Raw genomic sequence first — 57,671 nt, forward strand, 5'->3', positions numbered from 1 at the left:
CCGGCTGGCGACCAGCCAACGGCAATTGAGGGATTGCTGGAAGGGCTGGATGATGGTTTATCTAGCCAGACTCTGCTTGGTGTAACCGGATCAGGTAAAACCTTTACCATGGCCAACGTTATCGCCCGTAGTGGCCGTCCGGCCATCATCATGGCGCACAACAAAACACTGGCCGCCCAGTTGTACGCAGAGATGCGCGAATTTTTTCCTGAAAACGCCGTTGAATATTTCGTCTCCTACTATGATTACTATCAGCCGGAAGCCTATGTTCCCAGCCGCGACCTCTTTATCGAAAAAGATTCGGCCATCAATGAACACATCGAACAGATGCGCCTGAGCGCCACCAAAAGCCTGATGCAGCGGCAGGATGTTGTGATAGTTGCCACTGTGTCTGCTATTTACGGTATTGGCGACCCGAATGAATACCATCAGATGATTCTGCACCTTAAAGAAGGACAGAAAATCGACCAGCGCGACATCATTGCGCGACTGGTAGCGATGCAATATGAACGCGGAGACATTGACTTTGCGCGTGGCTCTTTCCGCGTACGTGGTGACGTGATTGATATTTATCCGGCTGAAAGCTCCGAGCTGGCACTGCGCGTAAGTCTGTTTGATGATGAAGTTGACCGCATGCAATTATTCGACCCTGTATCCGGCAGCTTGCAACAGCGTGTCGGCCGCTATACGGTATTCCCCTCCAGCCACTATGTCACCCCCCGTGATACGGTACTTCGTGCCTGTGAACACATCAAAGAGGAGCTGGGCGACCGCATTAAATGGTTTACTCACGAGGGGCGGCTGGTTGAAGCCCAGCGCATAGAGCAGCGTACGCGCTTTGATTTGGAAATGCTGTACGAAATGGGTTTCTGCAAGGGTATTGAAAACTATTCTCGCCATTTTTCCGGCAAACCTGAAGGCGAACCGCCACCCACTTTGATGGACTATCTTCCCAAAAACGCACTGATGTTTATCGACGAGAGCCATGTCACCGTCAGCCAGATTGGTGGCATGTATAAGGGTGATGCTTCGCGCAAGCAAAATCTGGTCGATTATGGTTTCCGCTTGCCTTCGGCACGAGACAATCGGCCATTGAAGTTTCACGAATTCGAGCGCGTGATGCCACAGACTATTTTTGTTTCCGCCACACCGGCGAAATACGAAGAAGAGCACGCAGGGCAGGTGGTCGAACAGGTGGTGCGCCCCACAGGTCTTGTTGACCCAGAAATCATCATTCGCCCTGTGGCCACGCAGGTAGATGATTTACTTTCAGAAATCAACATTCGCCGTGAAAAAGGTGAGCGCGTACTCGTCACCACTCTGACTAAACGCATGGCCGAACAGCTTACCGATTACTACGCTGAGTTGGGTGTTAAAGTTCGCTACTTGCACAGCGACATTGATACTGTTGAGCGCGTCGAAATCATCCGCGACCTGCGACTTGGTTTATTCGACGTACTCGTCGGCATCAACCTGCTACGTGAAGGTCTGGATATTCCAGAAGTTTCACTGGTGGCCATACTCGATGCCGACAAGGAAGGCTTCCTGCGTAGCCACCGCAGTCTGATACAGACCATTGGCCGTGCTGCGCGTAACGTCAACGGCAAAGCCATTCTCTATGCCGACAAAATTACCGACTCTATGAAAGCGGCGATAGACGAAACTGAGCGGCGACGTGCCCGCCAGATACAATTCAATACTGAACACGGTATCGTACCGCAGCAGATAAAAAAACAAGTACGTGACCTTATCGATGGTGTGTATCACGACGAAAACGGCGGCAAAGGCCGTGGCCGCAGTAAACTCAAAGTTGGTGAAATCCATACCGAAGACGATGCGGTTAAAGAGATTGCTAAACTCGAAAAAGCCATGCAAGCAGCCGCCCGTGACTTACAGTTTGAAGAAGCAGCCCAGATACGTGACAAAATTCGCGCCATCAAAGAAAACCTGCTCTTCGGCGCCAGTGACACCTGAATGACGAATGTTTCCATTATCGGCCGGTGTATTGCCATCCAATAGTGGTTGGCGCTGCCCGAAAAATACTAAGCTGGCTGTACTCGGAGCATAAAATTTCCGTCCTTAGCGCCACAGGTATATACTAAACTAGCTATCTCTATACGTGCCGGCCGCTGCCGCCCAGCACCGGCACACCATACTGGAGCCATACCATGCAGCTCTCGCACCGCCAGTGCTTGCTGGCTCTGGCCAGACTTCCCGCGCTGCTTCTGCAAACCGCCGCCAGCGTAGTGTGTACCGCAATATTTTGCTCCATCCTCTTCATATGGCGAGTAAGTAGCGAGCTGCCACTGCATCCCGTCAACCTGCTCAACCACAATGATATTCGCCTTATCCTAATATTACTCTGTGGCTGTATGTTGTTTGCTTTTTTACCCTCACTTCTGTCTGCCATCCTCAGTAGCTACCTCAGCCACCACCTGCCACGTCTCATCATCATTGCCGTAGCCGCCGGCACCGCTTTGTTTACTGCCCTGATACAGAACTGGCTGTTTGTCTGGCCGCTAGACTGGCTGCCCCTGCTCCTCAATGCACTGGCGGCCGGACTTAGTGCACTATGCTTTGCCAATGTAAAAATACTAGCAAAAAAACATTAGTTATCAGGCTGTAATCATCTGTACTCTCGCCATTACAGCCGGCTGCTATCGCAAATCTTCAATATCATCATACACATCTGCGGCTACCATTCCTAAGCTGGTGTAGCCATCACCTGCTGTTATCAAAAAATTTCATCGTCATCATAACAATTGTCAAACAACAAAATAATCAACCAGCTAATCGTTGCAAAACCAGCATAGCCGCGCCAGAACTAAATTTACTATTGCTGAGGACAAGTAAAAGTGCTTAAATTAAGCACTTATTATTGTCAATGATTTAAGTCAAAAACACATAAATCACACCAATAGTGAATACTTCTTTGTGCTAACTTCCAGATAAACACCTATCAGAACAACCTGAAGAGAAGAGAGAAGAGTTTGCGTTATGAAAAACACCAAATGCGATAGCTCAGCAGATGTCGTACTCATTGGCGCCGGCATCATGAGCGCAACACTGGGAACATTTCTCAAGGGGTTACAGCCAGACTGGCAAATCAATATCTACGAACGCCTTGCCGATGTAGCCGCCGAAAGTTCCGATGCATGGAATAATGCCGGTACCGGCCACTCAGCCCTGTGCGAACTCAACTATACACCTGAGCTAAAAGACGGCACAGTTGAAGTATCCAAAGCCATCAAAATCATTGAGCAGTTTGAGCTGTCAAAACAGTTTTGGGCCTCACTTGTTGATGCCGGCATGATTTCTGACCCTAGCGAATTCATCCGCAGCGTTCCTCACATGAGCCTCGTGCGCGGTGAAAAGGACGTTGCTTTCCTACGCAAACGCTACGATGCCCTGCAACAATACCGTCTGTTTCAGGACATGCTCTACACCGAAGACAAGCAACAAATCAGTCAGTGGGTACCCCTCATGATGCAAGGACGGGACAACAGTGAGCCCGTTGCCGTCACTTGGTCAGACCTTGGTACCGACGTAAACTATGGCTCTTTAAGCCGCCTCTTAATCAACAACCTTACCGAACACGGTTGTCACCTGCATCTTCAGCACGAAATTATTGACCTCCGGCAGGAAAATGGCCGCTGGGTGCTTGACATCAGAGACCTCTCTACCAATACCCGTCAGCAGGTATCTGCTCGTTTTGTATTTATCGGTGCTGGCGGCGGTTCTTTGCGTTTGCTGCAGAAAAGCCAAATCAATGTCAGCAAGGGCTACGGCGGCTTTCCCGTATCCGGACAATGGCTAGTGTGTAAAAACCCTGAAATTGTCCGCCGCCATAATGCCAAAGTCTATGGCAAAGCCTCCGTCGGTGCTCCACCTATGAGTGTGCCACATCTGGATAAACGCGTGATTAATGGCGAAGAAGCCTTACTTTTCGGCCCTTTTGCCGGCTTTACCACCAAATTCCTCAAACGTGGTTCCTTCAAAGACCTATTCAAAACCCTCAACTTTGCCAATATTCGTCCCATGCTCACCGTTGGCATGCACAACCTCGGCCTCGAACACTATCTCATCCAGCAAGTTAGATTAAGCTTTGCCGACCGCATGAAAGAATTACGCACATTCTATCCTGAAGCTCGAGATGAAGACTGGCAGCTTGCCATCGCTGGCAATCGAGTGCAGGTCATTAAAAACGATCCACTCAAGGGTGGTGTGCTTCAGTTTGGCACCGAGCTGGTAAAATCCGCCGATGGCACTCTTGCCGCTCTTTTAGGAGCCTCTCCCGGAGCCTCCACTTCCGTATCCATTATGCTTGAGTTACTTGAACACTGCTTTCCCGCTCAAGTGGCTGGCGATTGGTCTGCGACCCTACATAAATGGATACCTAGCTATGGACAGAAACTTGAACACAATCCTGAGCTTGTACAGCGCATCCGCGACTGGACCCTCAGGTCGCTAGGTCTGCATATCCCTGAGAGAAACACACCTACTCAGCCTGTCCATTCATAATAAAAACGTTGCCATAAACTACCTGACCAAATTCTAAGAATTTGGTTTTTTTTCATCTGTAGCCTTCATACGTCCCATCACAGCAGCTACTTTAAGTTTTAGTGCTTCGACGTCTGTAATCCCGAAAAGTTTTCCACCGTATTAAGGGGAGGAAATGATTAATAAAAGTTGGTTTTACCATTATATTTAGCGTGTCGGCATCGCCCTGCATTGAGGAAATTGGCCATGACAATACTTGTGTTAGCTAGGCACGTAGAAACTAGGAGCTGACTTGTATTTTGTGATTAGAAAATAAAAAAACCAAATGTGATATAAATTCTAGAAGCCATACAGAAATTGTAAAAGGTAAAGGTATGAAAAAGGGTACACCATACTTATTAGTCAGGGGCACAAAAAGGCAAGCGAAGCAGGCAAAGATAATATCAGCACCAAGCGAGTGGTGTATAAGAATGAAATGTATAAGCAACTCAGTCTTGATGGCATTTAGCCGCCCAGGCTTAGCAAATTTCTCCTCAGCATCGTCAGAAAAATTTATATTGGCAACAAGGGTTGAGATTTAATAGAAGAAAGCCATAAATTGATGGTTAGATACCTGCATGGATTTCATATCGAAAACATGCATTCCGGCATTTTTAATTGACACTGATGTGCCTAAGCAGAGACAGACACTTTCACCACAAAAGATTGAAATAATAAAAAAAGTATTGCTAAGTTTGCTGAATTAGCAGTAATCTCAAAACAGCGTTTCATTAACGCTGACTTCGCCCCCAACGCCATTGCATTGATTTCGGTGCAGTGGCGTTTTATTGTGTATATTGCCAATATCACTCTTTTTTAAACAGATTATAGTGTATTAATGATATTAGTATAATTAGCCTCTTGGCTTATCGCTTTAAATCCTGATTTATCTAAATATATCTTAATGGATAAAATACAAAAAATATCGAATTTAATTTAGCATAATAATATGCCATAGGGTTTTGGGGTGAATATAAGTACTAAAGTAATCAATCTCTATATTAAAGATAACTTTTTTTTCAAAATTTCTAGAATATATTTGAAAATAGATATTTTAAATAAAATATACAAATATAATATTATTTTTCAAATTATCCAGCATATTATTTGCTATCCCAGCTATCATCTCTTGCAATTCGGCTTCAAACCTATTGTCTGAATTACCTTCGGCAAAAACTAATCCTAAATATGCTCATTAAAAGCACTCGTATACGATTGTGAAAATATGTACAGTGATCCAATCAACGACAACTGAATACAGGGTAACAGAGATGGGGATGCTTACGAAGTCTGTAAAAAAATAAATGTGCATTTATCCTTGGTTCTTCTTATCTCTCAGAAAAATGGAAGCAGAAGCATGGTCGCGTATATATCATGAGACGCGCTACAGTATTAAGAGTGGCGGATTAAATGTATGTATTTTTTAATATTTAATGATAAAAAAATGGTTATATTATGCCATATGCTAAAAAATATTGAGCTGATTTTTACCTTATCACTCTCATCACTATCTGCCAGCGATGATTTTGACAGGGTAAAAAATATCACCGTGCATTTTCTGGCTTGTAATCAGATTTTCATTACCTACGGTACTATTAAGAAGTTAGAAATACGCCGATGCATTCTAAGCTATTTGCCAAAAGTTAAAAGCTATGCGCGCCACGACCGAGTCTTAAATCCATGGTTGATTATCGGCGCAATAAAGCCAAGCTCGAAGCCATCAAGAAAGAGGGCGAAAACATCGCGCAGATGATTATACCGGCATATAGAGGAATTATGCCCGCAAGGCAAGCTGCCGACAGTCTCGAATTAGTCTGCAATTTATGCTGACTATGTGACGGTATTGCCACCAGAACCCCCATGGGCTGGCCGTGTGGTACCGGCGTAAAGCTACCTCGCAAAGTCCGACTGATATGCCGTGGCGTAGGCGTATGGTTTAGTTTTCTGTGCGGTGCTGTTTTAGTGCTTTTTGCTGTTGGTGCGAAGCCGGCTGGCTGCTGATAATGTTTTTCTCACTGTTGAGGGCGTTAAATAAGGCACGGAAGTTTTGCACGGTAAAGGGGAAGGGTTTGCGCACACCGGCAGGCGGAATGGTGAATATGGTGTGACCAGGGTTGGTATTTTTAAGGCGGATGATATTTCGAACTGAAGCAAAGATGATGAGGGCAATGCTGAGTAATAACGCGGTTTTAGCAGCGATTCGAATTGTTTTGATACGGTTTTTTCTGCGGATGGTTGCTGCTGGATGGAAGTAATAGTGGCAGACTCGGCTCAGCAGTGAATGAAAAGGTGATGATGTGGTAGCGCTATGCTTAGCGTCAGCAGTGTGGTGATTATTGGGTGCCTGTTGGTTGTAGGTTTTGTGTTGCTGTTGTTTGAGCTGTGGCTTTAGCTTACTGATGTTGTCTGTTGTTCCCATGTTTTGTCCTTTGATGCTGTGCCTGATGTTTTGTCTTACTCGCAATGGATGCAAACAGCGTGGCACAGTGCTGCTTTAATTGAATTAATTGTCGTCCTTATGCTGTAACCTCCAATTTATAGGCTTCGTTTTGAAGCGATAAATTGCAGCGAGCCCAGTATTTTTAGCAGTTTGTTGTTGTGCTGAAGCAGCGTGGATGTAAGTAAGATTTAGTTACTAAAACATAGCGTTAGTATTTTACATTAAACTTTTGTTCTATGCTCGGTATGGTATATGAATTTTGTGTTGGCATTGTGTGCAGTTGGACGGGTAGGTCTATACTTTATTTATTGGTAGGGTCAGCTGCAGGCTGATTGAGGTGTTTCTGGTGTAGGTACTGGCCGGCATTTGGAAAAAGGAAGATACAGCGGTCAGGAATGTTGATTTACTTAAGTGCAACTGCAAAGCTTGTGCTTAAGGCTATCGGCTTGAAGCCGGAAACTGCTGGTGTGGCGGCTGTAAAGCTTTGTGATAATTATTAGTATGTATGCAGGGGTTAATTTTAGATGCTACGTGCTGGAAAATAGGGATGACATCTGCTACGGCATGTTTTCCGGTAGCTGGTTGCTCTGCTATCCGTTTGATTAGCCTAATGCTGACTGAGGTAAAAATGCTATTTGAAAAGCTTAAGTAAGCCGATTACGGGTGTTAAAGTAAAATTTTGTTTGTATTTTGGTTAATTTGGTTTAGTATTTGCCAGACTATTACTAAAATACTTAATCCTTTTTTTATTTAGTATAATTGTATATTGCTTATATAAATTGGGTATATAATTATTACCTTTTGGTTGGTATTTTCAGCCGGTCTGCTGTAAATGCCTTTGCACATATTCAGAATAGCTATGCTTAATAAAGATCAGTTTGCCGATAATCATTTTATCCGTTCTATCATTGAGGAAGACCTGCAAAGCGGCAAGTGCCAGCAGGTGATTACGCGTTTTCCTCCGGAGCCGAATGGTTATTTGCATGTTGGCCACGCCAAATCCATTTGTTTGAATTTTGGTCTGGCTTATATTTATGATGGTTTGTGCAATCTGCGCTTTGATGATACGAATCCTGAGAAAGAATCGGATGAGTATGTGCGCTCGATTAAAGAAGATGTGCAGTGGCTGGGCTTTCAGTGGCATGAGGAACATTATGCTTCTGATTATTTCGAGCGTCTGTATGATTACGCAGTGGCGCTGATTCAGGATGGTAAAGCGTATGTGGATGATCTGGATGCGGAGGAAATGCGCCAGTACCGCGGTACGTTAACTGAGCCAGGCAGAAACAGCCCATATCGCGAACGTTCTGTTGAGGAAAATCTGGATTTGTTTGCGCGCATGCGTGGCGGTGAGTTTCCAGATGGCAGTAAAACGTTGCGATTGAAAATCGATATGGCGGCAGGCAATATCAATCTGCGCGACCCAGTGATTTACCGTATCCGCCGCGTGCATCATCACCGTACTGGTGATAAGTGGGTGATTTACCCGATGTATGATTACACGCATGCGATTTCAGATGCGATTGAAAATATTACCCATTCGTTGTGTACTCTGGAATTCGAATCCCATCGGCCGCTGTACGACTGGGTGGTGGAAAACATTGCTATTGCTCATCAACCTCATCAGTATGAGTTTTCTCGATTAGAGTTGCTGTATTCGATTACGTCCAAGCGCAAGCTCAATCAGCTGGTGGTGCAGGACCATGTTTCTGGCTGGGACGACCCGCGTATGCCTACTATTTCTGGTATGCGTCGTCGCGGCTATACGCCGGAAGGGCTGCGCCTGTTTGCTAAGCGAGTGGGAATTTCTAAAAGTGAAAATGTTGTAGATATGAGTGTGCTCGAAGGAGCCATTCGTGAAGATCTGGAAAGTGTGGCGCCAAGGATGATTGCGGTGTTAAACCCAATTAAAGTGGAGCTCATTAATTTTGATGAAGCAGTGACACAAAGCCGTGAAGCGCCATACCATCCACATCATCCAGAGATGGGTGAGCGTCTGATGCCGCTGAGCAAAACCATTTATATCGAAGCCGATGATTTTGCGTTAGACCCGCCTAAAGGCTGGCAGAGGCTCACACCGGGTGGCGAGGTGCGTCTGCGGTACAGCTATGTGATTAAATGTGAAGAAGTGGTGCAGGATGCATCCGGCCGTGTGGTATCGCTGAAGTGTTCCATCGATCACGAAACGCTGGCTGCCAAGCCGCAAGGGCGCAAAGTAAAAGGGGTGATCCATTGGCTGTCTACGGAGCATGCTGTGTCTGCCAAAGTACGTCTTTACGACCGGCTGTTTACGGTGGAGCGTCCAGATGCAGTACGTGGAGATGATGGTCAGTACCGCGATTTTACTGAATTTCTAAATCCGGCCTCGGTAACGGAAATCGATGCGCTGGTGGAACCAGTGGCGAATACGTTGGCACCGGAAACGCGCTATCAGTTTGAGCGGCTGGGCTATTTTGTTACCGACCGCTATGACCATACGCCGGAAAATCCGGTGTTTAACCGTACGGTTACGTTACGTGATACGTGGCAGGCACAGGCAGAAAAAAAATAATTGTGCCTGTATTCCTGTGTATATAGCCGGCCGATATGGCCGGCTTTTTGGTAAACAGAATCCGCCGGACGGGCAGCCGGTGGCTTGTTAAAATAAGCACAATGCTAAGTTCTGTTGATTAAGGACAGTCTGATGAGAACAATTCCGGTGCGTGCCGGTTATCTGGCTAATCTGCCGATGCTGCTGAGCATGGTGCTGGCCGCTTTGTGGGTTTGGTATACCGGTAATACGGCAGAAAGCACGGCTCTGTTTCTGGGGATTATCGCTGGCGGACTGGTAGATTTAGATGATGGTTTTACCGGCCGGCTACGTAATCTGTTTTATACGCTGATTCATTTTTCTTTAGCGGCTACGGCAGTGCAGTGGACATTTGGGCACCCTCTGGCGTTTTCGCTACTGATGATTTGGGCGGCGTTTACTATGACAATGATGGGCGCCATTGATGCGCGCTACCGTACCATTGCGTTTGGTACGCTGCTGGTGATGCTGTATACGGTGCTGACTTATTCGCCACAATTACCTTGGTATACCAATCCGCTAATGCTGATTTGCGGCACCAGCCTGTTTAGTATATGTACGCTTGTGCTGCATTTGCTGTTTCCCAATCGGCCGGTACAGGATAATTTATCAGGTGCTTTTGCGCGTCTGGCCGATTATATGTTGGTGAAAGCACAGTTTTTCGACCCAGATGAGGCTGACTTGCTGGCAGAAAAAGAATTGGCGCTGGCGATGAAGAATACGGCTGTGATTGAGGGATTTAACCGCTGTCGCGCAGCGCTGTTTTACCGTCTGCGCCGGCAGCATCGCCAGCGCGGTTTGGGCACTTTACTGCAATATTATCTAACCGCACAGAATATTCATGAACGCATCAGCTCGCGCCATGTGGATTATGCGGCATTGGCTCACAGGTTGGCGCATTCGGATCTGATTTACCGAATTCAGCGTTTGATTGTGCTGCAGGCACAGGCTTGCCAGCATATGAGTGAGTGTCTGCACGAGGACAAACACTATGTGTTCAATCCGATGCTGCGCCGTGCTGGTGAGGGCATTGAGCAGGCAGCTGAGCGCTATTGTGCTGAAAATGGTTGTGATGAAGATACACCAGGGTTGCAGCAGTTGATAGCCAATGTTTTGGGAATCAATGAGCAGCTATTGTGGCTGGAGCAGGTAAAGACTGGTGCTACAGCAGAAGCAGTCAGCGAAACACAAATCGCCGGACTGGATGTAGATCGCATTCGCGATATTCTGCCGGCTGTGCGCGCTCATTTTACTTTGCAATCAAATGTATTGCGTCATGCGGTACGGCTAGCCATCCTGACGGCAGTGAGCTGTGTGGTGGTGGAAGGCTGCCAGCTTAAAATGGGCTACTGGATTCTGCTCACTGGTGTTATTGTTTGCCAGCCCAACTATTCAGCCACTACTGTCCGTCTGAAGCAGCGTATCGTGGGCACGCTGCTCGGTGTGGTAGTGGGGTCGGTGTTGCCGTATTTTGTGCCGACACTGGCTGGCCGGCTGGTGATTGTGGTAGTGAGTACGGTATTGTTTTTTGCTTTCCGTGTACGCCGTTATAGTTTTTCTACCTTTTTTATTACCGTACAGGTGTTGGTTGGCTTTGCTATTATTGGCATGGATACCCAGTCGGCAATGCTGTCGCGCTTTGTGGATACGATTCTGGGTTCGGTATTGGCGTGGTGCGCGGTGTCGTATCTGTGGCCAGACTGGCGTTATCTGACATTGGGACGGATTGCCCGCCGTGCTCTGTGTAGCGACGCTGCCTATCTGCGGCAGGTTGCACAGCAATTGCAGCAAGGGCTGCGTGACGATGTGGACTACCGTTTAGCCCGCCGCACGGCGCATGAGCTGGCGGCAACGTTAAGTAATACGGTGGCAGATATGTCGATGGAGCCGGAGCGCTATGGACGACGTCTGCCCGAGGGCAAAACTATTTTGCAACTTAATTGTGTGTTGCTAAGCTGTATTTCGGCACTCGGGGCGCTGCGTGCGCAGGTGGATCGGATGCGACCACAGCTGACACCACAGCGAATACAGCACTGGTCTGTTATTGCATCTGAATTGGCAGAGCTGATGGCGCAGGATGCTGCTGATGCTGTGCTACAAGCTGAATGGTCAAAACTGGCCACAGATCTGGCGCAAAGTAGGCCACAGGCGGATGAAGATGTGGTGGAGAAAGTGTTGTGGCGGCAGCTACACCGGCTGCATGAACAGCTGCCGGCCTACTGGCAAGCTTTGCAGGCGGATGCAAGGGCTGGTACTGCTGTGCAGGAATATCAATGAAAGTAGCGGATAAAAGCTTGCGTTAAGCTGGTTAAAATTCGTGACTGAATAAGTTAATCTTGACGTACAGTGGTGTTTTCTCAATTATGCTATTGGTGGTTTTCTTTTAAAATCAGATATAAAGCTAAAATTTTGGCGTATGTTATACTGATATTCACCATTTTAATATTAATAATGAGAGGATTACCATGGCTGAACCTAATGAACAGATTGAGACTTCGTCTCAAGTACCGCCATTGATTCCTACCCAGAATGGTACACTGGAATTACACGACATTACGATTGTTGACCAGAGTAAGCTGAAAAAGGCGATTTCAGCAGCGGCGCTAGGCAACGCCATGGAATGGTTTGATTTTGGTGTCTATGGTTTTGTGGCCTATGCGCTAGGACAAGTGTTTTTTCCATCAGCTTCGCCCAGTGTCCAGATTATCGCTGCGCTGGGTACCTTTTCTGTTCCCTTTCTGGTGCGCCCATTGGGTGGCGTATTTTTCGGTATTCTTGGCGACCGTTTCGGCCGGCAAAAAGTGCTGTCGACCACCATTATTATAATGGCGCTCAGTACGTTCTGTATCGGGCTGATTCCCTCCTATCACAGTATCGGCATTTGGGCTCCGGTGCTGTTGCTGCTATGCAAACTGGCACAAGGTTTTTCAGTAGGCGGTGAATATACCGGTGCAGCAATTTTTGTGGCGGAATATGCGCCCGACCGCCAGCGTGGTTTTCTGGGCAGTTTTCTTGATTTTGGGTCGATATGCGGCTTTGTGCTCGGCGCGGGGTTAGTGGTACTGCTGGAAAATATCATGGGTTCCTCGCATTTTCTCTCATGGGGTTGGCGTATTCCATTTTTTCTAGCCGCTCCTTTAGGCTTGCTCGGCCTATATCTGCGTCATGCCGCTGAAGAAACCCCGGCTTTCCAGAAACATCTGGATATGATGGAAAAAGAAGAACAGGAAGCAGTGAGCAACCGGCCGCAGGTATCGTTCAAAGAGGTATTGCGCCGATTTTGGCGAACTTTGCTGGTCAGCGTAGGGTTAGTGCTCACTACCAATATTACCTATTACATGCTGCTGACTTATATGCCCAGCTACTTGTCGCATAATCTGCATTACGGTGAAGACCGTGGGGTGCTGATTATTATCGCGATTATGATAGGCATGATGTTTATGCAGCCAATTATCGGATTCACTAGCGACAAAATAGGCCGTAAGCCCTTTGTGATTGGTGGGTCGATTGCGCTGCTGGTACTGGCCATACCGTGTTTTCAGCTGATTACCAGCGGCAAAGTAGGGCTGATATTCCTCGGCCTGTTTATTCTTGCAGTAATATTGAATTCCTTTACTGGCGTCATGGCCTCTACCTTACCCGCCTTGTTTCCAACACGTATTCGCTACAGTGCTTTAGCCAGTGCGTTTAATATTGCGATTATTATCGCCGGATTAACGCCAACCATCGCAGCAGCACTGGTGGATGCCAGCAATAATCTGTTTATTCCAGCCTATTATCTGATGCTGGTGGGCGTAATCGGAATTGTGACCGGTATTTGCCTGAAAGAAACAGCTAACCGCCCATTACGCGGTGTTTCACCTTCTGCTTCGAGTAAACAGGAAGCGCGTGAGCTGCTAGCACAGACTTATGAGCATATTGAGCAGAGTGTGGAAGATATCGACGCAGAAATTGCACGCTTGCAGGAACAGATACAGACGCTGGAAATGCGCAAACAGCAGTACATTGATTTACATCCGAAGCTTGAATGAGCTTTTAGTAACTTATTTGTTAAAATTCAACCACTAATGTTAATCTATATAGGTTAACATTGGTGGTTTTTTCATTAAGTCTAAGAGTTTTAGGGGAAAAAGCTTGTTTAGTAATCTGGATTCTAGAATAAAAACTATTCGAAATGCTGCTGCGTTATTTGGTTTAGTTGGAAATGTTATTGGTGCAATTATTATATTTTTGTACTGTATACGATATCAATTCTATCCGTTTGGTATATCTGTAGGAGATGTATTGTTTTGTATATATATTTTTGTAATATTTGGATTTTTATGTTTTGTATTTATTTCCCAGCTATACATAGCCAGTTTAATATATTTAGTTAAATTTAGAAAACCAATTAATAGATTTCTTATAAGAAATAAATTCTTACCAATTATTTTGCCTAAAGGAAAAATTTATATTTTTTTAAGCATAATAGCTAATTTATTTTACTTAGCATTTACAATTTATATTTGGAATCCTAAAGAAAATTGGTTTGAAACAATTCTTTCTATTTTTTTTAATTGTATTGCTGTTTGTGCTCTTGTTGTTTGTTTGCATTTTATTCAACAATGGTATGTTTCTTTCAAAAGGAACCAACGTAAACCTTGTGTAGAAAACGAAAATAAGCTTTATTTTAAAATTGGCAAAAGTAAAATTCCTACGATATTAATAATCATAATGGATTTATTAATTATATTGCTATTAGGTTTCAATAAAATTTTGATCAGTTTTACTGATATAACACTTACAGCGGCAAATGTTAGACAAGCTGCAGTAACGATATACATAGATAAAAATTATCAAAAATTATTACAATCCAGAATTGCTAAAATAACTAAGAATTCAGCATTGAATTCAGAATTTAAATGTTTTGAGCTATGCTATATAGAAAATGTAAATATTTTATTTTCTGGAATTGGTACAGAGACTTTACTTGAAATAAAAACGCCAAAGGATAAACAAGGCCAACAACAAGCATTACTGATTTCTTTGCCATCAAGTGCGATAAAAGGCAAAGAACAGATTCATTAATAAATAAATTAATAAAACCTTCGCTTTATTAATTATCCCTGCTTAAAGGTTGCAGGAAAAAAACTGTAAGCAGGGTTACCGTGGTTTAGTTGCCATTCATGGCTTTGTCTAGTTCCTGTTGTCTGGCTTGTACGGCATCTTCTAATCCTTTGATGCGTTCCTGATATCGTACGTAGTTGCGTTCGTTGCCCAGACGTACTTTTTTGCCTTCTTCCAGAGCTTTTTTGGCATCTGCAAGATTTTTTCGTGCTGAAGCTATTGCCGACTGGTTAGGCTGCTTTTCTGCTTCGTAGTTATCTGTGGGAGCAGAATGGTTATCCACAGCTGGTTTGTAAGCTGGTGTAGTGGAAAAATTTCCCCCTAGATTATTGGCCTGGCGACAGTTTTTGCCATTTGGTACTTCTGAATAGCTATGGTTGCCACGGCTGTCGGTACATTCGTATATCTGTGCTAGTGCAGTAGTGCTCAGTAGGGAGCATAGTGCAGCCAGAATGAGGTTTTTTTTCATGATTTGTCCTTTGTCTGGGGGTTACATGCGGCCAAGTTCGCGCTGAATGGCCTGAATGTTCTGTTGCCGGTCGAGTACGGCGCTTTGTAGCTCGGTAGTATTGCCACCTTTACCGGTACGGCTGCGGTTAAGTGCTTCCTGTGCCTGAGCCAGTGCGTTGCGCTCGTTGGTCAGTTCCTGCTGTAGGATTGCACGGCGGGTATTGTCGCTGCCTTTGGGTACGATATTTACCGAGGGCTGGGGCCCGCTGTATGCTGTGGCTACGCGTGTGGCTGGGCGTGGTCGACTACGCACGCTTGTTGAAGAGCTACTACTACGGTAGCTGGGGCGGCTGTCGCTATAGCTGCCGATAGCAGGCAAGCTAGCGACGGCACAGTTGCCTTTAGGTTTTGATGTATAGACAACTTCGCCGTTTTCAAGGCAGGTATATACTTTTGCCGGTACTTGCGCACTGATTAGCAGGCTGCCAGAAATGATCAGTATGGGAAGCGCTTTTTTATATGTCATTATTAAACCTTGTACATCAATCATTCAGTTTTGTTGGCTGATGTCTTCAAGCTGTTGCTGCCATTCAAGCCATTTTTCTTCAGTTTGGGTTAATTTTACTTTGAGCTCGGCTAGTTGGGTAATGGTTTGTTGTAATTTTGTGCGGTTTTCGTCAAGGTAGGCTTCTTCGCTGGCGAGAAAAGCTTCGCCTTCCTGCTGCTGCTGTTGCCAATTTTCCATGTCGCGTTCGGCTTTTTCGATATTTTTCATCAAGGGTTTGGTCAGTTTGGCTCGTTCCTGCCGCTGTTGTGCTTCGATGCGTTTTTGCTCTTTGCGCTTAATGCTGTCGCTGGAGTTTTGCGGCTGGTCGATACTGGTTTGCTCTTGTGTCAGACGCCACTGGCGGTAGTTACTCAGGTCGCCGTCGAAGTGTCTGAGCTCGCCCTGATTGAGGTATATCAGGGCGTCGGTGGTGGATTCGAGCAGGCTACGGTCATGCGACACTACGATTAATGCGCCCTGAAAGCTTTGTAACGCTAGTGTCAGGGCGTGGCGCATGTCTAAATCCAGATGGTTAGTGGGTTCGTCCAGCAGTAAAAGGTTGGGTTTCTGCCACACAATCATGGCCAGTGCCAGTCTTGCTTTTTCGCCACCTGAAAAGGGGGCTATAGGTTGCATTGCCATATCACCGATAAAGGCAAAGCTGCCAAGGAAATTGCGAATTTCCTGTTCGCGCACGTCTGGAGACAGTTGCTGAATGTGCCATATTGGGCTTTGGTCGGCACGTAAGGTTTCAAGCTGGTGCTGTGCAAAGTAGCCGATTTTGAGTTTTTCAGCTCGCACAATCTGTCCGCTTAATGGTTGCAGGCTGCCGGAGATGGCTTTTATTAGGGTGGATTTACCGCTGCCATTGACACCTAGCAGGCCATAGCGGGCACCGGATTCGACGGAGAGGTCGATGTTATGCAATACCGTTCGGTCGCCATAACCTAGATTGATGTTTTCCAGTTTTAGCAGCGGATTGGGCAGATGGTCTGGCTGGGCAAATTCAAATGAAAATTCGCTGTCCAGATGTGCTGGTGCAATACGTTCTAATCTGGCCAATGCTTTGATGCGACTCTGTGCCTGTACTGCTTTGGTGGCTTTGGCTTTGAAGCGGTCAATAAAAGATTGCAGATGCTGTATGTGTGCCTGTTGTTTGATATAGGCGGCCTGCTGCTGTGCGAGTCGCTGTGCGCGCTCTTGCTGGTAGAAATCGTAGTTGCCACCGTAAAGAGTCAGTTGTTGCTGTGCCAGTTCAACGGTTTGGGTGGTGGTGGCATTGAGGAAATCGCGGTCGTGCGAGATGATTATCTGGGTGGTATTGAGGCCGGCCAGATGTTGCTCTAGCCATAGGACAGTTTCTAAATCTAGATGGTTGGTGGGTTCGTCTAGTAGAAGCAGGTCAGTACGACACATTAGTGCCTGAGCCAGATTTAGGCGCATACGCCAGCCACCGCTGAATGATTTTACTGGCTGTTGCTGTTCTTGCTGTGAAAAACCTAGGCCGTTTAGTAATTTGGCGGCACGCGCTGGTGCGCTGTAGGCACCGATTTCATCTAGACGTCCATGGTATTCGGCCTGTTTGAGTCCGTCATTGCTTGCTTCGGCCTGTTGCAGCAGTTGTTGTAGTTGCTGTAATTCTGTGTCGCCTTGAAGTACGTAGTCCAACGCAGGGATATCCAGTGCCGGTGTTTCCTGCTTGACGGTGGCTAGCTGCCAGTGTTTGGGTAGGCGTAGGTCGCCGCTGTCATGGCTGATTTTTCCTTCCAGCAGGGCAAACAGACTGGATTTGCCGGTGCCATTTTTGCCAATCAGGCCGACGCGCTGACCGGGATAGATGGTCAGGCTGGCGTGTTGCAGAAGCTGTTTGCTACCGCGCTGTAAGCTGAGATTTTTTATTTCAATCATACATATCAAACGCTACAAGTTGAGAGGCAAGGGGAGGGGCGGGTTATTTGACAATCTGGCTAAGCGGCCAGCGCGGTCTAACATTAAAACTGCCGGTAGGGCGGGCGCTGGACAAATGCATGGCTCCGGCAAAGGCAATCATGGCACCGTTGTCGGTGCAGTAGGCTAGCGGAGGAAAGAATGTATGCACTCCAGGAAGGCTGCTGAGGCTTTGGCGCAACTGCCAATTGGCACCCACACCGCCAGCTACGACCAGTTGTTTGTAGCCGGTTTGCTGTAGTGTCTGTTCGGCTTTGCTCGTCAGTACATCGACAACTGCGTTCTGGAATTCGCGGCAGATATCATGTCGAATTTGTTCGGGTAAAGCTTCGCCGCAGCCAGTTTCTGCTTTGATTTTGTTGAAGGCAGTAAGTACGGCGGTTTTTAAACCGGAAAAACTCATATTCAGGTCGTGTGAATGCAGCATGGGGCGCGGAAAATGCAGGCTGCCGCTGTGGCCAAGTCTGGCTAGCTCGGACAGTTTGGCACCGCCTGGATAGGGCAGGCCAAGTAGTTTGGCAGTTTTATCAAATGCTTCACCGGCTGCATCATCGATGCTTTCGCCCAGTAGGGTGTAGTCGCCGATGCCTTTGACGGCCATAAATTGGGTATGACCGCCAGAAACCAGTAAGGCGACAAATGGAAAATCCGGTTTGTCGTCGCTGAGCAACGGCGACAGCATATGGCCTTCTAGATGATGGACGGGAATGATGGGTTTATTTAGGGCAAAAGCCAGTGCGTTGGCAAAGCTGGCTCCGGCCAGTAATGCACCACCTAGTCCTGGGCCTTGGGTATAGGCGATGGCATCGATGTCGGCAAAAGTTTTGCCGGCCTGATGCAGACACGCCTGTGTAAGCGGGGTTAGGCGGCGAATATGGTCGCGGCTGGCCAGCTCGGGCACGACGCCGCCATATTCGGCATGCATGGCAATTTGTGTGTGAAGCTGATGAGCCAGTAGTCCGTGTTCGGTGTCGTATAGGGCAACGCCGGTTTCGTCACAGGATGATTCGATTCCCAGTACCAACATGTTTGAATATTTGAATTTAAAGCAGTAAAGCGGTTTATTTTACCTGTTTTGGTGGCTTTCGTGGACTGGCTATCGGTAGGGGGAGAGCAAATGTTTTATAATAAGTACATGCGTGGTTCGCAAACTTCCCACGTCAGGCGGCGGTAAAAGCGGTTTTTACGGCTGTTTCTGAAATCAAAACTAAGGAAACGAAATAATGAAACAACATACTCGAGCGCTGGTGATTTTTTCCGGCGGTCAGGATTCGACGACTTGTCTGTTGCAGGCTATTGCGACTTATGGACGTGATAATGTGCAGACGATTACTTTTCAGTATGGTCAGCGCCATGCGATTGAGCTGGAAAAGGCACGCTGGATTGCGCAGGACTTAGGCGTAGCACAGACGGTAATGGATTTGTCATTGCTGCAAAGCATTACGCATAATGCGCTGATGGATAAGCAGCAGTCTATTGAAACTCCGGCAAATGGGCTGCCGAATACATTTGTAGATGGCCGTAATGCGTTGTTTTTGTTGTATGCCGCTATTTTTGCTAAAGGACAGGGTATTCATGATGTGATTGCTGGCGTATGTGAAACCGACTTTTCCGGCTATCCGGATTGCCGCAATGTGTTTGTACAGTCGATGAATGTGACGTTGAATCTGGCTATGGATTATGAGTTTCGTCTGATTACGCCGCTAATGTATTTGGACAAGGCACAGACATGGGCGCTGGCAGATGAGCTTGGCTATCTGGATTATGTGCGCGAGCATACGCACACTTGCTACAACGGCGTGGAAGGCGGCTGCGGTGAGTGCCCAAGCTGTGTATTGCGTGAACGGGGTCTGCAAACCTATCTGGCACAGAGAAGAGCTGTTTAATATGGGTTTAGGGCCGCTGTTTGCCTGTGATTAAATTTTTTTACGTGATTAAGCCTGTTTTGCATGTGATTTACATGGTAAAAACGTGACCAGACAGGAAAGGTACGAAGATGAGTGATGATCTGAAAACCAGTATTATTGAATTTCCGCTGGATTTCCCGATTAAGGTAATGGGTGAACAGCATCCGGAATTTGCGGCTCGGGTGTTGGATGTGGTGCAGCAGCATGCGCCAGAAACCGCAGCTTCAGATATTAATACCCGCCCGAGCAGTAAGGGTAATTATATTAGTGCTACAGTGGTGGTTCGTGCCGAAAGTCAGCAGCAGTTGGATGATATTTATCGTTCTTTAAGCAGCCATCCGATGGTGAAAGTTGTACTATGAAAGTGGTGCAGCTGGGTTTACGTGCTTATCAGCCGGTATTTGCTGCAATGCAAGAATTTACGGCTGCTCGCACAGCCCAAACCGAAGATGAGTTGTGGGTTGTTGAACATCCGCCCGTATTTACACAGGGCATGGCCGGTAAACCGGAACATATTCTGGTGCATGATGATATTGAGGTAGTACAGATAGACCGCGGTGGGCAGGTGACTTATCACGGCCCGGGTCAGTTGGTGGTGTATACGCTGATTGATTTTAAGCGTCGCCATATTACCGTGCGTGAGCTAGTAAGCCGGTTGGAAAACAGTATTATTGCCACGCTGTCCGATTATGGCATTGCAGCTGAGAATGATCCGAAACGGCCCGGTGTTTACGTTAGCGGCCGGAAAATCGCGTCGCTGGGGCTGCGCATTAAACAGGGTGCGGTGTATCACGGGCTGGCGCTGAATGTGAATATGGACCTAACTCCGTTTACACACATTAATCCTTGCGGCTATGCCGGCTTGCATATGACGCAGATTGCTGAGCTGATAAAGCCGTGTCCAACACTGGCTGAAGTGGCAGAACGCTTAACCGGCTACCTGAGTTTGCAATTGAATGCTCCGCCTCCTGAGCGGCCATCTACACAGAAAGTTGTACTATGAATCAAGATAACAGCCAAGGGGTAAAACACAAGGGTGCAGAAAAAACGGCACGTATTCCGATTAAAGTGGTTCCTCTGGAACAAAAGCTGAAAAAACCGGAATGGATTCGGGCACGTTTACCGAGCAGTCAGAAGTTTTTTGAAATTAAAAGTATCGTGCGCGAACAGAAGTTGCATACGGTATGTGAGGAAGCCAGTTGTCCAAATATCGGTGAATGTTTTAGCAAGGGTACGGCTACTTTCATGATTATGGGTGATATCTGTACTCGTCGTTGTCCGTTTTGCGATGTTGGCCATGGCCGTCCCAATCCGCTGGATGAGCAGGAACCAAGCCATTTGGCTGCCTCGGTAAAAGCGATGAATTTGCGCTATGTGGTGATTACATCTGTTGACCGTGATGATCTGCGTGATGGTGGTGCGCAGCATTTTGCTAACTGCATTACTGCTATTCGAGAAGCCAGTCCGCATACTCAGATTGAGGTGCTGGTGCCGGATTTCCGTGGACGCCTAGATACTGCACTGGAAATTCTGGCGCAGACTCCTCCGGATGTGCTGAATCATAATCTGGAAACGGCACCGCGGCTGTATAAACAGGCGCGCCCTGGTGCAGATTATCTGCATTCACTGAAGTTGCTGAAGCAATATAAGGCGCTACGTCCTGAAGTAGCCACCAAGTCTGGCTTGATGGTTGGTCTGGGAGAAAGTGATGAAGAAATTCTGCAAGTGATGCAGGATTTACGCGACCATGATGTAGAAATGATTACCATAGGCCAGTATTTGCAACCCAGCAACAGCCATTTGCCAGTGTTGCGCTATGTGACACCGCAGCAGTTTAAGACTTTTGAAAAACGTGCTTATGAGATGGGATTTAAGCATGGTGCTATTGGGGCGATGGTTCGCTCTAGTTATCATGCAGATGTGCAGGCTGAGCACGCAGGTGTTGTAAACGAATAAAATTTCAAGGGAGATGCGGGCATCTCCCTTATTCATTGATGACAAGATACAGCATACAAGCTAGAAGATGCGTATTTTGGTTGTTATTTACGATACGCGTGAATTTTAGCCGCTAAAATTCCAATGTGTCTTTTCGTTTTTCAGCGGCATTTACGTGGACTTAGACTTTTTATTTCTTCGTTTGTATGTAAATCGTATACGCGAATTATAGCTCCTGGAGAAACTGCACACAGGCTAATTTTAGTGCTGGTAATACCTGTGCCATTTTGGGCAACAAATTTGATATTCGGAGCTAAATCTCTTCCAAATTCATCTTCCGCGACAATGTGATAATCGCCTTTCGGAGTCATACAACCACAGAGTAAGGCAATGGTGATTAGGCAAAAAATATTTTTCATTTATTTAAATTTCTTTTATTTTTGTAATGATATTTTATTTTATCGATAAATACTTTAAATGTCATTTGTTTGTCAATTTTTCATTTTCTATCAGTTGTGTTTATTTAGGTAGATAGCTTTACCAGAAGGAGGTTAAATGAATATTTTGGCAAAAAATTGATATTGGTTGGAATGGAAATGAATATATTGCCGGCGCTCATCGGCATGGTGCTGCTCAGAGAATTTACTTTTCTGGTTCAGGATAGGGATCATTGAATACTATTTTTGACGCAATATCTGCGCTGTTGTCGCAAACATAAATTAGTGGATTTTTTAGGCAGGTGAAAGGATTTCAAATAAAGTCTGCACATTCATTCAAGTTAAAGATACGCAGGATAGATTTTTTCTTTAGGGTCAGGTGTAGGCAGCCAGTTGTTATATATAATTGAATTACAATAGTAATTGATTATTATTTTTATTTAGAATAATTTGCTGATGACATTATTCGTGTTTTCAGCAAATTTTTTTGCTTTCTGAAGCCTGATTAGCATGTTTATGTAAATTGGTGAAATATAGTGATTTTTTGATTAAATGCCGGTTTAATCTGCATATATATGTCTCTGGGTAGTGATTTATGCTGTAATTGATTCAAATTATAGCGTTTTTTTTATCGTCTCTATGAAAAAAGGTTTTGACGTTAAAGGGTAAATTTTTGTATGTTTGTTACCTTGTCTAACTAAATTGTGCTTTGCAATCAGTGCAGCAAACGAGGTTTCCTGATGTCCGGCTTATACGACCATACTCTGGTAAAAGAAAATTGCGGTTTTGGATTAATCGCCAATATTGAGGGTGAACCCAGCCATAAGGTGGTGCGTACCGCAATATTGGGGCTGTCGCGCATGCAGCATCGCGGCGCGATTTTGTCAGATGGTAAAACTGGTGATGGTTGTGGCCTGCTGCTGCAAATGCCGAAAAAATTCTTTCAGGCTGTGGCTGAGGAAAGCGGCATCACTCTGGCTAAAAATTTTGCCGTCGGCATGATTTTCTTTCCGCGCGATGAGGCGCTGGCACAGGAGTACAAAGCCATTATTGAAGAAGAGCTGACGCAGGAAACGCTGAATATTTCTTTGTGGCGCATGGTGCCCACCAACCCTAAAATGCTTGGCGCCATTGCGTTAGCCGATATGCCACATATTGAGCAGGTGTTTGTGAATGCACCTGCCGGCTGGCTGCCGCGCGATTTAGAGCGGCGGCTGTTTATGACGCGCCGGCGCATCGAGAAGCGCATTAATCATCGTGATTTTTATATTTGCAGCTTGTCTAATCAGGTGATGATATATAAAGGGCTATGCATGCCCAAGGATTTGCCACGCTTTTATCCTGATCTTGCTGATTTGCGTATGCAAAGTGCAATTTGCCTGTTTCATCAGCGCTTTTCTACCAATACGCTGCCGCGCTGGCAATTGGCGCAGCCTTTTCGCTATTTGGCGCACAATGGGGAAATCAATACTATTTCCGGCAACCGTGCTTGGGCACGAGCACGCTCCTACAAATACCACACACCTTTGATTCCGGATTTACAGACCGCTGCGCCGTTTGTGAATGAAACAGGTTCGGATTCCAGCTCTCTGGATAATATGCTGGAGCTGTTTGTCAATGGTGGTATGGATTTGTTTCGTGCTATGCGTTTACTGGTACCACCGGCATGGCAGCACAATCCAGATATGGATGAGGATTTACGCGCATTTTACGATTTCAATTCTATGCATATGGAGCCATGGGACGGGCCGGCAGGAATTGTGCTCAGTGATGGTCGCTATGCAGCCTGTACGCTCGACCGTAATGGTCTGCGGCCAGCGCGCTATGTGATTACGCAGGATAAGCTGATTACTATTGCCTCCGAAGTAGGTATCTGGGATTACGCTCCCGATGAGGTGGTTGAAAAAGGCCGTGTCGGCCCCGGTGAGCTGCTGGTGATTGATACGCGTGAAGGACGGTTGATGCAGTCGGCAGACATTAATACCGAGCTGAAAACGCGCCACCCGTATAAAGAATGGCTAGACAGAAATGTTTTATCGCTAATTCCATTTGAAAAACTGGCGGAAAATGAAACCGGAGAAGCCATTTTTTCAGCAGACCAGCTGTTGGTTTTCCAAAAACTATTTGGCTATGACATGGAAGAGCTGGAAAGTGTGATTCGTGTGCTGGGCGAGAATGGACAGGAAGCAGTAGGTTCGATGGGAGACGATACGCCGTTTGCGGTACTTTCGCAGCGACCACGCCTGCTGTTTGATTATTTCCGCCAATATTTTGCTCAGGTAACCAATCCGCCAATAGACCCTTTACGCGAAAAGCACGTGATGAGCCTGAATACTTGTATCGGGCGTGAGATGAGCGTGTTCTTTGAGGCTGAAGGCATGTCGCATCGGGTGAATTTTAAATCACCTGTATTGCTTTACTCCGATATGCAGCAGTTGCTTCAGTTGTCTGCCGAACACTATCAGCATCATCACCTGCAGGCGGTGTACAACCCAAATGAAACCAGCTTGCAGGAAGCCTTGCTGCATTTGTGTGATGAGGCAGTTGCTGCGGTCAGAAATGGGGCAGTTCTGCTGGTGGTATCCGATCGCAATGTTAGCCGTAATGCTATGCCGATTCCGGCTGTGCTCAGTGTGGGCGCGATTCAGCAGCGGCTGGTAGAAACCAATTTGCGATGCGATGCCAATATTGTGGTTGAAACCGCATCTGCACGAAATCCGCACCATTTTGCCGTACTGATTGGTCTAGGTGCTACAGCGGTGTATCCGTATCTGGCGTATGAAAGTCTGGCCAGAATGGTAAGTATTGGTGCGATTACTAAACCTTTACGCCAGGTGATGCTCAATTTCCGTAATGGTATCAATAAAGGTCTGTATAAAATCATTTCTAAAATGGGTATCTCTACCATTTCGTCTTATCGCTGTGCCTGTCTTTTCGAAGCCATTGGCTTTCATCATGAAGTCATGCAGTTGTGTTTCAAAAATATGGTAAACCGCATTGAAGGGGCTACATTTGCACAACTAGAAGATGATCTGCGTTGGTTCCACAAACGTGCATGGCAAAAAAGCCGTGGTCTGGAAATTGGCGGTTTTCTGAAATACAAGCCGCAGGGTGAATTCCATGCCTACAATCCAGAAGTGGTGAATACCCTACAGGCTGCCATCAACAGCGGTGACTATGCCCGCTACCGCCACTATGCGGATGCTGTGAATAAACGCCCTCCCTCCATGCTGCGGGATTTGCTACGGCTTAAAACGGAAGCAGCCACACCAGTGGCACTTCAACAGGTAGAAGCAGCAGAAAATTTATATAAACGATTCGATAGCGCGGCTATGTCGATTGGTGCATTAAGCCCAGAGGCACATGAGGCACTGGCCACGGCGATGAATCGTCTGGGCGGCTATTCCAATTCTGGCGAGGGTGGAGAAGACCCACGTCGCTACGGCACCGAACGCGTTTCACGGATTAAGCAAGTGGCTTCGGGACGTTTTGGCGTCACACCGGCCTACCTGATGAGTGCCGATGTGATTCAGATAAAAGTAGCGCAAGGTGCCAAACCGGGTGAGGGTGGACAGCTTCCCGGAGATAAGGTCACACCATACATCGCGCAATTGCGCTTTGCTGTGCCCGGTTCCACCTTGATTTCACCACCCCCGCACCATGATATTTATTCCATCGAAGATTTAGCACAGCTGATTTTCGATTTAAAACAGATTAATCCGCGTGCGCTGATTTCGGTAAAACTAGTGTCTTTACCGGGCGTGGGTACCATCGCTACCGGCGTAGCCAAAGCTTATGCAGATTTAATTACTATATCCGGCTATGACGGCGGCACTGGCGCCAGCCCGATAACCAGTGTGAAATACGCTGGTAGTCCGTGGGAGCTGGGACTGGCAGAAGCCCAGCAGGCACTGGTAGAAAACAATTTGCGCCACAAAGTGCGGTTACAGGTTGATGGCGGCTTGAAAACTGGCTTAGACATCGTTAAAGCGGCCATTCTGGGAGCGGAAAGTTTTGGCTTCGGCACTGGCCCGATGATTGCGCTGGGCTGCCGCTATCTGCGTATCTGTCACCTGAATAATTGTGCCACCGGCGTGGCTACGCAGGATGACACTCTGCGCCACGAACATTTCCACGGTCTGCCTGAAAAAGCGATGAATTATTTTAAATTCATTGCACAGGATGTGCGTGAAATCATGGCACAGCTCGGCATCACCCGCCTGACTGATTTAATCGGCCGCACGGAGCTATTGGAAATCGTTGCTGGCATCACTCCGAAACAGGGTACGCTGGATTTAAGCAAGTTACTGTATTCACCCAAGGTACCGGATGGCAGTGCTCGCTACTGTACGCAAACCAATCCGCCATTCGATACTGGTCGCCTCAATCACACCATCATGCAGGACGTTGGCGATGCCGTACAGAGCGGTGCCGATGTGGATCTGACCTATGATATCAATAATACCGACCGCTCCGTAGGCGCTGCCTTAGCTGGACAGATTGCTGCTACTCATGGAAATCGTGGCCGTACTTCACAACGCTTTGACATCTATCTAAATGGTACTGCCGGACAGAGTTTTGGTGTTTGGCTGGCTGGTAGCATGAATCTGTATCTAACTGGTGATGCCAACGATTATGTCGGTAAAGGTATGGCCGGCGGCAAAATCGTGATCAGGCCGCATGGCGGCACTGCTTTCCGGCCAGAAGACACCACCATTATCGGCAATACCTGCCTTTATGGTGCTACTGGTGGCAAATTGTTTGCTTCTGGCAAGGCAGGTGAGCGCTTTGCGGTGCGTAATTCTGGTGCCACAGTCGTGGTGGAAGGTATTGGCGACAACGGCTGTGAATACATGACCGGCGGAGTAGTGTGTGTATTAGGCAAAACCGGTATCAATTTCGGTGCCGGTATGACTGGTGGCTTTGCCTATGTGCTGGATGTGGATGGCGGCTTCAGACAGCGTATTAATTCTGAGCTGGTTGAAGGTTTAGACATCGCCGCACTCACCATGCATCAGGAAAATCTACGCGGCCTCATCGCCGAGCATGTGGAAAATACTCACAGCCCGCTGGGAGAACGCATTCTGGCTGAGTGGGACAACTATGTGAACCGCTTTGTGCTGGTGAAACCAAAAGCCAATGATGTCGATGCGCTTCTGGGGCACAAACCGCGTACCGTCACTGAATTGCGCGCTGTTACCCAGTAAGAGCAGACATTAAGACAGCAATAATCAAAAATCGTGCAAGGAACACCACATGAGTCAACGCGAAAATGTTTATCAGTTTATTGATGTACCGCGTGTCGATCCACCGAAAGAACCGCTGAGCGTACGCCAGCATGAGTTTGCGGAAATTTATCAGCCCTTTACCACAGCACAGGCAATTGCGCAGGCAGACCGCTGTCTGGCCTGTGGTAATCCGTACTGCCAGAATAAATGCCCGTTGCACAACAACATTCCCAATTGGCTGCGACTAGCGAATGAAGGGCGGATTATCGAAGCAGCCGAGTTAGCACACACCACCAACAGCCTTCCTGAAGTCTGCGGCCGCGTGTGCCCGCAGGATCGTCTGTGTGAAGGCGATTGTACCTTGAATGCGGAATTCGGCGCCGTTACCATCGGAGCCATCGAAAAATACATCACCGAGCAGGCATTTGCGCAAGGTTGGCATCCAGATATTGCCACCGTGGAAAAAGTGGGTAAAAAAGTAGCGGTGGTTGGAGCCGGACCCGCCGGCCTCGGCTGTGCCGATGTTCTCATCCGCAATGGTGTGGACGTGACCGTATACGAACGGGCATCCGAAATCGGCGGCCTGCTCACCTTTGGTATACCGGCGTTCAAATTGGAAAAAGAAGTCATGATGCGGCGGCGGCACGTACTCACTGATATGGGCATAGAATTCAAACTGGGTGTTAATGTCGGTACTGACATTAGCTTGCAAGAGCTTGAGCAGCAATATGATGCAGTGTTTCTAGGCGTGGGGACCTATCAGGGACTACGTGCCGGTATCGAAAATGAAGAGGCCAGCGGTGTTTATCTGGCTTTGCCCTATCTGATTGGGAATACGGAACATCTGCTAAACATCGATAGCAAAGATTATGTATGCATGGAAGGTAAGCGTGTCGTGGTGCTTGGTGGCGGCGATACTGCCATGGATTGTGTACGCACCGCGCTGCGGCAGCAGGCTAAAGAAGTAATCTGTGCTTACCGCCGCGATGCTGCCAATATGCCGGGCTCCAGAAAAGAATTCAACAATGCGCGGGAAGAAGGTGTGCAGTTTAAATTCAATGTGCAGCCTCAGGCTGTGGTGACAAACGAAGCAGGCATAGTAACGGGTATTCAGGTTGTCCGCACCAGCATGGGTGCACCAGACGAACGCGGCCGGCGCCGTGCCGAAATCATAGCCGGTAGTGAAGAAATCATTACCTGTGATGCCATAATTGTAGCCTTTGGATTTGCACCTCACAGCATGCCGTGGTTAGGTAAAGTTGGTGTCACCGTGGACGAGCGCGGCCGTATTCAGACTAGTGGTGAATACAAACAGCAAACCGCCAATCCAAAAATCTTTGCTGGCGGCGACATCACCCGTGGTTCGGATTTGGTGGTTACCGCCATAGCAGAAGGACGTGATGCCGCACAAAGTATTATGGATTACTTCGAAATCTAGTATATCAGTAGCAGATTAAGCAGCCTGTGGACAAGTTCGTACACAGGCTGTTGTTATTCAAATCAGACCTGTAATCAATATTACTGTTGTGCCAGAATCTGCTCAGCGGCACGTTTACCCCAATAGCAGGCTTCCTCAAAAATCGAATAGCCGGATAAATCACTATGGGCAAACTGTAAACGACCCTGATACGAGCGCAACGCCATTAAACCCGCATTGGTGAGATAACCGGGCTGTGGTACGGCCATGGCATGACCGCGTAGACTGATACGCGCCTGTACCATACGCTTTCGCAACACAATGCCATAAATCTCTTCCAATTCTTTAGCCGCGCATTGGTATATTTCTTCAGGTGAGGCCGATAGCATCCAGTGACGTATGTTGGTCGGCGAATCATGATTCAATGCTGTATAGGCAGTGAAAGATGTAAAGGGTGGTGGCCCTTGCCGAATTTGCTGGTGTGTGGCCACCACATAGCCTAGCCCATCACCTTGATACAAAATGTTGTCCCATGCCAGCGCGCTGCCACTTTTTTCTGGGGGCATGCCGCGCAGCAAAAAATTAGCCACAATCCAAGGGGCATACTGAGGCATATGGGTCTGCGGCTGAAAACCATATCGTTGAATATAATGCACCACGTGAGCTGCGATATATAGTGGCATGGCACAGATTGCATGCCGTGCCTGTAGCCAGAAATATTGCTGTTGTGCAGTACAGATTAACAGACGTACTCCCTGAGCCTCTTCTTCAATCGAAACTGCATAAGCACGGAGACTGCGCGGCTGAGTAAATGGCTGATCGGTTTCAGGAATGTTTTCCATAGCTTGCAGTCGGCAAAATGCGCGTATCCGCTGCGACAGCTCATGTAAACCGTGCGGCCAAGTCAGCACTGTGCCGTGCTCATTCTGCTCTGTGCCACGGGCGCAGAAATAGTGCAGGCCGGCCCAAGCACAGATTTGGCCGATGCCTTGCCCATAGTCATCTCGACAGCAATAGTCCAGATACCACAGCAAAGTTGGCGAGTGATAACCTTGCTGTTCCAGCCAATTGGCAAAAGTTAGCCGTTCCAGACGGCGCCATTCGTTGTCGTTACTGGCCAAATCCAGCGGAATGGTAAATACACGCTTGCCATCCACACCGCGCTGGCTGCTGAGCTGATGAATAAAACGGAAAAAACGCTGACTATCGGCATCACGCTGAGGCAGCAATTCATTCTGCCAGTGTTGCTGATAGAATAAACGCTCATTGGGCACCTGTAGCAGTGAGCGCTCATCATACACACCATGCTGATACAGTTGTAAATCGCCGAGTAATTCTCGGATGTGTTCCGATTCCGGTGAGGGTAGGGGCAGATAATGCGCACCGGTGGGGTAATCCACACCAAACTGGTGTTCACCGCGATTATTGCCATTGCGTTCAGCACCATCAAGTAAAATATAATCGTGCATGCCCTGTCTGGATAACTGCCAGGCAGCAGACAGCCCCGCTGCACCACTGCCGACAATCACCGTATTCACATGGTGTGTTGGAATATTAGCTGGTGGTTGTCGCTGCGCATCACGTATAGCATGCCCCACAGCTTTACCGGGGAAATCCACACTGATTGGTGGCTGCCCTGGTACAAAATAGCGCCACGCCTCATAGCTGCTCAAACCCACCATACTGGCGCCCAACATATTGCTGAGAAACCGGCGGCGACTGATTTTCATCTGCTTACCCCCATCAGCGCATCACCGCGCGCCAGTCAGCCTCAAAATATTCCACTAACTTCTGCGTGTTCAGATGATTGGGTTCTACTGCTCGCCGCTGCATATCTTTTGGAAACACAAACATTTCGCGCGTCGTTTCTGCATCTAGATAGCGTGTCGGCACCCGATAATGGTCTGGAATCAGAAACTCACCAGTCTGATTGGCCATCACATAGCCCCACTCACCAAAAGAAGGGACATACACATGAAAAGGTAGCGTTTTTAATCCGGCTGCTTCCAGTGTATTGACAATGCACCAGAACGCATTGGGTGCAAAGTAAGGTGAAGTAGACTGCACCACCAGATTACCATTTGGATTCAAATGTCGCGCCACCATACGGTACATTGGTACAGAATACAGTTTGCCGAGAGAAAAATTGGAAGGGTCAGGAAAATCGATAATCACCACATCGAATTTTTCCTGATTGTGTTGCAGCCATTGCGCCGCATCCGCATTAATAATGCGCAGTTTCGGGTGATTAAGCGAATTCTGATTCAGCTCACGCAAAGCTGCCGAAGTACGGAAAACACGCGTCATACTTGCATCCAGATCCACCAGCGTAATCTGACTTACCTGTGGATATTTCAGCACCTCCCGTGCTGCCAGCCCATCTCCGCCACCTAGTATCAAAATGCGGGAGGCCTGCGGATTCTGCTCCATCACCGGCAGTACCAGTGCTTCGTGATAGCGTGCCTCATCCACTGAAGAAAACTGTAAATTACCATTAAGAAACAATCTTGTATCATTATGCCATTTCGTAATCACCAGTCGCTGATAAGGAGAAGCGGTGCTAAACACCACTGGGTCACCAAAATAATGTTGTTCTGCTTTATTTGTAATGTGATTGGCGTAACAGAAAAACAGCAATAAAATCAACAGCACTATATTACCGCGCATACGTAGACGCTGGTAACGAGGTAGCTCCTGCTTAAACAGCCGCGCTGTCAGCAGTGCCACTGCCGTATTTAAAATCCCGAACAACAGCGCACTTCTTGCCATGCCCAGCTTTGGAGCCAGAATCAGAGGAAACAACAACGAAACAGCCAGCGCTCCTAGATAGTCAAAAGTCAGCACACGGCTGACCACTTCTTTAAACTCCACCTCACGCAAATTCAGCACCCGCATCACCAGCGGCAGCTCCATTCCCGTAATAATACCGATAATCAGCACCAGCCCGTATAGCACCGAACGAAAAGGTGCCGCAGAAAAACCAAATAAAACAAACAAAAGCAGCGCTGAAACACCGCCGACAATTCCTACCAGAATTTCAATATCAATAAAGCGGCTCAGCGCATCACGGTCGGATATATAACGAGTCAGATGCGCACCAATGCCCATCGCAAACATATACACACCGATAATCGACGAAAACTGGAGTATCGAGTCACCAAGCAAATAGCTGGCCAGTGCCGCCATAATCAATTCATAAGCCAGCCCACAACTGGCCACAACAAACACAGAAACAATCAAAGCAGGATTCACAAATTATCCTTTTAATATTTTTTCAGCATCACAGCAGCCACCTGCCGTCCGTTGAAACCAGCTCTGTAATAAAAATAAAGCATCCCGATTAAAAAATGCTTAATAAATATTTCTGCTTTAGCCACAAACCCGATACCAGAGTTCAAGCTAAAGCTAACAAATTGCAAAAAAAAGTAAATAATAAACTATACAAAAACATTATTATACGGTATGTTAAAAAACTAAACAGTCAGGATAATAAACTATGGTAATTACTCTCTGGCAGTACATACAATATTTAAAATATTTTGGCGTTGCCCTCTTGCTACTCATCGTATTTATTATTTTTTATATACGAATAACTCCGGTAGCCGAACTAAAATTGATTAAGCAGGGCAACCTTGCCTGTGCCGTCTCAATGAGCGGCGCCATGATCGGATTCTGCATCACCCTCATTTCCAGCATGTTGCAATCTGTCAATCTCATCAGTTTCATCATCTGGGGCGCGGCAGCCATGATTGTGCAGATTCTGGTGTACTTTATTGCCACACTGCTTATCCCCAAGGCCAATTTTGAACTGGCGAACAACAATATCGCCGTCGGCGCCTTATTTTTCGGGCTGTCAGTGTCTATCGGCATCCTTAATGCAGCTGCACTAAGTTAACAATCAAACATCTGAACGGGATACAAAAATGGTTCTGAACTCAATTTTTGGCATTAACAAACTCGGTGGCTTCATCAAGAAACAATTCATTGATGTAATCCAGTGGGAAAACCCCGACCCTGAAGTCCTGATGTGGCGTTTTCCGATTAAGGATCAGGAAATTCAAAACGGAGCCGCGCTCATCGTCCGCGAATCACAAAATGCCTTGTTTGTAGACGAAGGCGCCATCGCCGACCTGTTTGGTACCGGTACATTCACCCTCAATACCCAGAATCTGCCCTTACTAACCGATCTCAAACATTGGGGTAAATTATTTCAATCACCATTCAAATCCGACGTGTACTTCTTCAATATGCGTCAGCAGCTTTCCAGACGCTGGGGCACCGCACAGCCGGTTACCATCCGCGACAATGATTTCGGTGCTGTTTCTGTGCGTTCATTTGGTATGTATTCATTCCGTATCGCCCAGCCAGAATTATTTTTTAGCCAAGTAAGCGGCGTATGCGAAGAATACCGCACCGAAACACTGGAAGAACAGCTGCGCAATCTGGCTGTTACCCAGCTTGCCTCCGCTTTTGGCAACGCTAATATTCCTTTTCTGGATATGGCCGCTAATCAGATGCTGCTGTCGGAACAAATGACTACCCTATTACAACCGGCATTCACCGCCATGGGACTGGCGCTGGAAAATTTCACTGTAGAAAGCATTACCCTGCCAGAGAGCCTGCAAGAGCGGCTGGATGAACGCATGGGTATGGGTATCGTTGGCGACATGGGACGCTACACCCAATACCAGACGGCTCAGGCTATTCCACTGGCTGCACAGAATGAAGGCGGAGTAGCCGGCATCGGAGCTGGGTTAGCTGCCGGTATGAATATTGCTAATGTCATGACTTCAGGTATCACCGGTACTGCTACTGCCGCACCGGCCTGTAAACCAGAAACAGCAGATATAACCGCTCGATTGTCACAGCTGAAAACCCTACTGGAGCAGAATCTTATTAGTCAGAGCGACTATGATTCAGCTAAGGCCGAGATTCTCAGAAAACTCACTGACTAAATGGCTGTATGAACAGTTTTTCCTATCTGCTGCACAGTACTTGTCCGAGCTGTGGTGCCGAAATTGGTATACGCTCAGCAACCGCCGTCACCACAGTTTGTGGCTATTGTCATTCTGTTTTATTAATCCAACAGAATGCATTAGTACTATCCGGCCGCCATTCTGCAGTTTTAAATGATCTGTCACCACTGCAAATCGGTACTACCGGAATGTGGCAGGGTAAACCGTTCACCCTCATCGGGCGTATGCAAGTCAGCTACGAAGCCGGTTCATGGAGTGAATGGCATGCACTGATGCATGATGGCAGCAGTGCATGGTTATCTGAATCCAATGACCGCTTTGTTTTCACCCGCCTGCAGCCTACACCTCCGCAAGCGAAAGCTTTACCAGAATTCAGCAATCTCAAAGTAGGAAGCTCTTATTTCAAATACAGAGACCGGCACTATGCCGTAGCCGATATCCGTGATATCCGCCGCGGCCAGTATGCAGCCGAAGGCGAACTGCCGGTGCCTTTACCTGAATCGGAAAAAGCGCAGGTAGCAGATTGCCGCAATGGTACATCCTTCATTACACTAGATTACGCCGACGGTCAGGCACAGCCACAGGTCTTTGCCGGTAAAGGCGTGGCACTCAGTGCCCTGAGACTACAAAACACACGTACACCCGATCAGATTCGTACCCGTTCCGGTTATGTCAAAGGCAGTACCAAAAGAGGTAAATGTCCCAATTGCGGCGGGGAAATACGCTGGGTAAGCGGTGTGGCAGACCACGTTGTCTGCCAGTATTGCCGCAGCCAGCTCAACATGAGTGAAGAAACGGCTCACCAGAATGCGACGCATGAAATGCGTGAGCATCAACAACGCGCTCTAACCATTAAAATCGGCAGCAAAGCACGCATTGATAATGAAAACTGGTGGGTGCTGGGCGCCATGGTGTTGTATTACGTACCGGTAGAAAAAGTTATGCCGGATGTACCGCTTTACATCCAGCTGGCTGAACGCAAAGAAAGTGAAGAAGAGGATGACTCAGCTGGCTGGACAGAATATCTGCTCTACTCACCCAAAAAAGGGTTTCTGTGGCTGGTGGAGCAGGGAAAAAACCAATGGGCAATAGCTACCACATTGGATGACTGGCCGGTTTTGAAAAAACCGCTAGAACCAATTGATGCAAACAAAGACAGCGTCCCATTTTTATATGATTACGCGGCTCAAGTTGAGTATGCAGCTGGAGCCTTTTACTGGCAAGTCTCTCCTGGCGACAGGATGTATTACATCGATTATGGGTGCGAAGAGCGCAAATTATCTACCACCCTGACCCGAAACGAACAATCATGGTCTGTCGTCAGCAATATACCGGCGACACTGGTGTCTGCATGTTTTCAGGGAAATAAAAACATCAGCATTGATGCCAAACCCATGCCTGCTGATAAAGCAGCAGTTCTTATTCGTGAACATCAAAACATTAAAGCAAACGATTTTACCAAAGCCAACATTAAAAGCTGGCGGGTGAAAAACGTATTGCATCTCAGTACCGATATCCACACGCCAACCTTCTGGATGCTGGTATTTATTGTTTTGAATTTGCCTATTTTTATTAAAATTTTTGTAGCTGGTGTTGCTGATTTTGAATATCTGTTCACGCCTTTGTGTTGGCATCTTCTTGCCTATGGATTACTCCGTGATTTTCCTTATCGGGAACTCTTTATATTCGGTTCAGCAGAAGGTTATAAAAAATTCAATATCTTCATGGCCATCCTGATTGTGATCGGCTTCACTTGGATAAATTATGCTTCGTATTCTTCTGAGAAAGCAGAAGATTCTACTGTTGGTCACAGCTATTATGGAGGTAGCAGTGGACATTGGCACAAATAATGCAGAATAATCATATTATCGGGCAGCACTGTCTGCTGGATGTTTATCAGTTGGACAGCAAATGGTTACAGAACAGTAGTGCAATCGAACAGCTCTTGCGTCAGCTAGCCCAAGCTGCACGGGCACATATCTTAGAAAGCTATTTTCATACTTTTGGTGGCAGTGGAGGCGTAACCGGCGTATTGCTACTGGCCGAGTCACATATCAGTATCCATACGTGGCCGGAGCATCAGTATGCCGCTATTGATATATTTATGTGTGGAAAGTTGCTGGCAGAAGCAGCAGTTACTGAATTAAAACAATTGCTACCAGACGCACAGATGCACATTCGCTGGCTGACACGGACATATCAGCCACAAGCATAAATGACAATTTCATTGTTTTTGAGCATAGAATTTCGCAGATTCAGCAATACTGCAAAAAATAAATAGCTGGCAAACAAACAGGCCAGTGTTACACAATTAGTAATCAGTAAAAAATTTTTAAAAACGAGATATTAACTTTTATAAATGTTCATCACCATCGGCTACTATAATTCCAATACAGGCTAATTAGCTTACGGATAAAAGTATCGAATAAGGTGAGCATAAAATGAAAATAATTGTACTTGCTATAAAGTTTGAATATAACGGTATTGAGCAGATAATTAATCCTGTAATTATACAAGATGATAGTCATATGATCTTAATTGATGCGGGGTATCCTTGTCAGTTTGAGTTATTTGAAGCAGCAGCAAAAAAGAGTGATATTGATTTAAATAAGTTATCTCATATTATCATTACGCATCATGATTTTGATCATATTGGTTCGTTAGCAGAATTTAAGAAAAGATTTCCTCATATTCAAATATTGTCATCAAGTATAGAAAAAGCCTATATAGAAAAGCATAAAAAACCATTGCGTTTAGAGCAAGCAGAAAAAAGATATCCTTTCTTGTCTGATAATGATAAGCAACAGGCACTGGTTTTTCATAAAATATTAGAAAATATAGATGGTGTTGAGGTAGATGATATTTTGCACAACCATCAAATTTTACCTATTGGTGATGGGGTAGAAGTTATTTTTACGCCTGGGCATACCCAAGGTCACATATCGTTATATATCAAGGAAAATAAAACCATGATAACGGGTGATGCACTCGTTTTAGTTAATGATAAATTAGTTATACCTTATCCCGAGTTTGCTTATAATTTAGCTCAAGCCCAAAGTTCTATAAAAAATCTAATGAATTATGAGATTGATGAGATGATTTGTTATCATGGGGGCAGAAATAAAGGTAACTGGCAAGATATACTTATTTTAGACAATGATTTAATCGAAAATTCATAAACACAAGCATAATGTTTAATATTGATACCTATATTCTTAATATAAAATACGCGGTGTTAGCTAATACTTTTTAATTTAAAAGTGAATAATGAAGCGGCTAAAAATTTAAATATTACCCTACCCAACTTGTCGACAGCGGTTAATGAGTTAGAGGCCGAATTTGGCATTGAAATTTTTGTACGCACTTCAAAAAGAGTATCTTTATCAACCGATGTTGTAGAGTTTTGGGGTATGCCAAAAACAATCAAACCTAGAATAAATAATATCGATACAAAATCACCCTCAACTCAAAAACATTAATATCCAAATTATCATCTCAGCTGGATAAAATTTTTATAGCATATAAGATTAAAAAGAATTTCAGTCTCCAGCCCAAATAACTAAATTAAAAAAATTAGACCGATACCTTGTATCGATCTAATAGCACTGTTCATCAGATTTTAAGATTCACCGTTAGGCTTTACTTCCAATAACGCCACCATGGAATGGCATTGTGATCCTGCCACGGAGATTGCAGATACGGGCTATTTGGAAAATTCTGTGCCAGAACGCGCTTGGTATCATCACTGAGCTTCTGCTCACCCAGTTTTTCATACGCAGAAACCATAATAGCCAGCGCTTCCTCCACATTAGGCGTATTCTGATATTGAGAAATAACGGTCTGTGCACGGCCAACAGCTGCCAGCCATGCACCGCGTTTCATATAATAACGTGCTACTGAAAGCTCATTCCCTCCAAGCGCATCCAGTAGTTTCTGCATCTTATCGCGAGCATCGGCAGCATATTTACTTTGAGGGAAATATTCTACTAGTTGAGCAAAAGTGGTATAAGCTTCCCGGTTAGCTTTCGGGTCGCGGTCAGACCAATCTTGTTTGGCCAGCTTATTAACAAAGGATTTGTCCTCATTCAGCTGAATCAGTGCTTTCAAATACAAAGCGTAATCCATATTGGGGTGCTGCGGGTACAAACGCTGAAACTGTTCAATTGCCGCCAATGCTTTATCATTCTCATCATCTTTATAATAAGCATATGCCGTGTCCAGCTGAGCCTGCTCCGCATACGAACCATACGGGAAACGAGACTGCAGAATTTCGTATAATTTCTCTGCATGAGTATAATTACGATGCATCAGCTCATCGTGTGCTTCATTATACAGACGCTGAACAGACCAGTCCTGAGTAATCTGGGAATCCTTATCGACCGTACTTGTGCTGGCACAGGCACTCAGTAAAAGGCCTAAGGCCACCGCCAAAAACAAATTTTTCATGAAAGACACTTCTTTGTTAGAGAATGATGACGATTATAACGATGATTTGCCCTTTGCGGCAGATGAAGCTGCACAAAGTTATAAAAATTGGACCGTACCTAATGAACTAGCCGGCCTGCGCCTAGACGCAGCATTGGCCAAACTGGCGCCTGAGTTCTCCCGCAGCCGTCTCACTGCCTGGATCAGGGAAAATCACGTTACCGTTAACGGCCACATCGTACCGCCGAAGTATAAACTGATCGGCGGTGAAACCATACAGGTAGCCATACAACAGGATGAAAGCCAGCTCGCATTCACCCCCGAAGCCATGGCACTAGACATTATATATGAAGATGATAGCGTACTGGTATTGAATAAACCGGCTGGTCTTGTTGTACATCCCGCAGCAGGCAATTGGCAGGGCACTCTACTGAACGGCTTGCTCGCCTATTGCCCGGCACTGGCACAAGTACCGAGAGCCGGTATCGTGCACCGTCTAGATAAAGATACCAGCGGCCTCATGGTTGTAGCCAAAACCGTGACGGCACAAACACACTTAGTACGCCAGCTACAAGCACGGACTGTTAAACGGACCTATCGTGCAGTGGCTGATGGAATCGTACCTTATGATGGCAAAATCGAAACACTGATTGGTCGAGATCCGCATAACCGCACACGAATGGCCGTGGTACCGTTTGGTGGCAAAGAAGCCATCACCCACGTCAAAGTGCTCGAACGATATGCCGATTTCAGCTATATCGAATGTCAGCTCGAAACCGGCCGTACCCATCAGATACGCGTACACATGAAAGCCGCAGGCCATCCGCTTGCTGGAGATCCGCTCTATGGCAACCCGCGCCATCCAGCTACCACCGAAGCCAAAGCAGCAATAAAAGCAATGGCACGGCAGGCACTGCATGCTTACCGGCTCAGTTTCATTCATCCGCAGACGCATGAAAAAGTACAGTTTGAAGCTTCACTGCCCGAAGATATCTATCACTTACTTTCTGTACTGCGTCTACAGGCAGGCATGGATTCAGCCATCAAAAACGCTGATGAATGGCAGAAACGTCTGACCGATGATGAAGACGAAGACTGGGATGACGATGATTACGACGTGGATGTAATATACATACGCGAATAATAAGGCCGCCGCATGAATACACAATGGGACATGAATCAGGCACTTGGTCTGAGTCAAGACAAAAACACCTTTGCACAGGCAGACTGGCCAGCACCAAATAATGTGCATACCCTGATAACTACACGACTGGGTGGCATCAGCAAAGCCCCATTTGCATCATTAAACGTTGGTGCACACGTGGGCGATCATCCTCAAGCAGTAGCACAAAACCGCGCCATCGTGCAGCAGCAGGCAGCACAGCCAATCGCCTATCTGAATCAGACTCACAGCGTAAATGTAATCGCAGCCACAACGGCATTATCTGCATTGCAGTCTGGACAGCCAGCTGAAGCCGATGCCAGCTATAGCCGCCAAGGAGAAAAAGTCGCCTGCGCCATCATGACAGCCGATTGCCTACCAGTGCTGCTGTGTGACCGTGCCGGTACAACCGTAGCTGCCGCCCATGCCGGCTGGCGCGGACTGGCCGGCGGCATATTGCAAAATACCATAGAAGCCATGCGGGTCAGCCCATTGGAAATAATGGCTTATCTTGGTCCGGCAATCGGACCCGAAGCTTTCGAGGTCGGCCCTGATGTTTGTGAAGCTTTCTGCCTGCATCAGCCCAAAGCACAGGCTGCTTTTACTGACATCGGCAACAACCATTATCTTGCCGATATATATGCGCTGGCACGGCTAGCTCTGGCAGATGCCGGTGTACATCAAGTCTATGGAGGCACAGAGTGTACAGTATTGCAGCGCGAACGCTATTTCTCGTACCGGCGTGATGGACAAACCGGTCGTATGGTTAGCGCCATCTGGCTTGATTAAAGCGTATCTCATCGGCTTAACTTTCCGTTTGGTTAATCACAAGCATAAAATGTGCCATCAAACCCAAAGGTAGATTTCAAGAAAAATCAATTGTTAAGCGGCGGTAAACCAGCATTCTGCAATACAGCTTCAATTTCCTGCATTAATGCTGAAGCAGCACTTAGACCCAGACGGGTAGGGCAGGTAAACATATTTTCAGCCTGCCGATGAGAATACTGTGTACATTGATTAACCAATAAATGACTTTCCGGTGGTGCCGTTTTAATTAACCATTGCCCGCCAGCCCATGAAACCCAGTTTTCCCATTCAGCAGAAAAGCGGTTTTCTGCCAGCCTTATGTGAAAGCCACGGATATTCATCCACTTATTCGCTACGGGTACCGGAATATTGTGGTAAATCTGAGCCTGACGCATCAGATTACCGGCGATCCGGATATCGTGATTTCCACAGCCTACTGGATCCAGCGTAACCAAAAAACGGCAGCGGATACCATGAGCAGCCAATATCCGGCTCAGATGCGCCCCGTTCCAGCCGCCAAGGCTGTGGCCAACAATAAAAACCTGAGTATGCTGGCCAATATTTTGGCATAAACGGATAAACGCCGGATTTAGTCTCAGCGAAGGCACCGAAGCATCATGATAACGTTTAGCCTCACGGTAAAAAATTTCTGTATAACTTAAATAATCACAACGATAATAATGCCGAACAAATACAGACGGCAAATGCCAGCGCGCTTGCAAATATCTAAACATACGAAAATGAAAGCGCCGTGCTAGATGATAGGTAATACGATGCGGCCACAGACTCTTCAGAGGCAAATTGACATTACCCCACAACAAAGATTCCTTATCAGCTGCACCACCTATAAAGAGCACATAAATTAAAGGACTAGAAGAAGTATCATTTGTGAATATATGGTTCATAATTAAACGTACACAACAAATTAGTTTTGATATACACAATACTTCTCAAGATTTTGGGTTATTGCATAAAATTGAAGATAAAATGTCTAATCCATACTCTAAAAATATAATTTAATCCTTATTTAACTGATTTTTCTGTCTGGTTATTTTTATCCACCCCTCTTTCTGCTGCTACATGAGGCAGAAAACAAATATATATTTATAGAAATAAAAAGAAAAACTACAAAAAACTTTAAGTTTAGCTGAGTAACGATTTTTTAATTTTATTAATCCGAATACCATCACGAATATTTAAAATGATTAATATGCAGTTTATTAATCCGGCACATAGTTCTAAGGTTTGTACTGAATAAAAAGTACTATCTAACATCTGAAATGAGAGATACTCTAGATATATTGCACAAGGAATAAGGATAAAAATGCCATTCAACGCTATAAATGGCATTCTCTTTCTCTTCTTTAAAACATGAACATTTTTTGATTGACCAGACATTTTTAAACCAATAGCCCCTGTGATAATTAAACATGGAATCAGAACAAACAGACCGCGCCAAACAATCAAAGATTTTACTTTTTGAATTAGAACAATATTTCCACTTATTTCTGCATAAATGGTACTGCCCATAAATAATAAAATTAATATTAAAGATATTAATCCTGTAACCTTATGCAAATTTCTCAATATTTTCATTAATTACCCCCAATAAAACAAAATATTATATTAATTAATGTGAAATCCATTAATAATGAGCTTATTTATTATAAATAATAATTAATGTATATATGTTGATTTTAAGCAAAAATTTAAAGTTGATTCTTTTATTTATTAGAATATGTAAACAAATATGTTGGTAAGGTAATTGAAAAATGATTGTTTAATTAATCATTTTGCTAGCGAAATGCCTTTACCAAAGCTGCGTGAAACATTATTACCATAGTAGTACAGCCTACAGGCTTTGCTAATCCCAATATTTTGCCAAAAGCTTAAGGCAAATTGTGCTGGCTGATTTGGTGAGTAACCAAAAAAGCAGTGTTGGTAAGTCAGACAAAGCAGTATGTTAGAGGGTATTTCTGGCCACAGTAAAACAGTTATAGGAGCAGGTCTCAGCTACTCCTGCTCCTAATGTCACGCGTGTTGTCATCTGTAAAAAATAATTTGGCCACTTTAAAGTGTACGAATGTCATGCTGCTGGTGTAATTGCTGGTATTACATTGAAAGGAAATTTAGCCATGTAAGGCTGAAGCCGATAGGAAAGCCGTTGTCTGATCTATTTAAGATTAGGGTAGTGCGGCGATTTATGGTGCTTTGTTATAGAAATGTACAAAATGTCTAAAAAATAATTTCAATAATATCTTTGAATAAAATAAACTTGTTTTTTTGTCCAATTTTACGTATATTAGCGTAATAGAATAATTGTAGCATGATGAAAAAAGTAAATTGGACAAAAGGTCAGTTATGCAATTGAATATAGACCGCTTAATTGCCTATTTTGGTGGCGTAAATGCTTTAGCTGAAGCCCTGAAACAGCATTATCCTGATAGCGCAGCCTCTGCTGCAGCCATCTATAAATGGCGTAAGCGTGGTTCCTTACCATTGAATCAACTGCAAAAAATTATTCTGATGGCTGAGAAACAAAACAAGCCGCTCGATATCAATGCTTTTATGCAACACAATAACACTACCTTGGAGAGACCAAGAATGACCAGTACCAATAATCGAGTCATTATATTTGATACCACTCTGCGTGATGGAGAACAGTCGCCGGGAGCGGCTATGACGAAGGAAGAAAAAATTCGCATTGCACGCCAATTGGAGAAGCTGGGTGTGGACGTAATTGAAGCCGGATTTGCGGCAGCCAGCCCAGGGGATTTTGATGCTATTCACACCATTGCTGAAATTATCCAGAATGCCACAGTGTGCTCATTATCCCGTGCAAATGAACGCGATGTACGTAAGGCTGGCGAAGCGATCGCACCAGCCAAGAAGAAACGAATTCATACTTTTATCGCCACCAGCCCCCTGCATATGGAGCATAAACTGCGGATGAAACCGCAGCAGGTGAAAGAAACCGCAGTCAAAGCCGTTAAAATCGCGCGCGAATATACGGACGATGTGGAATTCTCTTGCGAAGATGCATTGCGTAGCGATATTAATTTTCTAGCAGAAATCTGTCAGGCAGTGATTGAAGCAGGTGCCACCACCATTAATATCCCAGATACCGTGGGCTATGCCATTCCATTTCAGACAGAAGCCTTTTTCCGTGAATTGATTCAGAAAACACCGGGTAGCGATAAAGTAATTTGGTCGGCACACTGCCATAATGATCTCGGACTCGCTGTAGGTAATTCACTAGCAGCAGTGATTGGCGGTGCTAGGCAGGTAGAATGTACAATTAATGGATTGGGTGAGCGTGCCGGCAATGCCAGTCTTGAGGAAGTGGTAATGGCATTGAAAACCCGTCATGATGTTTTCGGGCTGGAAACCAATATCGACACCACGCAGATAGTACCAACCTCGAAAATGGTGTCTACTGTAACCGGTTATCCGGTGCAGCCGAATAAAGCCATAGTAGGTGCCAATGCTTTTGCACATGAATCCGGTATCCATCAGGATGGCGTGCTGAAATGCCGTGAAACATATGAAATTATGTCTGCTGAATCAGTGGGTTGGAGTACAAACCGTCTGACACTAGGCAAACTCTCCGGCCGCAATGCTTTCCGTACCAAATTGCAAGAACTGGGGATTGAGCTGGATAGTGAAGAAGCTTTAAATGCGGCTTTTGCCCGCTTTAAAGAGCTGGCTGATAAAAAACGCGAAATTTTTGATGAGGACTTGCATGCACTGGTATCAGATGAGTTAGTTAGCCGCGCGCCTGATCGTTACAAATACGTTTCACTGAGTATTCATAGTGAAACCGGTGAAGAGCCGGTAGCTGAAATTGTCTTTAATGTGGACGGAAACGAAAAACGCGCCAGCAGCCATGGTTCTGGTCCGGTTGATGCTGTCTTCAAAGCTATTGAATCAGAAGCGGGTAGTACCGCTGATTTGCAGCTGTATTCTGTGAACGCCATTACAGCGGGTACTGAAAGTCAGGGTGAAGTGACAGTGCGGCTGTCGCGTGAAGGGCATCTGGTTAGCGGGCAGGGTGCTGATACCGATATTATTGTTGCCAGTGCCAAAGCTTATCTGTCTGCCCTTAATAAACTGGAAAGCCAGCCCAGAGTAAAAGCTCAGGGGATGATTTAACTTGTATTGTTTTTTTATATTGGGCTGTTTATATTAAATAAATCCAGCTTTCTGCAGTGATAAACCCGTATAAACATATGTTTATACGGGTTTATTGTTTGCGCCAAAAAAATCTGCGGCCTCTATACAAAAACACTACTTTAAGTTTATTATCAATTGTAAATAAAACTATCTTAGTTTATAGCGTAATGTAAATAACATTCAGATATTTACACAGGAAAACAAACCATGCATTTAACCAGTCGTGAACAGGAAAAACTAATGCTGTTTCTGGCCGGCGAACTGGCTGCCAAACGCCGTGCTCGCGGTGTACTGCTGAATTATCCCGAAGCCATAGCCTATATCAGCAGCCAGCTACAGGAGGCAGCACGTGACGGCATGAGCGTAGCAGAATTAATGCAATATGGTGCGACATTATTAACCAGCGCTGACGTGATGGAAGGTGTGGCTGAAATGGTGAATGAAGTACAGATTGAAGCAACTTTTCCGGATGGTACCAAACTGGTGACCGTGCACCAGCCCATTCGCTGATACAGAATTCAGACATTGCAGGTTACGCCTTGCTAAATAGCAACTACATGCAAACAAAATATTCGTACAACGTCTGATCAGGAGAAATGTATGATTCCCGGAGAATATGTGCTGGCTGCAGACGATATTATCGCCAATCAGAATCGCCGTACCCTTACCATTACCGTAGTGAACCGTGGCGACCGCCCCATACAAGTGGGCTCACATTATCATTTTTATGAAACCAATGCGGCACTGGAATTTGAACGTGAACCAACGCGCGGCATGCGCCTGAATGTGCCTTCTGGTAATGCTGTACGTTTCGAGCCTGGTGAAGTGAAAACCATAGAATTAACCGAATATGGTGGTTTGAAAAAAGTATTTGGATTTCATAATGCCATTAATGGAACTCTAAACAATCAATAATTATTGGTATCCAGATACCAGACAGAACCAAACTAAGTCACCACTAAACATTCCTACCAGTGAATTGAATCGAGAATCTGCCATGAGCCTGAAAATTTCCCGTCAGCAATATGTTGCCACCTACGGACCTACCGTAGGCGATAAAGTGCGTTTAGGTGATACTGAATTGTTTGCCGAAGTAGAACGCGATTTACTTACTTATGGAGAAGAGGGCAAATTTGGCGGTGGTAAATCCATTCGGGATGGTATGGCGCAGTCCGCTACTGCCACACGCAGCAACCAGAATGTGTTGGATATGGTGATTACCAATGTACTGATAATGGATTACTGGGGCATCGTCAAAGCTGATATCGGTATTCGTGATGGTAAAATCGTGGGCGTTGGGCAGGCAGGTAATCCCGATACTATGGATGGTGTGACACCAAACATGATTATCGGTGCGGCCACCGAAGTCCATAATGGTGCCAATCTGATCGCCACAGCCGGGGGAATAGATACCCATATCCACTTTATTTCACCGCAGCAGATTACTCATGCCATTGAATCCGGCATCACCACCATGATTGGTGGAGGGACAGGGCCAGCTGACGGGACCAATGCCACTACAGTTACACCAGGGGCGTGGCATATACAAAAAATGTTACAGGCGGCAGAACAGGCACCAGTCAATCTGGGCTTTTTTGGTAAAGGCAATTGCGCCAGCCTCGAGCCTTTACGTGAACAGATAGCCGCCGGTGCGTTGGGGTTGAAAATTCACGAAGATTGGGGTGCCACTGCGGCTGTTATCGATGCTTCCTTAAAAATTGCGGATGAAATGGATGTGCAGGTTGCTATCCACACCGATACTCTGAATGAAGGGGGATTTCTGGAAGATACCATGCGCGCTATTGATGGCAGAGTAATCCATACCTTTCACACAGAGGGCGCAGGCGGCGGCCATGCTCCGGATATCATCAAAGCTGCTATGTATCCGAATGTTTTACCAGCGTCTACCAATCCCACACGCCCGTTTACCGTGAATACCATCGACGAGCATCTGGATATGCTGATGGTGTGTCACCATCTGGACAAAAGTGTGGCTGAAGATGTGGCCTTTGCCGATTCACGCATTAGACCGGAAACCATTGCTGCCGAAGATATTCTGCATAATATGGGTGTATTCTCGATTATGAGTTCGGATTCACAGGCGATGGGCAGAGTAGCTGAGGTTATCCTGCGCACATGGCAGACTGCCGACAAAATGAAACAGCAGCGTGGCTCGTTGTCAGAAGAAACCGGTAACAATGATAATTTCCGTATCAAGCGCTATTTAGCCAAATACACCATTAATCCTGCCATTGCTCAAGGCATCAACGATTATGTCGGTTCAATCGAAGCTGGCAAAATTGCCGATTTGGTTTTATGGAAACCAGCTTTTTTCGGCGTCAAACCTGAAATTATTATCAAAGGTGGCACCATCAGCTATGCCCGTATGGGTGACCCGAATGCCTCTATCCCGACTCCTCAGCCGGTAATCTATCGTCCTATGTTTGGTGCACTGGGGCGGGCTGTGCAAGATACTGCCGTATTATTTGTTTCACAGGCTGGAGTAGATAACGATATCCGTAGCCGGTATGGATTACATAAACAAACTCTTCCTGTGCGCAATTGCCGTAATATTGGTAAAAAAGACCTAATTCATAATCATGCCATGCCGGAAATTACCGTGAATCCGGAAACATATGAAGTACGCGTGAATGGTGAGCATATTACCTGTGAGCCAGCTAAAAAAGTAGCTTTGGCGCAGCGGTATTTTCTGTTTTGAGGATGATTAAGAATGGAATGAAATCAATTTTTTTATTTTTAATGGTGTTAAAATTTAGGACAAAAAATTCATACCATTTGTCTCAATGCATAAAATTTGTTTATTCAGATAGTAAAAGTAACTTTATGTTTTTGAAATAAATTTTATTTGTGTTGAAAATGTTGGATTAAATTTAATATGACGAAAAAAAATCTTTGTGATTCGAGTCAAATGTTTTTATATTAATCTGTTTGAAATTAAATATTTTTCATAATTTTTATTATATTCTCTTATTGTTACTTAAAATCATCAAAAATCAAAATGAATCTCATCATCCAAACCATTATCGGCAATCTGCAAACGCTTAAACAACAGCAGCAGATAACAACCCAGAAAGTCGATACCGTCTGCCTGCAATGGTTTGAAGCAGACCGCCGCATTATCCGCACCACCACCAATGACGGGCGAGAAATTGCTTTTCGCCTGCTGAAAGAAGGACAACGTCTGCATCATGATGATGTGGTGTATCTGGATAAGCAGCTGGCTATCGTAGTGCAGATTGAGCCTAGTGAAGTGATGGTGCTGTCGCCACAGACCCTAGCGGAAATGGCACGTGCCTGCTATGAAATCGGGAACAAACATACACCATTGTTTTTAGACGGAAATGAATTACTGTTACCATTTGATAAACCATTGTTTGAATGGTTGCAAGCAGCTGGTTTTGCGCCTACGCGCCAGCAACGGCGGTTGAGTGAACAATTGCGTGCCAATTCTGCACCAGGTGTGGGCGGTAGTCACACGCATAGCCACAGCCATGAATTTGCAGAACACCACCATCATTAATGTTTGCATCTATGAGCAACTTTGGAAGCCAGCTTGATATTCACGCTTTAACCCGTGCAGGTTTATTGCTGCAACTGGCTGATCCTACGCTGCCAATTGGAGGCTTTAACCACTCCGGCGGGCTGGAAACCTTTGTTCAGCAAGGCGCAGTACATAATGCGGCTACCCTGAAAGAATTTGTTTGTACCCAATTGCAGCAAAACTGGATACACAATGATGGTGCCTATGTATCATTGGCCTACCATTCCAGCAAAGACAATAATCTGCCAGCACTGATGCAGCTAGATAAACAGATTGGTGCTGCCAAAGTAGCTCGTGAACTGCGTGAGAGCAGCTACAAACTCGGCATACGCCTGCTTAAAATTTTTGCACCGCATTACCAGACAGCCATAGTGACATCCTTTCAAGAAGCACTGTTGTCACAGCAGGTACGGGGATTTTATCCACTGGTATTTGGTCTGCTGGCGGCTGCAATGCATTTAGATAAAGCGGCTACACTACAGGCATTTTATTACAACGCTGTAGTGGGCCTGATTACTAATGGGGTGAAATTGATTCCACTTAGCCAGATGGCGGGGCAGGAAATGTTAATTGAATTGCATGAAAAGATTGCTGAAACCGTTGCTGCTAGCATGCAGCCTTCTATAAAGCAATTAGGTGCGACAACACTGGCCACAGATATCAGAGCCATGCAGCATGAACGATTATATACTCGTTTATATATGAGTTAGATTCATCTTTAATGGAGAAAATCATGAAAAAAATATTTACCTTGTTATTATTAAGTCCGGTACTGGCCTTTGCTCACCCTGGACATATAACTGAAGGCTGGCAGGCGGGTGCATTGCACCCGCTCAGTGGCTGGGACCATTTGCTGGCAATGCTGGCCGTGGGTTTGTGGGCTGCTACTTTCCGCGGAAAAGCACGCTGGCTAATACCATCAACATTCGTTGGTGTGATGATAGTTGGTTTTATACTTGGTGCACACGGTATGCAGATACCGATGCTGGAGCAGGGAATAGCCGCTTCGGTACTTGTACTGGGCCTTGCTGCAGCGTGGCTTAAAAAAGTACCGGCTTCAGCAGCCATGGTTTTGGTCGGATTGTTTGCTCTGTTTCACGGCGTAGCACATGGTGCTGAAATGGGTGCTCATGGCGCATTCAGCTATGCATGTGGCTTTGTTATTGTTACCGCTGCGTTGCACGCCGCCGGTTTTGGATTGGGTACCGCCTTGAGCAAACAGCAATGGTTATTACGCCTGACCGGCAGCTTGATTGGTCTGGTTGGCTTTGGGATGCTGTTCACAGCCTGATCGCTATTAACTCTCCGTTCAGACAGAAAAGGCTGATTTGCCTTTCTGTCTGCCCACATGAGTTTAACAGTCTAAAAACATTGTTCACAAAATAAATACAAATAAGCGCTTACCAAAGCGAAAGGTCTGCACATAAGATGCGTCAATACATAAAAATCGGCGTTGCCGGTCCGGTGGGTTCGGGCAAAACCGCATTGATTGAAAAACTGACTCGCCATATGGCACAGCAATACAGCATTGCAGTAATCACCAATGATATATATACACAGGAAGATGCCGAGTTTCTGACCAAAAATAGCTTGCTGCCACCTGAGCGTATTATGGGTGTAGAAACTGGCGGTTGTCCGCATACCGCCATCCGTGAAGATGCCAGCATGAATCTGGAAGCAGTAGACGAAATGGTGGCGCGGTTTCCAGATATTCAGATTGTCTTTATCGAAAGTGGTGGTGATAATCTTTCCGCCACCTTTAGCCCGGATTTGGCCGATGTTACTCTGTTTGTGATCGATGTAGCACAGGGCGAAAAAATTCCGCGCAAAGGGGGCCCCGGTATTACCCGTTCTGATTTACTGGTCATTAACAAAACCGATTTGGCTCCTTACGTAGGTGCCAGTCTCGAAGTTATGCAGCATGATGCTCAGCGCATGCGTAAAGAGCAGCCGTTTGTATTTACCAATCTGATGGCAGAAGAGGGGATAAATACAATAATAGACTGGATTAAAAAATACGCCTTATTGGAAAATGTAGCAGAACCTGCAGGCTTGATACGCTAATGCACAGCCGATTAGCACTTGTCACTCAGCTTAACCAGCGCGGACAGACCATCTTAGGTAGCTGCTTTTATACCCCGCCACTGAAAATCCTGACTTTACCTCATATGGCTACACCGGTATGGCCTCAGGCACTCTCGGTGATGCAGATGAGTTCTTCGCCGGGTTTGCTAGCTGGTGATCATATAGATATTGAGATAGAGCTGGCGCAACAAACACAACTGTACTTGTTCACACAAGCCTTTACTCGCATCCAATCCATGCCTCAGGCAGCAGAAGCGCAGCAGCATACACGTATTTTTCTACATGAAAACAGCCGGCTTTGCTATCTACCGCATCCATTGGTGCTGCATCGTGATGCGGCCTTAACTCAAAGTATGCAAATCAGTCTGGCGGATAACTGCCAGCTAATTTTGGGCGAAATCATCGCCTGCGGCCGCGTACTTAATCATGAACGCTGGGATTTTCGTTATTTGTCATCGCGAGTAACCATCGACTATCAGCAACAGCCATTACTAAGCGACAATATCTTCTGGCAACCCAATCGCCAACCTCTTAATGTATTGGGACAGATGGAGCAATACACCCATCAAGCCTGCCTCTATTATGTCAATACCGCCGCCAGTAAAACGGACATGCAGCAGCTAATTAACCAAATATACACCGCTTTATTGCCAGATTGGCCACTTGAGAACGATGATTATCTGTGGGGTATCACACAAGCTGCAGATTGCGTTTTATGTGTGCGTGCTTTGGGAATAAATGCAGAATCACTGCAAAATTTTATATATCAGATAAACCAAAATATTTTGATTAATAAAAATGATTGAAATAATGAAATAAATAATTTAATTTTAAATTGCATTAAATTAAAATATTAAATTTGTATAAACTTTAAAATTTATTTTATTTGAATAAAAAGCATCTCTTTTTTATTCAAATTGTATCTGTTACATAGCTAGATTGAATACATTTCCAAAATAGAAAACTTAGCGACAGATAGCAGATTTTTAAATTATGCTTAATCTTTAATCTTCAGCTAAAGATAATTATTCACCTAAATTCTACTTTAGTATTTTAATCTTTTCCAATCTCTACACAGCTTCGGATATAAGTGGGTAAAATAGCTTTCAATTAGAATATGTATGAATTTCAGATTTTTAGAATTGGCTAAAATGGAATTCATGCGATTCATTTCTCTTATTTTTAGCATGATTTTATTTACAAATAGTCATTTGCTTTTATTTTCAAAGGTAAAAGAAAATCGAATAATTTATAAAACCGGAGCAAAACCCAAGCGCTGTCAAAAGCAGATACAAAAAAAGACGCATGTTTGCGTCCATTTATCTATAAAATCATTATTTATATGGTGGAGGTAAGCGGGATCGAACCGCTGACCTCTTGCATGCCATGCAAGCGCTCTACCAACTGAGCTATACCCCCGATTGTTACAGCGTTTATTGCTGAACAGGCTGCGCATTTTACCTGAACTACTGAATTTTGCAAGCCCTAGCTTAAGCTTTCTTATTAAAGTGGAAATACAGTTCTCAATCTGTAAACTATTCTACCCTATAAATATCGCATATCTGGACACACATTTGGATTAAAGGCAGTAGTGGTGGCTTCTGCCAATTAAATTTATACTTACAGGCTAGTCTAAAATAATCTTATTTAACAGGATAGCTTTTATGCGGCGTAAACAACGACGGGCGTTATTGCTGATTTTAACGGGTTTACTGATGTTTGCGCTAGTATGGGCATTGTTGTTGTTTATGCCTAAAAGTAACGCGGGCTACCGTTTGAAAGTGCCAGCAGGCTATGGTATTAGCGGAGTAAGCAGGATACTTACCAGTAATGATGTGATTTACAGCCGCTGGGTATTTGTTGGCACGGCCTATATGCTTGGCATGGGTGATAAAATTCATCGTGGCAATTATCGTTTACCCCGCTCGGTATCAAGCTGGCAGATTCTGCAAAGGCTGCGAAATGGTAAGCCAGACAGTATTAATGTGCAAATTATTGAAGGTAGTACGTTTGCACAGATGCGCAGGATTGTTGATAGTACACCCGATATAGAACATCTTACTCGTGGCTGGACTGATGTCCAAATACTTAAACAAGTGGCAGATGATACCCATTATGCCCACGCAGAAGGGCTGTTTTTTCCAGCAACGTATGATATTAGCTCTGATAGCAGTGATTTATCGCTGTACCAGCAAGCATATAAGGCGATGCAGAAACATTTGCAGGCCGCATGGGAAGAACGGCGCAGTAATCTTCCTTACCAGTCTGACTACGAAATGCTGATTATGGCCAGTCTGATAGAAAAAGAAACTGGACATGCGGAAGACAGAAGCAATGTGGCCGCGGTATTCGTTAATCGGCTTAATCAGCATATGCGCTTACAAACAGACCCTAGCGTGATTTATGGCATGGGCAGCCGCTATAAAGGTAAAATTGGCAAAGCTGATTTACGTCGTGACACACCGTACAATACTTATACTCGCGCCGGACTACCGCCCAGCCCGATTGCATTGCCGGGCAAAGCTGCGCTAGAAGCAGCTGCTCATCCGGCAAGTAATGATTACCTGTATTTTGTGGCGCGTAATGATGGTAGCGGACGCAGCCAGTTCAGCCACAGTCTGAACGAGCATAACGCAGCGGTTCGCCAGTATATTCTGAAAAAACCCTGAGCAGATTAGTATAGATGAAAGCAAAATTTATTACGTTGGATGGGATTGATGGTGCCGGTAAATCAACCAACCTCGATACCATTCGTACATGGTTTGAAAAACACCAATTGCCGGTACTATTTACCCGTGAGCCGGGAGGCACTGCTATTGGTGAAGCGTTACGCGAGCTCTTGCTTAATCCTGCTACCCGTGCCAATGCCCGCACTGAAACCTTGATGATTTTTGCTGCCCGTCAGCAGCATCTGGATGAGGTGATTAAACCGGCTCTGGCACAAGGTATGCATGTTGTCAGTGATCGTTTTACAGATGCCACTTTTGCTTATCAGGGTGGTGGACGCGGTCTGCCTCTGGCTGATATAGCCATTCTTGAAAACTGGGTACAGCAGGGATTGCAACCTGATTTAACTTTACTACTGGATGTGCCCTTGGCTGTGGCTCAGCAGCGTCTAAGTCACAACACAAGCCCCGATCGCTTTGAGCAACTGGATACTAATTTTTTTGAACACACACGTCAGGTTTATTTAGACCGTGCCGCGGCGGCACCGCAACGCTACGCCATCATTAATAGCAGCCTGCAACTGGATGCTGTAGCAGCGCAAATCAATCAGAGTTTGGCACAACAGTTTGGATTGAACCCATGATTTACCCATGGCTCGAACCTGTTTGGCAACAGATTGCCCAGCACTGGCAGCAGCAGCCGCAAGCATGGTTGCTTTATGGCCATCCGGGAATCGGTAAGCGGGAATTTGCCGAGCATCTGGCGCAAGCACTGCTGTGTGAGTCCCCGCAAGCCAATCATCAGCCTTGTGGTGTGTGCACTTCTTGTCATTTATTCAGCCAGCACAGCCATCCGGATTTCCTGATGGTGACGCCGGAAGAAGCAGAAAGCGACGGTGGTGAACGAAAGCTGGCACAAATTAAAGTAGAAACCATCCGTAATGTGCTCGACTTTGCTCACCTGAGTGCCCATCGCGGCGGCAAACGTGTGGCTTTGATTTACCCTGCTGAAAGTATGAATACACAGGCCGCCAATGCATTGCTGAAAATTCTAGAAGAACCTCCGGCTGGGATGGTTTTTATTCTGGTCAGCCATCAGAAAGATCGACTACTACCTACCATTAAAAGTCGTTGTCGTCAGGTGGTGCTAACCATGCCCACACCAGCAGAAGCATTGGCCTTTGCTCAACAATTACATGGTGAAAAAACGGCTGATTTGCTTGCCTTTCACGGCGGGGCACCCTTGTTTTCTGATAACGACAGCCATACGCAGCTACGTAACGAACTTATCCCTTTGCTCGTCAAGCCACGTCTGATTGCTATGCTGGATTATGCTGCTGCTTTTGACAAACAGAAACTGGCTCTAGCAACCTTTCTAGACTGGCTGGCCAAATGGTTACTGGATATGTCTCTAGCGCAGCAACATATGTGTGCCATGTATTATCCGGCTTGGCAAAATGCATTGAACGAGATTACTGCACAAATCGACCCATTATCCCTGTTTGCTTTAATCGACAGAGTAAATGCGCTAGCCCCTTACGGTAAACATACCCTCAATGTTAAAATGCAACTAGAAGACTTGTTAATAGATTATCTTAATGTGTGGCAGCATAAACACACATAAGCACAAAGGAAGTTTATGGCTGAAGCGCCTACCAATCTGCCGGGCAAAATGCTCAATTTAACCATTCCCGATAAACCAGAGCTGTATCGCAGCTATATGGCATTTCTACAGCATGGTGGCCTGTTTGCGCCCACAACAGATACGTTTCAAATGGGTGAAGAAGTATTACTGGCGGTAAACCTGCCCGAATTCAACGAAGCCAAATATCTGCGCACAAAAGTAGTATGGATAAACACCGCCGCTACATCTACCGGCCAGCCTCAGGGAATCGGACTGGCATTTGGCAAAGATGAAGACAGCATTGCCGTAAAGCAGAGTATTGAAGATATTCTGCCTGGTTTACTGCTGAGCGAACGCACAACATATACCCTGTAATCATGCTTATCGATTCACACTGCCATTTGAATATGCCTGAGTTGGCAGCCAGACTGCCACAAGTTTTGGAGAATATGGCACAGGCAGAAATAGGGCAGGCTATTGCTATTAGCGTAGACCGTCAAAGCGCAGACGAAGTGCTGGCACTGGCCGAGCAGCATACAAATCTTTTTGCCAGTGTCGGTGTGCACCCCGAAGACCAAAACTCGGCGGAAATGAGTGTAGATGAACTGATTGCGGCTGCACAACATCCTAAAGTAGTCGGTATCGGTGAAACTGGCCTCGATTATCATTGGTGCAGTGGAGATCTTGCTTGGCAGCATGCACGCTTCAGCACGCATATACAGGCCTCCAACCAAACCGGTCTGCCACTGATTATTCATACCCGTGATGCTGCTGCGGATACACTGCGCCTTCTACATGAAAACCAAGCACAACAAGGCGTTATCCATTGCTTTACCGAAGATACTGCCTTTGCCAAAGCTGTATTGGATTTAGGCTTTTATATTTCTTTCTCTGGTATAGTGACCTTCAGAAACGCGCAGCAGATACAAGAAGCTTGCAAATACGTACCTTTAGATCGCATATTGGTTGAAACTGATGCTCCTTATCTGGCTCCAGTGCCCAAGCGTGGCAAACCAAATGAACCGGCTTACGTACGTTACACCGCCGAATTTGTCGCACAGCTTCGCGGCGAGAGCATGGCAACCATCGAAGCAGCCACCACCGCCAATACCTATCGCTTGTTTAGCAAATTACCACCGCTGACTAGCCAGCCATGACACAGATTACTCTAACTGTACTCGGCTGTGGCAGCTCCTCCGGCACGCCAGTAATCGGTTGTGAATGTGCTACCTGCACCAGCAGCGACCCGAAAAACAGGCGCACCCGTTGCAGTGCTCATATTCAGATAGGCAAACAGCACTGGCAAATTGATACCGGTACCGATTTTTACCATCAGGCTTTACAATATCAACTGTCGCATATCGATGGCGTGCTCTACACCCATCCTCATGCCGACCATCTAAACGGTATCGATGATTTGCGCGCATTCTGTTACAAACAGCGCGCGCCCATACCTATATACGGCCATCGTGATACATTGGCTAATATTTGCAGCCGCTTTGATTACGCTTTTCTGGAACAAAATAACCACTGGAACCGTCCTGTACTGCGCGCACATGAGTTACCGTTAAATCAGGGGCAGAGCAGGGTTCTCACTATTGAAGACGTACCTGTATGGCAGTTTGCTGTATCACATGGAAGCTGGACAAGCAGTGCTTATCGCATAGGCAACATTGCCTGGTTTACCGATCTCAACCATATTGACGAATCCATTTTCCCACATTTACAGGGACTAGATTACCTGTTTCTCGATTGCTTGATGGACACTTCATACCCAAGCCATCTTAGTACCAAACAGGCTTTTGCTTACGCCGAACGCATTCAGGCCAAACATACTTACTTTATCCACATGACCCATAAACAGGAATACCATAATTTAAAGCAACATTGCCCGAAAAACTGCGAACCTGCTTATGATGGATTGGTTGTGCACAGTAGTTATTAGTTTTCGCTCTGAATTGAACTAACCTAATAAAAACAATTATTTAATAAACTGCGTGTGCTATCTATAGCAAACACAAATTTGTTTGCAACAAAAAACGATTACGCTTAAGTTGAAATCTATTTTAATTTTAAAATTGATTCGGTGATAGTTGTATTAATAAGCAAATTTTTTCATATCTATTACTTGAAATGAATAACCTTATTGGTAAAAAAGCCTACCTGTAGGTTTGTATTTTTATTGTTGAAATCTAAGCCTTACAATTCTTCTTTCTCCGCATAATCATCCACAACAGCATCTGTCATTCTATTTAAATGTTTTTGCTTACTCAATTCCTTTAAATTACTATAGGAAATATAACTACAGCTTTCAAACAGCGGTCCTTTATCCAAAAGAGAGAATACGGGCCTACGAATTTCTTGAAACACTTTCCCCTTTCTGGCGTCTGGTGCCACAATATGAAGATTAATATTCATATTTGGCTGTAATGCAAGCAAATCTGCCATCCGTAACAAACCGGAATAAATCGAAGTAGTATGTTCTACTTCAAAAGCACGAACAATTGAACGTCCTTTTAACCAAATTACATCAATTTGTTCAATTGTACTTAATGTTGCTTCGTCATAATTAAGCGGTAAATGGTCTAATAAAAGTTCTGTTCCGTTTTTCCACTCTTTTAATACCCTGCACCTGTCTGCTTTGGGCAGCCAGATACGTAGCCCCATACGAGCGCCTATCTGCGCTAGTAATGCTTGCATTTTAATCGATTCACGCACATCTTGAGATTGCTGCTGTTTATCACTTGCCAAGAATTCATCATCATTGTCAGGTACAGAAACTTCTACAACCTTATCAATGCGGTTCACGATATGGACTTTAAGACTTTTTTGTTCTTTTTCATCCAATGGGTGTATTTCTGGATTTACTGATTGCTCTAATAACGTACTAGCTAGAAATGTACCGTCTTTATCTGTAAATTTATTTAAACTACAACGTACAAAGCTTGTCCAGATGGTGCTTTTTTTATCACAAGATTGGGTAAATGAAAGTTGTTGCCATATTTCGTCTAGATGAATAGGTAATGTTTCATGCAAAGGTAGCCATACTTGAGCGCGAACATGAAAACGAACAATATAAGGATCGTTTTTTACCATAAATATGGGCGTATCATCCAGAAATGGTCCATCTACTATTTCTAGCAAACCGCACCAGCGCGATAAACGTGTCACATAGCAAATCAGCACATCCCCAGCCTTAATACGGTTTGCCATTCCTTGCTGTCGATTACGAAAACCAGTAATCGTTTTATTCGAGTGAGTAAATGCAGCATAAGTTTCTGGTGAAAAAAGATTAAGGTAATAAGCCATGATTTTTGTTCTTATCCAATACTTTTTTATCTAAAAAATAACAGCCTCGCCTTTGATAAAAATACCGACTGCCATGTATTTGCTACACAATTTAAAATTTTCAATACTTTTAATATGGTATGTTGGCTTTGCCATATTGGTAAATTTTATTACATATTCTTAATGTTATCATTTTTTCCTACACATGAGAAAAGTATCGGCTTCTATTATCGATATGTCTAGGCATCATTGAAACGAAAAGAGCTGAATGATTCAATCGTATAGTGAGAGTAATCAGTTTGGCAGGTGTTGGTTTTTTGTATCTGTTAAATGTGTATTAAACTTTAATAGATAATTATATCTTTATTATTACTCCATCTA

At 45.4% G+C, this 57,671-nt stretch carries 49 protein-coding genes and 1 tRNA gene (1 of these 50 only partly in view); 36 read left to right on the forward strand and 14 right to left on the reverse strand.

Annotated features, from left to right (window positions below):
* Positions 1-1,974 carry the 3' portion of an excinuclease ABC subunit UvrB gene (gene uvrB, locus BHC43_RS01015; protein ID WP_100139657.1) on the forward strand. 54 nt of this gene lie to the left of the window's left edge, so only the last 1,974 of its 2,028 coding nucleotides appear in the window; its start codon lies beyond the left edge, outside the window; it ends in the stop codon at positions 1,972-1,974.
* 68 nt (positions 1,975-2,042) lie between these two features.
* Here the strand turns inward: uvrB and BHC43_RS01020 are convergent, their stop codons facing one another.
* The gene (locus tag BHC43_RS01020; RefSeq protein WP_144078727.1) at positions 2,043-2,333 is read right to left on the reverse strand and encodes a hypothetical protein; all 291 of its coding nucleotides are present in this window, start codon (positions 2,331-2,333) and stop codon (positions 2,043-2,045) included.
* A gap of 39 nt (positions 2,334-2,372) precedes the next feature.
* Here BHC43_RS01020 and BHC43_RS01025 point away from each other — a divergent pair, with 39 nt between their 5' ends.
* Both BHC43_RS01025 and mqo read left to right on the forward strand, forming a co-directional pair.
* A complete protein-coding gene (locus tag BHC43_RS01025; protein WP_100139659.1) occupies positions 2,373-2,612 on the forward strand; it encodes a hypothetical protein in 240 nt (79 codons plus the stop codon).
* 385 nt (positions 2,613-2,997) lie between these two features.
* Positions 2,998-4,521 (forward strand): malate dehydrogenase (quinone), encoded by a 1,524-nt coding sequence (mqo, locus tag BHC43_RS01030; RefSeq protein WP_100156232.1) that lies wholly within the window; start codon positions 2,998-3,000, stop codon positions 4,519-4,521.
* Positions 4,522-6,475: 1,954 nt separating this feature from the next.
* Here the strand turns inward: mqo and BHC43_RS01035 are convergent.
* On the reverse strand, positions 6,476-6,958 hold the full coding sequence (locus BHC43_RS01035) for a hypothetical protein (RefSeq protein WP_100156233.1): 483 nt from the start codon (positions 6,956-6,958) through the stop codon (positions 6,476-6,478).
* Between the two features lie 880 nt (positions 6,959-7,838).
* On the opposite strand from BHC43_RS01035, the gene BHC43_RS01040 reads away from it, so the two are divergent.
* The 4 genes from BHC43_RS01040 to BHC43_RS01055 all read left to right on the forward strand — a co-directional run bounded on the left by BHC43_RS01040 (position 7,839) and on the right by BHC43_RS01055 (position 14,615).
* Positions 7,839-9,530 carry a glutamine--tRNA ligase/YqeY domain fusion protein gene (locus BHC43_RS01040; protein ID WP_100156234.1) on the forward strand — a complete coding sequence of 564 codons (1,692 nt, stop codon included), beginning with the start codon at positions 7,839-7,841 and terminating at the stop codon, positions 9,528-9,530.
* 132 nt (positions 9,531-9,662) lie between these two features.
* Entirely contained in the window at positions 9,663-11,825 is a 2,163-nt protein-coding gene (gene yccS / locus BHC43_RS01045; RefSeq protein WP_100156235.1) for a YccS family putative transporter, read from the forward strand.
* A gap of 188 nt (positions 11,826-12,013) precedes the next feature.
* Positions 12,014-13,579, forward strand: a complete 1,566-nt coding sequence (proP, locus tag BHC43_RS01050) for a glycine betaine/L-proline transporter ProP (protein WP_100152177.1) — start codon at positions 12,014-12,016, stop codon at positions 13,577-13,579.
* Between the two features lie 103 nt (positions 13,580-13,682).
* Positions 13,683-14,615, forward strand: coding sequence for a hypothetical protein (locus BHC43_RS01055; protein WP_100156236.1), 933 nt, complete (start codon positions 13,683-13,685; stop codon positions 14,613-14,615).
* Between the two features lie 85 nt (positions 14,616-14,700).
* Here BHC43_RS01055 and BHC43_RS01060 read toward each other — a convergent pair whose 3' ends face one another.
* From BHC43_RS01060 to tsaD, 4 genes are read right to left on the reverse strand one after another with little or no spacing between them, the layout of a single operon-like run.
* Positions 14,701-15,123: a DUF4124 domain-containing protein gene (locus BHC43_RS01060; protein WP_100156237.1), complete on the reverse strand. Its 423-nt coding sequence runs from the start codon at positions 15,121-15,123 to the stop codon at positions 14,701-14,703.
* Between the two features lie 21 nt (positions 15,124-15,144).
* A complete protein-coding gene (locus BHC43_RS01065) occupies positions 15,145-15,630 on the reverse strand; it encodes a hypothetical protein (RefSeq protein ID WP_100152702.1) in 486 nt (161 codons plus the stop codon).
* A 24-nt stretch (positions 15,631-15,654) separates the two neighbouring features.
* Positions 15,655-17,559 carry an ATP-binding cassette domain-containing protein gene (locus BHC43_RS01070; RefSeq protein WP_100156238.1) on the reverse strand — a complete coding sequence of 635 codons (1,905 nt, stop codon included), beginning with the start codon at positions 17,557-17,559 and terminating at the stop codon, positions 15,655-15,657.
* A gap of 43 nt (positions 17,560-17,602) precedes the next feature.
* Entirely contained in the window at positions 17,603-18,625 is a 1,023-nt protein-coding gene (tsaD, locus tag BHC43_RS01075; protein WP_100156239.1) for a tRNA (adenosine(37)-N6)-threonylcarbamoyltransferase complex transferase subunit TsaD, read from the reverse strand.
* A gap of 196 nt (positions 18,626-18,821) precedes the next feature.
* On the opposite strand from tsaD, the gene queC reads away from it, so the two are divergent.
* The 4 genes from queC (at position 18,822) to lipA (ending at position 21,461) form a co-directional block, all read left to right on the forward strand.
* Positions 18,822-19,484, forward strand: coding sequence for a 7-cyano-7-deazaguanine synthase QueC (gene queC, locus BHC43_RS01080; RefSeq protein ID WP_100139669.1), 663 nt, complete (start codon positions 18,822-18,824; stop codon positions 19,482-19,484).
* Positions 19,485-19,594: 110 nt separating this feature from the next.
* Positions 19,595-19,867, forward strand: a complete 273-nt coding sequence (locus BHC43_RS01085; RefSeq protein ID WP_100156240.1) for an HP0495 family protein — start codon at positions 19,595-19,597, stop codon at positions 19,865-19,867.
* Positions 19,864-20,508 carry a lipoyl(octanoyl) transferase LipB gene (gene lipB / locus BHC43_RS01090; protein ID WP_100139671.1) on the forward strand — a complete coding sequence of 215 codons (645 nt, stop codon included), beginning with the start codon at positions 19,864-19,866 and terminating at the stop codon, positions 20,506-20,508. The genes BHC43_RS01085 and lipB overlap by 4 nt, the downstream gene beginning before the upstream one ends.
* On the forward strand, positions 20,505-21,461 hold the full coding sequence (gene lipA, locus BHC43_RS01095; protein ID WP_100156241.1) for a lipoyl synthase: 957 nt from the start codon (positions 20,505-20,507) through the stop codon (positions 21,459-21,461). The genes lipB and lipA overlap by 4 nt, the downstream gene beginning before the upstream one ends.
* A gap of 140 nt (positions 21,462-21,601) precedes the next feature.
* Here lipA and BHC43_RS01100 read toward each other — a convergent pair whose 3' ends face one another.
* Positions 21,602-21,859: a hypothetical protein gene (locus tag BHC43_RS01100; RefSeq protein ID WP_100139673.1), complete on the reverse strand. Its 258-nt coding sequence runs from the start codon at positions 21,857-21,859 to the stop codon at positions 21,602-21,604.
* Positions 21,860-22,617: 758 nt separating this feature from the next.
* Here BHC43_RS01100 and gltB point away from each other — a divergent pair.
* A complete protein-coding gene (gene gltB / locus BHC43_RS01105) occupies positions 22,618-27,084 on the forward strand; it encodes a glutamate synthase large subunit (protein ID WP_100156242.1) in 4,467 nt (1,488 codons plus the stop codon).
* Between the two features lie 49 nt (positions 27,085-27,133).
* On the forward strand, positions 27,134-28,543 hold the full coding sequence (locus BHC43_RS01110; protein WP_100152187.1) for an FAD-dependent oxidoreductase: 1,410 nt from the start codon (positions 27,134-27,136) through the stop codon (positions 28,541-28,543).
* An 80-nt stretch (positions 28,544-28,623) separates the two neighbouring features.
* On the opposite strand, the gene BHC43_RS01115 is transcribed toward BHC43_RS01110, so the two are convergent.
* Positions 28,624-30,252: an FAD-dependent oxidoreductase gene (locus BHC43_RS01115; RefSeq protein ID WP_100152188.1), complete on the reverse strand. Its 1,629-nt coding sequence runs from the start codon at positions 30,250-30,252 to the stop codon at positions 28,624-28,626.
* Between the two features lie 13 nt (positions 30,253-30,265).
* Complete coding sequence (locus BHC43_RS01120; RefSeq protein ID WP_100152189.1) at positions 30,266-31,774, reverse strand: polyamine aminopropyltransferase; 1,509 nt, start codon at positions 31,772-31,774, stop codon at positions 30,266-30,268.
* A gap of 244 nt (positions 31,775-32,018) precedes the next feature.
* Between BHC43_RS01120 and BHC43_RS01125 the strand changes: the two genes are divergently transcribed.
* The 6 genes from BHC43_RS01125 (at position 32,019) to BHC43_RS01150 (ending at position 36,977) form a co-directional block, all read left to right on the forward strand.
* Entirely contained in the window at positions 32,019-32,417 is a 399-nt protein-coding gene (locus BHC43_RS01125; RefSeq protein ID WP_100139677.1) for a DUF350 domain-containing protein, read from the forward strand.
* Between the two features lie 28 nt (positions 32,418-32,445).
* Positions 32,446-33,477, forward strand: a complete 1,032-nt coding sequence (locus BHC43_RS01130; protein WP_100156243.1) for an SPFH domain-containing protein — start codon at positions 32,446-32,448, stop codon at positions 33,475-33,477.
* Positions 33,478-33,485: 8 nt separating this feature from the next.
* Positions 33,486-35,348 carry a DUF4178 domain-containing protein gene (locus BHC43_RS01135; RefSeq protein WP_100156244.1) on the forward strand — a complete coding sequence of 621 codons (1,863 nt, stop codon included), beginning with the start codon at positions 33,486-33,488 and terminating at the stop codon, positions 35,346-35,348.
* Entirely contained in the window at positions 35,348-35,713 is a 366-nt protein-coding gene (gene speD / locus BHC43_RS01140; protein ID WP_100156245.1) for an adenosylmethionine decarboxylase, read from the forward strand. Before BHC43_RS01135 ends, speD begins: the two co-directional genes overlap by 1 nt.
* Positions 35,714-35,939: 226 nt before the next feature.
* Positions 35,940-36,677: an MBL fold metallo-hydrolase gene (locus BHC43_RS01145; RefSeq protein WP_100156246.1), complete on the forward strand. Its 738-nt coding sequence runs from the start codon at positions 35,940-35,942 to the stop codon at positions 36,675-36,677.
* An 81-nt stretch (positions 36,678-36,758) separates the two neighbouring features.
* Positions 36,759-36,977, forward strand: a complete 219-nt coding sequence (locus BHC43_RS01150) for a helix-turn-helix domain-containing protein (RefSeq protein WP_218966441.1) — start codon at positions 36,759-36,761, stop codon at positions 36,975-36,977.
* Positions 36,978-37,137: 160 nt separating this feature from the next.
* On the opposite strand, the gene BHC43_RS01155 is transcribed toward BHC43_RS01150, so the two are convergent.
* Positions 37,138-37,944 (reverse strand): outer membrane protein assembly factor BamD, encoded by an 807-nt coding sequence (locus BHC43_RS01155; protein ID WP_100152195.1) that lies wholly within the window; start codon positions 37,942-37,944, stop codon positions 37,138-37,140.
* Between BHC43_RS01155 and rluD the strand changes: the two genes are divergently transcribed.
* Together rluD and pgeF are read left to right on the forward strand one after the other, a co-directional pair.
* Positions 37,943-39,067, forward strand: a complete 1,125-nt coding sequence (gene rluD / locus BHC43_RS01160; protein ID WP_100156248.1) for a 23S rRNA pseudouridine(1911/1915/1917) synthase RluD — start codon at positions 37,943-37,945, stop codon at positions 39,065-39,067. The two genes, BHC43_RS01155 and rluD, sit on opposite strands and share 2 nt — an antisense overlap.
* A 12-nt stretch (positions 39,068-39,079) precedes the next feature.
* The gene (pgeF, locus tag BHC43_RS01165) at positions 39,080-39,874 is read left to right on the forward strand and encodes a peptidoglycan editing factor PgeF (protein WP_100156249.1); all 795 of its coding nucleotides are present in this window, start codon (positions 39,080-39,082) and stop codon (positions 39,872-39,874) included.
* 86 nt (positions 39,875-39,960) lie between these two features.
* Here the strand turns inward: pgeF and BHC43_RS01170 are convergent, their stop codons facing one another.
* Positions 39,961-40,797, reverse strand: coding sequence for a hypothetical protein (locus BHC43_RS01170; RefSeq protein ID WP_144078728.1), 837 nt, complete (start codon positions 40,795-40,797; stop codon positions 39,961-39,963).
* A gap of 238 nt (positions 40,798-41,035) precedes the next feature.
* Complete coding sequence (locus BHC43_RS01175; RefSeq protein WP_144078729.1) at positions 41,036-41,488, reverse strand: hypothetical protein; 453 nt, start codon at positions 41,486-41,488, stop codon at positions 41,036-41,038.
* 765 nt (positions 41,489-42,253) lie between these two features.
* On the opposite strand from BHC43_RS01175, the gene BHC43_RS01180 reads away from it, so the two are divergent.
* From BHC43_RS01180 to BHC43_RS01220, 9 genes are all read left to right on the forward strand, one after another.
* Positions 42,254-44,044, forward strand: coding sequence for a 2-isopropylmalate synthase (locus BHC43_RS01180; RefSeq protein ID WP_100156252.1), 1,791 nt, complete (start codon positions 42,254-42,256; stop codon positions 44,042-44,044).
* A 228-nt stretch (positions 44,045-44,272) separates the two neighbouring features.
* The gene (ureA, locus tag BHC43_RS01185) at positions 44,273-44,575 is read left to right on the forward strand and encodes an urease subunit gamma (protein WP_100156253.1); all 303 of its coding nucleotides are present in this window, start codon (positions 44,273-44,275) and stop codon (positions 44,573-44,575) included.
* A 90-nt stretch (positions 44,576-44,665) separates the two neighbouring features.
* Entirely contained in the window at positions 44,666-44,980 is a 315-nt protein-coding gene (gene ureB / locus BHC43_RS01190; protein WP_100156254.1) for an urease subunit beta, read from the forward strand.
* Positions 44,981-45,062: 82 nt separating this feature from the next.
* The gene (gene ureC, locus BHC43_RS01195; RefSeq protein WP_100156255.1) at positions 45,063-46,784 is read left to right on the forward strand and encodes an urease subunit alpha; all 1,722 of its coding nucleotides are present in this window, start codon (positions 45,063-45,065) and stop codon (positions 46,782-46,784) included.
* 300 nt (positions 46,785-47,084) lie between these two features.
* Complete coding sequence (gene ureE / locus BHC43_RS01200; RefSeq protein ID WP_100156256.1) at positions 47,085-47,606, forward strand: urease accessory protein UreE; 522 nt, start codon at positions 47,085-47,087, stop codon at positions 47,604-47,606.
* Between the two features lie 11 nt (positions 47,607-47,617).
* Complete coding sequence (locus tag BHC43_RS01205) at positions 47,618-48,337, forward strand: urease accessory protein UreF (RefSeq protein WP_100156366.1); 720 nt, start codon at positions 47,618-47,620, stop codon at positions 48,335-48,337.
* A gap of 23 nt (positions 48,338-48,360) precedes the next feature.
* Positions 48,361-48,918 carry a HupE/UreJ family protein gene (locus BHC43_RS01210; protein WP_218966442.1) on the forward strand — a complete coding sequence of 186 codons (558 nt, stop codon included), beginning with the start codon at positions 48,361-48,363 and terminating at the stop codon, positions 48,916-48,918.
* Positions 48,919-49,055: 137 nt separating this feature from the next.
* Complete coding sequence (gene ureG, locus BHC43_RS01215) at positions 49,056-49,691, forward strand: urease accessory protein UreG (protein WP_100156258.1); 636 nt, start codon at positions 49,056-49,058, stop codon at positions 49,689-49,691.
* On the forward strand, positions 49,691-50,518 hold the full coding sequence (locus BHC43_RS01220; protein WP_100156259.1) for an urease accessory protein UreD: 828 nt from the start codon (positions 49,691-49,693) through the stop codon (positions 50,516-50,518). The genes ureG and BHC43_RS01220 overlap by 1 nt, the downstream gene beginning before the upstream one ends.
* A 537-nt stretch (positions 50,519-51,055) precedes the next feature.
* On the opposite strand, the gene BHC43_RS01225 is transcribed toward BHC43_RS01220, so the two are convergent.
* Positions 51,056-51,131 (reverse strand) — tRNA-Ala (locus BHC43_RS01225).
* 245 nt (positions 51,132-51,376) lie between these two features.
* Here BHC43_RS01225 and mltG point away from each other — a divergent pair.
* From mltG to BHC43_RS01255, 6 genes are read left to right on the forward strand one after another with little or no spacing between them, the layout of a single operon-like run.
* Positions 51,377-52,381, forward strand: coding sequence for an endolytic transglycosylase MltG (mltG, locus tag BHC43_RS01230; protein ID WP_100156260.1), 1,005 nt, complete (start codon positions 51,377-51,379; stop codon positions 52,379-52,381).
* A 14-nt stretch (positions 52,382-52,395) separates the two neighbouring features.
* Positions 52,396-53,022, forward strand: a complete 627-nt coding sequence (gene tmk, locus BHC43_RS01235; RefSeq protein ID WP_100156261.1) for a dTMP kinase — start codon at positions 52,396-52,398, stop codon at positions 53,020-53,022.
* Entirely contained in the window at positions 53,019-54,002 is a 984-nt protein-coding gene (gene holB / locus BHC43_RS01240; protein ID WP_100139714.1) for a DNA polymerase III subunit delta', read from the forward strand. Before tmk ends, holB begins: the two co-directional genes overlap by 4 nt.
* A 15-nt stretch (positions 54,003-54,017) precedes the next feature.
* Entirely contained in the window at positions 54,018-54,377 is a 360-nt protein-coding gene (locus tag BHC43_RS01245) for a PilZ domain-containing protein (RefSeq protein WP_100139715.1), read from the forward strand.
* Complete coding sequence (locus BHC43_RS01250; RefSeq protein ID WP_100156262.1) at positions 54,377-55,159, forward strand: TatD family hydrolase; 783 nt, start codon at positions 54,377-54,379, stop codon at positions 55,157-55,159. The genes BHC43_RS01245 and BHC43_RS01250 overlap by 1 nt, the downstream gene beginning before the upstream one ends.
* A complete protein-coding gene (locus BHC43_RS01255) occupies positions 55,156-55,947 on the forward strand; it encodes an MBL fold metallo-hydrolase (protein WP_100156263.1) in 792 nt (263 codons plus the stop codon). The genes BHC43_RS01250 and BHC43_RS01255 overlap by 4 nt, the downstream gene beginning before the upstream one ends.
* Before the next feature lie 254 nt (positions 55,948-56,201).
* Here BHC43_RS01255 and BHC43_RS01260 read toward each other — a convergent pair whose 3' ends face one another.
* Positions 56,202-57,311: a hypothetical protein gene (locus BHC43_RS01260; protein ID WP_100156264.1), complete on the reverse strand. Its 1,110-nt coding sequence runs from the start codon at positions 57,309-57,311 to the stop codon at positions 56,202-56,204.
* Between the last annotated feature and the right edge of the window lie 360 nt (positions 57,312-57,671).

The sequence above is a fragment of the Snodgrassella alvi genome, assembly GCF_002777855.1.
Lineage (GTDB): Bacteria > Pseudomonadota > Gammaproteobacteria > Burkholderiales > Neisseriaceae > Snodgrassella > Snodgrassella alvi_E.

Coding starts and splice junctions, on each gene's coding strand:
- BHC43_RS01175 (WP_144078729.1), bottom strand. CDS start 41,488: ATGAAAATATTGAGAAATTTGCATAAGGTTACAGGATTAATATCTTTA.
- BHC43_RS01065 (WP_100152702.1), bottom strand. CDS start 15,630: ATGACATATAAAAAAGCGCTTCCCATACTGATCATTTCTGGCAGCCTG.
- ureG (WP_100156258.1), top strand. CDS start 49,056: ATGCGTCAATACATAAAAATCGGCGTTGCCGGTCCGGTGGGTTCGGGC.
- BHC43_RS01040 (WP_100156234.1), top strand. CDS start 7,839: ATGCTTAATAAAGATCAGTTTGCCGATAATCATTTTATCCGTTCTATC.
- BHC43_RS01135 (WP_100156244.1), top strand. CDS start 33,486: ATGAACAGTTTTTCCTATCTGCTGCACAGTACTTGTCCGAGCTGTGGT.
- BHC43_RS01170 (WP_144078728.1), bottom strand. CDS start 40,797: ATGAACCATATATTCACAAATGATACTTCTTCTAGTCCTTTAATTTAT.
- holB (WP_100139714.1), top strand. CDS start 53,019: ATGATTTACCCATGGCTCGAACCTGTTTGGCAACAGATTGCCCAGCAC.
- proP (WP_100152177.1), top strand. CDS start 12,014: ATGGCTGAACCTAATGAACAGATTGAGACTTCGTCTCAAGTACCGCCA.
- BHC43_RS01220 (WP_100156259.1), top strand. CDS start 49,691: ATGCACAGCCGATTAGCACTTGTCACTCAGCTTAACCAGCGCGGACAG.
- BHC43_RS01145 (WP_100156246.1), top strand. CDS start 35,940: ATGAAAATAATTGTACTTGCTATAAAGTTTGAATATAACGGTATTGAG.
- BHC43_RS01130 (WP_100156243.1), top strand. CDS start 32,446: ATGGTTCTGAACTCAATTTTTGGCATTAACAAACTCGGTGGCTTCATC.
- pgeF (WP_100156249.1), top strand. CDS start 39,080: ATGAATACACAATGGGACATGAATCAGGCACTTGGTCTGAGTCAAGAC.
- BHC43_RS01035 (WP_100156233.1), bottom strand. CDS start 6,958: ATGGGAACAACAGACAACATCAGTAAGCTAAAGCCACAGCTCAAACAA.
- BHC43_RS01085 (WP_100156240.1), top strand. CDS start 19,595: ATGAGTGATGATCTGAAAACCAGTATTATTGAATTTCCGCTGGATTTC.
- BHC43_RS01155 (WP_100152195.1), bottom strand. CDS start 37,944: ATGAAAAATTTGTTTTTGGCGGTGGCCTTAGGCCTTTTACTGAGTGCC.
- ureE (WP_100156256.1), top strand. CDS start 47,085: ATGAATCTCATCATCCAAACCATTATCGGCAATCTGCAAACGCTTAAA.
- BHC43_RS01025 (WP_100139659.1), top strand. CDS start 2,373: ATGTTGTTTGCTTTTTTACCCTCACTTCTGTCTGCCATCCTCAGTAGC.
- BHC43_RS01100 (WP_100139673.1), bottom strand. CDS start 21,859: ATGAAAAATATTTTTTGCCTAATCACCATTGCCTTACTCTGTGGTTGT.
- mqo (WP_100156232.1), top strand. CDS start 2,998: ATGAAAAACACCAAATGCGATAGCTCAGCAGATGTCGTACTCATTGGC.
- BHC43_RS01260 (WP_100156264.1), bottom strand. CDS start 57,311: ATGGCTTATTACCTTAATCTTTTTTCACCAGAAACTTATGCTGCATTT.
- rluD (WP_100156248.1), top strand. CDS start 37,943: ATGAAAGACACTTCTTTGTTAGAGAATGATGACGATTATAACGATGAT.
- BHC43_RS01180 (WP_100156252.1), top strand. CDS start 42,254: ATGCAATTGAATATAGACCGCTTAATTGCCTATTTTGGTGGCGTAAAT.
- lipA (WP_100156241.1), top strand. CDS start 20,505: ATGAATCAAGATAACAGCCAAGGGGTAAAACACAAGGGTGCAGAAAAA.
- tmk (WP_100156261.1), top strand. CDS start 52,396: ATGAAAGCAAAATTTATTACGTTGGATGGGATTGATGGTGCCGGTAAA.
- BHC43_RS01070 (WP_100156238.1), bottom strand. CDS start 17,559: ATGATTGAAATAAAAAATCTCAGCTTACAGCGCGGTAGCAAACAGCTT.
- BHC43_RS01205 (WP_100156366.1), top strand. CDS start 47,618: ATGAGCAACTTTGGAAGCCAGCTTGATATTCACGCTTTAACCCGTGCA.
- tsaD (WP_100156239.1), bottom strand. CDS start 18,625: ATGTTGGTACTGGGAATCGAATCATCCTGTGACGAAACCGGCGTTGCC.
- gltB (WP_100156242.1), top strand. CDS start 22,618: ATGTCCGGCTTATACGACCATACTCTGGTAAAAGAAAATTGCGGTTTT.
- BHC43_RS01255 (WP_100156263.1), top strand. CDS start 55,156: ATGACACAGATTACTCTAACTGTACTCGGCTGTGGCAGCTCCTCCGGC.
- BHC43_RS01060 (WP_100156237.1), bottom strand. CDS start 15,123: ATGAAAAAAAACCTCATTCTGGCTGCACTATGCTCCCTACTGAGCACT.
- ureC (WP_100156255.1), top strand. CDS start 45,063: ATGAGCCTGAAAATTTCCCGTCAGCAATATGTTGCCACCTACGGACCT.
- BHC43_RS01110 (WP_100152187.1), top strand. CDS start 27,134: ATGAGTCAACGCGAAAATGTTTATCAGTTTATTGATGTACCGCGTGTC.
- queC (WP_100139669.1), top strand. CDS start 18,822: ATGAAACAACATACTCGAGCGCTGGTGATTTTTTCCGGCGGTCAGGAT.
- speD (WP_100156245.1), top strand. CDS start 35,348: ATGCAGAATAATCATATTATCGGGCAGCACTGTCTGCTGGATGTTTAT.
- BHC43_RS01115 (WP_100152188.1), bottom strand. CDS start 30,252: ATGAAAATCAGTCGCCGCCGGTTTCTCAGCAATATGTTGGGCGCCAGT.
- BHC43_RS01125 (WP_100139677.1), top strand. CDS start 32,019: ATGGTAATTACTCTCTGGCAGTACATACAATATTTAAAATATTTTGGC.
- BHC43_RS01245 (WP_100139715.1), top strand. CDS start 54,018: ATGGCTGAAGCGCCTACCAATCTGCCGGGCAAAATGCTCAATTTAACC.
- yccS (WP_100156235.1), top strand. CDS start 9,663: ATGAGAACAATTCCGGTGCGTGCCGGTTATCTGGCTAATCTGCCGATG.
- BHC43_RS01210 (WP_218966442.1), top strand. CDS start 48,361: ATGAAAAAAATATTTACCTTGTTATTATTAAGTCCGGTACTGGCCTTT.
- ureA (WP_100156253.1), top strand. CDS start 44,273: ATGCATTTAACCAGTCGTGAACAGGAAAAACTAATGCTGTTTCTGGCC.
- mltG (WP_100156260.1), top strand. CDS start 51,377: ATGCGGCGTAAACAACGACGGGCGTTATTGCTGATTTTAACGGGTTTA.
- lipB (WP_100139671.1), top strand. CDS start 19,864: ATGAAAGTGGTGCAGCTGGGTTTACGTGCTTATCAGCCGGTATTTGCT.
- ureB (WP_100156254.1), top strand. CDS start 44,666: ATGATTCCCGGAGAATATGTGCTGGCTGCAGACGATATTATCGCCAAT.